Below are 57671 nucleotides of genomic sequence, written 5' to 3' on the forward strand. Positions count from 1 at the left end.
GCCAGGCCGGCGCGCCTTCGTACAGCGGCGGGAAGTTGAAGATCTCCGGTCCAGGCGCCTGGAAGTCGTCGGCGACGAGCACAAGGGGGGTCACCTGGCCACCCCGCCTACCCGCTCGGGCCCGAATGCCCGAAGCATGTGCTTGTTCGTCCGTTCGCTACGCTCGCGCACGGGCGTTCCCTTCAGAGTGATCGATCAACAGAAGAGCGTGGGAACCGGGCCGGTTCTCAGCGGCAGTGCTTCCAATAGACGAGGTAGCCCGCGAGTACGACCCCAACAATGACGCCTATGGGGACGAACGCATAAACGCCGGTCCACCGGCTCAGCAACCAGCCGAGGCCGCCCCACACCAGAATCCCGGACAGCAGATAGCTCGGGACGGACCAGGCGGCGTCGGCAAAGTCGCGGCCGTCGGTCTCGGGCCTGCGCTCCTGTTCGCTCATTGCGCCACGACGATAGCAGGAGCCATGCGGACTAGTCATATCGGGCTGCTCCGTACGCATGGTCATCCGCGACCCTGCCCCGGAACCTTCGTCTCGGGCTCCACATAAAGCAGCTTGAGTTTCATGAATCCGCGCATCTCACCGATCATCCACGCGAGCGTGCAGCAGATGACGCTCAGCGCGAACATGCGGGAGTCGAACGCGGTGACGCCGTCAAAGGCGATCATCAGGGCCATGACCGCGAGGATCTTGATGACGTAGCCCACCACGGCCGCCGCCATCATCGCCATGGGCGAGATTCGACCGGCCCAGGAGACGACGACCAGGCCGACGGTGAAGAAGGCGGCGACGAGGACGACACCGATGCCGGCGCCCAACGCGCCCTTGGCCCCGGTCGTGAACACCGCGACGAGCGCGGCGAGGAGACCGACGATCAAGGTCGGCACGGCGGCGCCCTTCAGAACGCGCACGTCGTTGGCCTGCAATGGGACTCCAGAATCGGTTGTCAAACGAGCGATTGCTACCTACTGGGGCGTCGTTGGCCTCGCCCCTTGCTAGTGAAAGCTATCACAAGCCCCGGAGTGCCGCCTTTACCTGGCGTTTCGGGTCGGCACCGACCTGCGGGGACGGCTCAGAGGAAGGTCCCTGTGTCGGCGCGGGACGTGGTGGGAGGGACGCCCGGAGAATCGGGGGCGTCCTGCCCGGGGTACGGATGCCGGCCGTGGGCGGGGAGCCTGCCGGGAACCGGCTGCCCGGGCGCGGTCTGACCGGGAGTGACCGGAGGGGCGGGCGGTGGAACGACGGGGAAGACCAGCGTGTCGTGCTCCGTCGTCAGGCGCCTGGCGGGGCCGGAGCCGGACGATCGGGTCCCGGCCGGATGCGCTCCGATCCCCTGGTCGCCCTTCTGGTCCTGCGCGGCGGTGCGGCGCGATCGCCACCGGGGCAACCCCATGATCACCAGCACCGCCACCGCGAGCACGATCGTCAGCGGGAACACGATGAGCGGCACACCGCCGATCGACAGGCCGACGATCGCGAAGGCGAACAGGAACGTCCACGCGTACATGATCAGCACGCTGCGCCGGTGGGAGTGGCCGATGTCGAGCATCCGGTGGTGCAGGTGGCCGCGGTCGGGCGCGAACGGCGACATCCCGGCCGAGGTCCTCCGGATGACCGCCATGATCAGGTCGGCCAGCGGCAGCACCACGACCGCGATCGGCAGCACCAACGGCAGGATCACCGGGAACCGGTTGAGCTTGCCGACGACCGCGTCCGGCTCCACCGACGACAGGCTCGTGATCAGCGAGGTGGCGAGCAGCAGCCCGATCAGCATGGCGCCGGTGTCGCCCATGAAGATCTTGGCGGGGTTGAAGTTGTGCGGCAGGAATCCGGCGCACATCCCGATCAGGATCGCCGCGATGGCGGCGGTCGCGCTGATGCGCGACCCGCTCGCGGTCTGCGACAGCACGATCGAGTACGTGAAGGTCGCCATCGCCGCGATGCCGACGATCCCCGCGGCCAGGCCGTCGAGTCCGTCGACGAAGTTCACCGCGTTGATCACGACGACCACGATCATGATGGTGAGGATCGTGTACAGGGTCGTGTCGAGGGCCCGTGAGCCGCCCATGAACTGGGGCAGCGGCAGCCAGGGAAGGAACACGTTGAAGTAGACGAGCAGGCCGCCCGCGGCCGCCTGGCCGCCGAGCTTGACCAGGGCGTCCATCCCGAGCCAGTCGTCCAGGAACCCGGTGATGACGATCAGACCGCCGGCCGCGAGGAGAGCGATGACCGTCCGGCCGGTCTGGCCGCTGTTGAAGGCGCCGCCGACGTACGGCAGGTTGCTCGCCACCAGCAACGCCGCCGCCATTCCGCCGAACATCGCGAGCCCGCCCAGGCGTGGGGTGGGGACCGTGTGCACGTCCCGCTCCCGCACCTCGGGGGCCGCGCCGATGCGCAGCGCGAACGCCCTGACCGGCGGCACCAGCAGGTAGGTCACCGCAGCCGCCACGAGCGCCAGAAGCAGATATTCGCGCACGGACCTAGTTTCCTGGATAGGCGGATCAGTTGTGACGGGCAAAAGACATAGATCGCCCTATCCCTGACGGGGATATGCCGGATGCGTCGCGGTCAGCCCCTTTACCCGTTCGAGGACCGACGTTATCGCACCCGGCCGCCGGATGGCCCGGACGATGAGAGACGCGATCTCCGTCATTTCCGCCGTGCCCGTGGTCCGGGCGGTCACGCGGAGGGCGTGACGAGCATGATCCCGGAGGTCACGTCCCCCGGCGCCGGGTCGTACGAAAAAGTGTGGCCGAGCTCGGCTGTGCCGGCCGGTCGGCCATGGGCGATGCGGCGCCGCGCTCCAGCTTTCGAGCCGGGACGGCCCGGCTCGAATAGGCCGCGTACGCCGCCAGGATGGCCGTGGCACCGCTGTAACACGGCACGATGACGTTGATGCCCAAACAACCGCTTGGCTCGATCTACGGCCGTCTGCTGGGCGTGACCGGCCACCTCCGGAGGTGCGCATGGCCCGGTTGCGCCTCGGCGTACCTGCCGTCGAGCGCCCTCGCCACCGAGCCCCCTTCTCGTCGGGCATCCTTCTCGTCGGGCACCGAGCCGATCACGGCGGAAACGGCGGGCGAGGTGTCGCCGCTGGTCAGGAGGTGAAGGCGTGCGGCGCGCCGGCCTTTCCCGGTATCCAGCGCGGTGTGTCCGCGGCCTGGTCGCTGATCGCCGTGAGCACCGCCTGGCGGTACATCCCGATCCGGTTGCGCCATTCGGCCAAGTCCTTGACGTACCGGTCGGCGACTGGAGCGTCCCACACGTCCCTGCTCCGCGACATCTCGTACGGCTTGTCCAGGGACTTGGTGAGCTGGTCCATCAGGGGGACCACCCGCAGCCACAGGTCGACGAGCTTCTGGTACTCCGGGTTGAACACCCACCCCGTCGGCTGCCCGCCGGGCGAGAGCAGGTCGGTGCTCGACGGTGCCGGCGGGGTCTCCCCCGGCTGCAGCGGAGTCGGCGCCGGCGGGTCGACGTAACTCACGATCGCGCCTCCTGTGCGAAGCCGGCGAGAACGCCGGAGACAGTCATTCCGTGTCCTGCCGCGGGCATCCCGGCGGGACACGGCCCGGCACCTCCCAGCCGGCCACCCGGCCCGGTGCCCCCGGCCGGACCGGCCTTCCGCGGTCCCACGGCCCGGAGCGGCCCGTCCGGTGGCGTCGCTCGTGCTCGCACCGTCACTTCTCCGGGTCCGGCCTGCTGATCTCGACGACCTCGGAATGCCCCGCGGGCCCGTCGGGCTGGACTTTCCTCGCCACCCGGTCGCCCTCGCCCCAGTCGCCTTCCCGGGCGCGGACGTCCGTCATGTCACCGGGCTCGATGTCCCGATGATGGTCCGCCGGTATGCCCGGCACGGCCTCGTCGTGCGGGTGACGGGCCGGGTAGGTGAGTGCGTCTCCAGGCCGCGTGTCGTGTGCGCCCGCACCATGCCAGTTCACGCCGTGCCGGTCCAGGCCATGCCCGTCCGGGCCGTGCATGCCCACACCATGCCGGTCCGCGCGGTGTCCGTCCAGGCCATGCCCGTCCGGGCCGTGCATGCCCACACCATGCCGGTTCGCGCGGTGTCCGTCCTGTGGATGCGTCCCAGCGCCGTCCCCGACGGCCGCGCCCGTGGCGGCGTCGTTGTCACATGCTCGCCCGTTCGCATCCAGCGTGCCGGCAGTGCCGGAGGCCGCGTGTGTCCCTTGAGACGTCGCAGGCCCGGCGGCCGCCGTACCGGTAGAACCATCCGTAGCCGCGGGTTGCGCGGTTCCGGTCGTTGGAGGTGGAGCAGCCGTACCCGCCGGATGCGCCGTGCCGGTGGCCGCTCCAGCCGTGGCTGCCGCCTGCCCGGTATCGCTCACGCCGGTGGTGTCCCCCGCCTGCCCGACGCCACCGGCATTCACGGTGTCCGCGGGCTGCGCGGTTCCGGTCGTTGGAGCGGCAGTACCCGCCGGATGGGCGTTTCCTGCCGTCGCAGGAGTCGTAGCCGCATGAGTCGCGCCCGGGGCACCGGCGGTACCGATCGAATCAGCCGTGCCTGTCGACGCGTTCGTGCCTCCCACTGCCGAAGGCGAGGTGTCGGCCGCACCCACCGGAGGCGCGGTCCCGGCCGCCGCAGGCGCCGTTGTCGCGTGAGCCGTGGTCGGATGAGTCGTGCCCGTGGCACCGGCTGTGCCCGTGTGATTCACGGGGCTCGTCGCTGTGGCACCTGCCGAGGTGTCGCCCGTGTACGCATGACCACCGGTGCTGGCCGCCACCACGCCGTGGCTGGAGGGGGCGGTTGCCTGCCCGGCACTGGGATCATCCGGCGCGTACGGTTCACCGGAGAGGTTGTCGGCGGGGGTGCCGACGTAGGCACCCATGGGGTCGCCCGGTGCGAGGCCCGGTTGCGGAGGCCGGTTCGCGGCCGGATTCGTCGGCTCGGCGGGCGGTATCAACCCGGGCGGTCCGTCCGGGTGCGCGCCGACATAGCCCGTCGTCTGCACGTCCACGTTGGGCGTGTCCGTCGCGCCAGGATGGATCATCGGCGTGCTGACGACCTTGACGCCATCGACGACGGTCACCTGCCGACCGGCGGGGTCGATGTCGTCGGGATGATCCTTGCCGGGGGTGTCGTAGATCTGCGAGTCGTTTCCGCCTGTGGGAGGCTGCTCCCCCGCCGCCTTCGAGCCGACCGGTGCCCCCTGCCCCGAGTTCTGGTCCTGTCCCTGGGCGACGGGCTGCTGCCCGCCGTCCGTCTGGCTCTGACCTGCGCTCTGGCCGTCATTGACCGGCTGCGCGTGGCTCACGCCTACACCCTGGCCATCAGCGACCGGCTGACCCACACCGACGCCCTGGCCATCACCGACCGGCTGACCGACGCCAACGCTCTGACCATCGGCAACCGGCTGACCCACCCCCACAGGCTGCTGAACCTGACCAGCACCAGCGCCCTGACCATCAGCAACCGGCTGACCAACACCAACGCCCTGACCATCACCAACCGGCTGACCCACACCCACAGGCTGCTGAACCTGACCAGCACCAGCGCCCTGACCATCGGCAACCGGCTGACCAACACCGACGCCCTGACCATCAGCGACTGGCTGACCCACACCCACAGGCTGCTGAACCTGACCATCAGCAACCGGCTGACCCACGCCAACGCCTTGACCATCGGCAACCGGCTGACCAACACCAACGCCCTGACCATCAGCAACCGGCTGACCAACACCAACGCCCTGACCATCACCAACCGGCTGACCCACACCCACAGGCTGCTGAACCTGACCAGCACCAGCGCCCTGACCATCGGCAACCGGCTGACCAACACCAACGCCCTGACCATCACCGACCGGCTGGCCAACACCGGCGGGTTGCCGTACTTGACCATGGCCGCCTGCTGCACCTGCGTCGCCGGCGCCGCCCGCACCGGTGGCCGGAGCCGTGCCCGTGCCCGTATGCGTACCCGTGCCGTCGGCGAGGTGGGCCGGTTGGTGCACCGGGGCGGGCATCTGGGGCAGGGAACCCTCGACCGTGCCATAGAGGGGCTTGCCCGCGAGCTTCCCTTCGGTCCCGCTACGGCCTGCGCCGCCACCGTCCGCCCTGGTCTCGCCGTCGGTGGCGCCGTGCGCCCGGTGGGAGGTCTCGCCCTTGGAGGCGGCGCCGGAGTCATCCGAGTCGCCGGCATGCGACGGGGTGCGGGGGGTGTCCTGCTTGTCGTGGGCCGTCTTGACCTCGGACTTGTGTTCACCCGCTTTGCCGTCAGGCGTCGCATGAGCGTTGTGGTCGGACTTGTGCTCGACCTTGTGGTCGGACTTGTGCTCAGCCTTGTGGTCGGACTTGTGCTCAGCCTTGTGGTCGGACCTGTGCTCAGCCTTGTGATCGGACTTGGCGTCGCCCTTGTCACCGTGCGCGTCGGACTGCGGCGCCGGATCGTCCGCCGGCATGGTGGTGTCTCTCTCCTGCGTGAAGGAGGCGCCGTTGGCCACGGGGACCTTGCCCGTGCTCTGCTGTTTCTCTTTCTTCTCCAGCTGGACCACGCGATTCGTGACGTCCTTGACCATGGACGAGCATGCGTCGGCGACCTGCGACGGCCGGTGGGTCACGTGCACGGAGACGCCGGCCGTACGCGTCAACTGGGTGACCTGGGCCTCGATGCCGTCCATCTGCTTCGCGGCATGCTGAATCTCCGACAACAACTCACGGACGAGCTTCGGATCCATCCCGTCGAGCTTGGCCATGGGCGCGCCTCCACAGAGATATCGGCGCACCTCACGGTAGCCGGGCCGACATCAGTAAAGAAGCCCGATAGCCAGACGGCATCGATCGCCCTGGTCAGAGCCGTGACGGCGTCTCGCCTGCCGAGACACGCGTCCGGATCCCGGTCACTCCTCGGTCGCGAGGTATCCGACGACGCCGCGGATCTTGTCCACGGGGATCGCGCCCTTGCGCAACACCCGGGGCACGGCGGTCGTCAGGTCGACGATCGTGGACGGCACGCTGTCGCCGCAGGGGCCGCCGTCGAGATAGACGTCCACCGAGTCCCCGAGCTGCTCCTCGGCCTCGGCCACCGTGGTGGGGGCCGGGTTGCCGGACCGGTTGGCGCTGGAAACCGCCATCGGTCCCGTCTCCTTGAGGAGATCCAGCGCGACCTGGTGCAGCGGCATGCGGACGGCGACGGTTCCCTTGGCGTCGCCGAGGTCCCACGACAGCGACCGGTTGGCCCTGAGGATGAGCGTCAGCGGCCCGGGCCAGAAGGAGTCCACCAGGTCCTGTCCGTACGTCCCGAGACTCTCCACGAGCGCGTTGGCGGCTCGTACGGTGCCCACGAGGACGGGGACGGGGATGTCCCTGCCCCGGCCCTTCGCCTCAAGCAGCGCGTTGACGGCGGAAGGGGTGAAGGCGTCGGTCCCGATCCCGTAGACGGTATCGGTGGGCAACACGACAAGCTCGCCCCGCCGTACCGACGCGGTCGCCTCGGCGAGTCCGGTCATCCGCTCAATCTGGTCGGCACAGTCAAACCGTCGGCTCACGGGGCCTATCCTGCCACGTGTCCCGCCCGGCTCCACCGCCGCGTGGCCACTGGCCTGGCCGCTCGATCAGTCCTGTGTCAGCCGGGCCGTGACGAACCGGTCCCGGCCGGTGAGGTCCTGGCGCAGCCGTACGTCGCGCCAGCCGTTCTCCTCGGCGAACAGCCAGTAGACGGCGTTGCCCTGTTGATCGGCGTGCTCGACCACGGCGAACCCGCCCGGCCGCAGCAGGCGCCGCGCCGTGCGCTCGACGGCTCTCACCTCGTCCAGCCCGTCCTCCCCCGACCCGTACAGGGCCCGCGAGGGGTCGTAGTCGCGCACCTCGGGGTCGCGGGGGACCGCTCCAGGCGGGATGTACGGCGGATTGGAGATGACCAGGTCCACCTGGCCGTCGAGCTCGGGCAGGCAGTCGGCCAGGTCTTCCGGGTGCAGAGTGGTGCGGCCCTCGCCGTGTTCGAGGATGTTGCGCTTGGCCCAGCCGTACGCCACGGGGTCGATCTCGACGGCGTGCACCTGCGCCAGGGCGACCTCCTGCGCGATCGACAGCGCGATGGCCCCGGAGCCGGTGCCGAGATCGACCACGACGGGAGAGGCGACGTCCATCTCGCGCAGGCGGTCGATCGCCCAGCCGGCCACGACCTCGGTCTCCGGCCTGGGCACGAACACGCCCGGTCCCACCTCCAGCGAGAGGTAGCGGAAGTAGGCCCGGCCGGTGATGTGCTGCAGCGGCTCGCGCGCCTCGCGCCGGGCGACGCCCTCCCAGAACCGCGCGTCGAAGTCGGCGTCCTTGACCGTGTGCAGCATGCCGCGCGTGACGCCGTGCACGAAGGCCGCGATCTCCTCGGCGTCCGTTCGGGGTGACGGCACTCCCGCCTCGGCGAGCCGGGCGGTGGCGAGGGCGATTTCGTCGAGCAGGAAGGTCATGGTCTCTTACGGCACGGGTCTCGCGGCTGAGCCTCGGGTTCGTCGGTCCAGGCCTGTGGCTAGTCGGTTCAGGCCCGGGGTTCGTCGGTCCAGGCCCGGGGTTCGTCGCTCCAGAGGAGACGGGCCACCGGGCCGGCCCACGGTCGTCTGCGGACCCACGTCCATCACCGCTGCTCCCATCGTCCCCTCATCAGGCTCCTCGCCGCATGCTCACGAATGAACGGCCAGCTTCTCCGCGAGTTCGGCGTCGAGCAATGCCTGTATCACCCCGTCGAGATCGCCGTCCAGGACTTGGTCCAGGTTGTAGGCCTTGTAGCCCACGCGGTGATCGGAGATGCGGTTCTCCGGGAAGTTGTAGGTGCGGACCCGCTCGGAACGGTCGACCGTGCGCACCTGCGACTTGCGCTCGGCCATGGCGGCCGCGTCGGCCTCCTCCTGCGCCATCGCGAGCAGCCGGGCGCGCAGGATGCGCAGCGCCGACTCCTTGTTCTGGAGCTGGCTCTTCTCGTTCTGGCAGGAGACGACCACGCCGGTCGGCAGGTGCGTGATCCGCACGGCCGAGTCGGTCGTGTTGACGCTCTGCCCGCCGGGGCCGCTGGAGCGGAACACGTCGATGCGCAGGTCGTTGGGGTCGATCTGGACGTCGACCTCCTCGGCCTCGGGATAGACGAGCACGCCGGCGGCCGAGGTGTGGATGCGGCCCTGCGACTCGGTCACCGGCACCCGCTGGACACGGTGCACGCCGCCCTCGAACTTGAGCCGCGACCAGACGCCCTCCCTGCCCTTGATGGCGACGGTGACGTCCTTGTAGCCGCCGAGGTCGGAGTGCTGCGCGTCGATGATCTCGGTTTTGTAGCCGACCCGCTCGGCGTACCTGAGGTACATCCGCAGGAGGTCTCCGGCGAACAGGGCCGACTCCTGGCCGCCCTCACCCGCCTTGATCTCCATGATGACGTCCTTGTCGTCGTTCGGGTCGCGCGGGACCAGGAGACGAGTGAGCTTCTCCTCCAGCACCGGGATGCGGCCCTCCAGCTCGGCCGCCTCCTCCGCGAACGCCGGGTCCTCCGCACCGAGTTCGCGCGCGGCCGCGAGGTCCTGCCGTACGCCTTCGAGCTCCCGGTACGTCGCGACGATCGGCGTGAGCACCGCGTAACGCTTGCCGTACGTCCGCGCCTTGCTCTGGTCGGCGTGCACGGCGGGGTCGGCGAGCCGCAGTTCCAGATCCGCGTACTCACTCATGATCTCGTCGAGGTTCACCGCACGCTCCTTTTGCTCAAGCTCCTCGGTAAAGGCCGTAATCACCAAGAACGCCGACCCGGAGACGCCCCAAGTAAGGGGCGCCCCCGAGCCGGCGTCCTGGAGGAGCTACTTGCTCTGGGCCTTCTTGCCGAAGCGCGCCTCGAAGCGCGCCACCCGGCCACCGGTGTCGAGAATCTTCTGCTTGCCCGTGTAGAAGGGGTGGCAGGCGGAGCAGACGTCGGCGTGGATCGCGCCGTTCTTGGCGGTGCTACGCGTGGTGAAGGTGTTCCCGCAGGTGCAGGTCACCTGCGTGACCACGTACTCCGGGTGGATGTCGGGCTTCATGTCTCAGTCCTAACGCTAGGCGCGGTCGCCGGGTCGCTCCGTCTGTCACGGCCTGCGCGCATCGGCACACCCAAGATGCGCGGCGCGGGAACCGGTACCGCTGCGGTTCGGCTACCAGTGTGCCAGATCCTCCAACCATCCCAGGCCACGGACTATTCCTCGGGGACCGCTCGATCATCGGTCCAGGTCAGGCCCGCCGCAGGTACGCGAGCACGGCGAGGACGCGGCGGTGGTCGCCGGGAGCGGGGTCGAGACCGAGTTTGAGGAAGATCTGCGAGATGTGCTTTTCGACAGTGCCCTCGCTGACGGCCAGCCGGGACGCGACGGCGGTGTTCGACCTGCCCTCCGCCATGAGCGCCAGCACCTGGCGCTCCCGCCCGCTGAGCGCGTCGAGCCCGGCCCGGCGGCGGCCCAGCAGCTGGACGACCACCTCCGGGTCGATCACCGTGCCGCCCGCGGCCACCCGCCGCACCGCCTCGACGAACTCGCCGACGTCGGCGATCCGTTCCTTGAGCAGGTATCCCACGGCGGCGGCGTCCGCGCCGATCAACTCGGTCGCGTACCGCTCCTCGACGTACTGCGAGAGCACCAGGACGGGGAAACCCGGCCGTCCGGCCCGCACCTCGATCGCCGCGCGCAGCCCCTCGTCGGTATGTGTCGGCGGCATCCGGACGTCGGCGATCGCGAGGTCGGGCTCATGCTCGGCGACGGCAGCCACGAGACCGGGACCGTCACCCACCCCGGCGACGGTCTCGATCCCCGCATCCTCCAGGAGCCGTGCCATGCCCTCCCGCAGGAGCACGGCGTCCTCCGCGATCACCACGCGCACGGCCTCACCCTACGCACTCCGTTCACCAGGTGCAGGGCAGCTCGGCGCGCACGACCGTCGGCCCTCCCGGGGGGCTGTGCACCGACAGCACGCCGTCGATGGTCGCGGCGCGGTCGGCCAGACCGGCCAGGCCACCGCCCGGCACGGCCACCGCACCGCCCTTCCCGTCGTCGCGGACCTCGACCACCACCTGCGCCTCCCGGCGGCGTACGGCGACCGACGCCTCCGTCGCGCCGGAGTGCTTGGCGGTGTTCGCGAGCGTCTCGGCCACGACGAAGTACGCGATGGTCTCCACGGCGGGCGGCGGCCGGTCCGGGAGCTCCACCCGCACGTCCACCGGCACCGGCGCGCGGGCGGCGAGCGCGGACAGGGCCGCGTCGAGGCCGCGGTCGGTGAGGATGGCGGGGTAGATCCCGCGGGCGAGGTCGCGCAGCTCCGCGATGGCGGCCTTCGTCCCCAGGTGCGCGCCGGCGACGAGCTCGCGTGCGGCCGCCGGATCCTCGTCGAACTTGCCAAGCGCCCGCCCGAGGTCGAGGGCGACGGACAGGAGTCTCTGCTGGGCGCCGTCGTGCAGGTCGCGCTCGATGCGCCGCCGCTCGGCCTCGGCGGTGTGGACGCCCCGGGCCCGGCTGGCCCGCAGCCGCTCCGCCTGGGCGCGCAGCCGGGCCGGCTCGTCGACGCCGAGGAGGACGGCCGCGATCGTCGTGTGCAGCCACGCCATCGCGCGCACCGCGTACATCGCCACGACCAGGATCGCCAGACCGAGCAGCGTCCACAGCAGCGATCCGGGCCACGCACCGTACTGGAGACGCACCCCGGCCCTGGTCTCCAGCCCCAGCAGGGCGGCGAACGGCCCGGCGGCCAGCGTCAGCCCGCTCCCCCACAGCGTGAGCGACACGAAGCACTCCAGCGCGCCCAGCGGCAGCAGCAGGAACAGATAGCCGAGGTCCTTCCAGGTGGCGGGGTCGCCGAACAGCCAGTCCACCTGCCGCATCACTCCGGCGCCGCGCGGGCGGGGGCGGTACGGGTCGGCGATCCGCACGCCGAGTGCGAGCCGGAGCAGCCGGCGCTCCAGCATCGCGGCCCCGCGCCAGGTGAGCATGGTGAGGACCAGCAGTGGAATCCCCGCCCAGACGAGGACCAACACGGCCGACGCGGGGATGGCGATTGCCGCGAATGCCACCCAGAGCGCGCCGAAGAACACGCTCACCAGCAGGTACGGCGCGGCGCGCCACGTCATCGGATCGAGCGCGACGCCCAGGGGCCCCAGCCGCCAGGTCCGCACCCGCTTCCCTGACGGCCGATGGCCGGCCGTCGTTTCGGCGCTCATCGCCACCTCCCGCCCTCCCGTACGGCACGCGCCGTGCCGCACACGGCACGCGCGTTTCCCATCGAGCCGCGCTCCCGGCGTCCTCGACGGCCGGAGCCTCCCCCTCGCGCGCTCCCCCACAGCCTGCCAAGCCGAACACCCGGAGGGAACGGGGCGAACCCTCGCCGGCTCATGGGGGACAACCCGAACCCGGGGCTGGGGAGTGTCTGACACATGCTGTCCGTCGCGCGCGGCGGGGCCATGATTCGCCAGAGGAAACTACCTGACGGGCGGGCCGGAAACGCCGACGCCCCGGACGGCGTGGCCGTCCGGGGCGTCGGTCGAAAGGGCGTCAGTCGCGGTCGTTGCTGACCGTGGTCTTCTGCACCTGGAGCAGGAACTCGGCGTTGGACTTGGTCTCCTTCATCTTCTCGAGAAGGAGCTCCAGCGCCTGCTGCATGTCGAGCGCGTGGAGGACACGGCGGAGCTTCCAGACGATGGACAGCTCCTCCTTGGCCATGAGGATCTCCTCCTTGCGGGTGCCGGACGCGTCCACGTCCACCGCGGGGAAGATGCGCTTGTCCGCGAGCGACCGGTTGAGCTTGAGCTCCATGTTGCCGGTGCCCTTGAACTCCTCGAAGATGACCTCGTCCATCTTGGACCCGGTCTCGACAAGAGCCGTGGCGAGGATCGTCAGCGAGCCGCCGTTCTCGATGTTGCGGGCGGCGCCGAAGAACCGCTTCGGCGGGTAGAGCGCGGTCGAGTCGACACCACCGGACAGGATGCGGCCGCTCGCGGGCGCCGCGAGGTTGTACGCGCGCCCGAGACGGGTGATCGAGTCCAGCAGGACGACGACGTCGTGACCCAGCTCCACGAGCCGCTTGGCCCGCTCGATGGCGAGCTCTGCGACGGTGGTGTGGTCCTCGGCCGGGCGGTCGAAGGTCGAGTGGATGACCTCGCCCTTGACCGACCGCTGCATGTCGGTGACCTCTTCCGGACGCTCGTCCACGAGGACGACCATCAGGTGGCACTCCGGGTTGTTGCGCGTGATCGCGTTGGCGATCGCCTGGAGCACCATGGTCTTGCCGGCCTTGGGCGGCGACACGATCAGGCCGCGCTGGCCCTTGCCGATCGGCGAGACGAGATCGATGATCCGCGTGGTCAGGACGTTCGGCTCGGTCTCCAGGCGCAGGCGCTCCTGCGGGTAGAGCGGCGTGAGCTTGTTGAAGTCGGGCCGCTGACGGGCCTGCTCCGGGTCCATCCCGTTGACGGTGTCGAGGCGGACGAGGGCGTTGAACTTCTCGCGCCGCTCGCCGTCCCGCGGCTGCCGGACGGCGCCGGTGATGACGTCGCCCTTGCGCAGGCCGTTGCGGCGGATCTGGGCGAGCGAGACGTAGACGTCGTTCGAGCCAGGCAGGTAGCCGCTGGTCCGCACGAAGGCGTAGTTGTCGAGGATGTCCAGGATGCCGGCGATCGGGATCAGGACGTCGTCCTCGCTGATGACCGGCTCGTTGCTCTCGAAGCGGTCACGCCCGCGGCGGCCGCGCTCGCGGAAGCGGCCACGGCGCCCGCGGCTGTCCTCGCCCTGCTGGTCGCCCTTGCCGTCGGCGCGGTTGTCCGTGCGGTTGTCGCCGCGGTCGCCCCGGTCCCGGTTGTCTCCGCGGTCGCCCCGGTTGTCTGCGCGGTTGTCGGAGCGGTTGTCGCCGCGGCCCTGCTGGTCACGACGGTTCTGGCCGTCTCCGGCGTCGGCGGCGCGCTGGTCACCGCGGTCGCCGCGGTCGCGGCCCCGCTCCCCCCGCTCGCCGCGTGTACGGCGCTCGCGGCGGTCGCCGCGCTCGGGCCGCTCGGCGCGGGTCTCGGACTGAACGGCCTCGGCCTGCGGCTCGGCGACGGCGGCGACGCCGTTCTGCGCGGCCTCGGCGGCCACGGCGGGCGCGGCCTCGACCACGGGACGCTCCTCACGAGCCGCGACGACGGGCTCGGCGGCGGGCGTGGCGGCGGGCGCGGCCTCGGGTGCGGGCGCCGCGGCGGCACGGGAACGTTCCCGGCGGCCACGGGCTGGGCGCTCGGCGGCGGGCGCTTCGGCGGCGGCCTTCGGCTCCGCCGCGGTTTCTCCCGATCCACCCTGCTTTTCCTGGATGGCCGCGATGAGCTGGCTCTTGCGCATCCGTCCGGTCCCCGTGATGCCGAGGCTGGTCGCCAGAGCCTGGAGCTCGGGGAGCACCATGCCCGCCAGGCCCGTGCCGGAGCGACGTCGCGGACGGGCCGGGGCGGAAGTGGGGGTGTCGCCGGCGGCCTGGCCGTCGGAGAGGAGTTCGGTGGTGTCGCTCAACTAAGGGTCCTTCCCAGGGGTCGGGCGCCAGAATCGTGCGTCCAGGCGTCCCGGTGATGCGACCCGGCGGGACAGACCGGGTCGGGCTTCGCGAATCTCATGTGTCGATGACCCTCGGGATTCGCGAGCGGTAGGTGCCCGGGGGCGATCCCCCGGATTGCCGCCACCGACCAGATGTCTTGGTGGTTCGAACGCGCATGTCTCCGAATACGCCGCCTCCGGTCGTGCCACTCAAAGGTATGCAGACTGGAGGAAACGGTTCCGGGGAAATCGCCCTGCCCGCGTCGAAGGACGCGAAGCGAAGTGCAGCGATGTGCGAATGACAAGCACGCACCCAACACGGGGGCACCTGGTGCGGCTATCAGCCTAACATCACCAGCGCGCACAGCTATTCCCTGAAGGTCGAAGAAGTATCAGCGTGTCTCGGGAAACCGAACGTACGCACCAAGCGGGTCGACGTTCATTGGCTGGATGTGCCAGTCATTACCCACTTCTGGCGCGATCGAATCCTTGGTTTCCCGTGTCGTCAGCGCGAGAACCGTCGGACCGGCTCCCGAGACGACGGCGGGCACCCCGGCCTCGCGGAGCCGTCGCACCAGTTCGGCTGTGCGCGGCATCGCGGGTGCGCGGTACCTCTGGTGCAGGCGGTCCTCTGTGGCGGCGAGCAGGAGATCCGGTTCCGGTCTCCGCGTCAACGCCGCGACGAGCAGAGCCGCTCGCCCCGCGTTGGCCGCCGCGTCCGAATGCGGTACATCCTTCGGCAGCAGCCCCCGAGCCTCCTCCGTGGACAACCGGAACTCCGGGATCAGCACCACCGGCCGGACATCCTCGTGCGGAGTCAGTTTCACCATACTCGCAGCCCCCGACTGGTCCGTCCAGGCGATGGTGAGTCCGCCCGCAAGGCACGGCGCCACGTTGTCGGGATGCCCCTCCAGCTCGGTGGCCAGCGCGAACACCTCGCCGTCCGGCAGATCCCCCGCGCCCCGCGAACGTACGAGGGCGCGGGCGGCGAGGATGCCGGCGCAGATCGCCGCCGACGACGAGCCGAGCCCCCGCGCGTGCGGGATCCGGTTGCGGCAGCGCAGCGCGATGCCGTCCGGCTGGGCGAAGCCCATGCGATCGAACGTGGCGCGCATGGTCCTGATGACGAGGTGTCCCTCGCCCCCGTCCAGCTCACCGGCGCCCTGGCCCTCCACGGAGATCCGCACGCCGGGCGAGCCGGAGATCTCGGCCTCCACCTCGTCGTACAGGTCGAGCGCGAGGCCGAGGCTGTCGAAGCCGGGGCCGAGGTTGGCGCTCGTCGCCGGCACGCGGACGACGACGCCGTGACTTTCCGTCAATTCTTCACCTGAACCCTTTGCTGGGCGAAATGAGAGGGCCGGTCAGGCGAGTCCCAGCGCGGCCGCGGCGGCGTAGGCGTCGATCGGGATCGTCACGGGCGCGGGAGCGCCGGAGATCGCCCAGTCGGGGTCCTTCAGGCCGTTGCCGGTCACGGTGCACACGACCCGCTGCCCCGGCGTGAGCATGCCCTGCTCGTGCGCCTGGAGCAGGCCGGCGACGCTCGCCGCGGAGGCGAGCTCGACGAACACGCCCTCCTCCTGCGCGAGCAGCTTGTACGCCGCGGCGATCTGGCGGTCGGTCACGGCCTGGATGTCGCCGCCGGACTCGTCGCGCGCGGCCTCGGCCAGCCGCCACGAGGCGGGGTTGCCGATCCTGATCGCCGTGGCGATCGTCTGCGGGTGCGTCACGGGGCTGCCGCCGACCAGCGGCGCCGCGCCGCTCGCCTGGAACCCCAGCATGCGCGGCCGCTTGGTGGCCACGCCGTCGTCGGCGTACTCCTTGTAGCCCATCCAGTAGGCCGAGATGTTGCCGGCGTTGCCGACCGGGATGCAGTGGACGTCGGGCGCGTCGCCGAGCGCGTCGACGATCTCGAAGGCCGCCGTCTTCTGGCCCTGCAGACGGTGCGGGTTGACGGAGTTGACCAGCGCGATCGGGTAGGTCTCCGCGAGCTTCCTGGTCATCTCCAGGCAGTCGTCGAACGAGCCCTCGACCTGGAGCAGCCTGGCGCCGTGGACCAGCGCCTGGGCGAGCTTGCCCATCGCGATCTTCCCGCGCGGCACGAGGACGGCGCAGGTCAGCCCGGCCCGTACGGCGTAGGCGGCGGCCGAGGCGCTCGTGTTGCCGGTGGACGCGCAGATGACCGCCTGGGCGCCCTCCTCGACGGCCTTGCTGATCGCCAAGGTCATGCCGCGGTCCTTGAAGCTGCCGGTCGGGTTGAGACCCTCGACCTTGAGATGGACGTCACAGCCCGTGATCTGGGACACGCGCCTGGCCGGGACGAGCGGCGTGCCGCCCTCGAGCAGGGTCACCACGGGCGTCGTCGTGGAGACCGGCAGACGGTCGCGGTACTCCTCGATCAGGCCACGCCAAGCCCTGAACATTGGTCGCTCCTCCCACGCGCGCACACGCGTGTCACCAGCGGTATCGGTCACCGAGTCTACGGCCAACCGTTTGACGTGCGGACTCCGTTGTCCACCAAATGGACATATTGGACGTCACCTTAGGGAACCGTCCCTGGGTTTCGCTACTGTGGACCAGCCCTTTGACCATCACTGAAGAGGACGAGGATTGGCCCACCTGACGGGCGTGGAGCCCCGGCCGAGGATCCGCCACAACGACTACTCTCCGCTCACGCCGCCGCTCATCGGCGGCTGGGCCCCCACGCTCACCGCGAGTGTCGTCATCCCCGCGCACGGCGGGCAGCACCGCCTCGACCTGACGCTGGCCGCGCTGGCCGCGCAGACCTACCCCGCGCACCTCACCGAGGTCATCGTGGTGGACGACCGCAGCGATCCCCCGCTGCGCCTGCCCGACCTGCGACCCGACAACACCCGCGTCGTGGTCGTGCCGCCCGGCGGCTGGGGCGCCGGGCACGCGATGAACGCGGGCATCGCGGCGGCCGAGGGCGAGATCGTGCAGCGCCTCGACGCCGACATGGTGATCTCGCGCGAGCATCTGGAGGCGCTGTTCCGCTGGCACCACCTGACCGACTACCTCGTCACGATCGGCGGCAAGAAGTTCGCCGAGGAGCCGGCCCTCACCCCCGGGCAGGTCCACGAGGCCGTACGGAACGGCTCGCCCGAGGACCTGTTCGATCCGTCGGCGCTGGTGTCCAGCTCGACCGAGGAGACCATCCGCCGGCTCGATGGCCTGCGGGCCAGCAAGAACCCCTACCAGGTGTGCACCGGGCCGACGGTCTCCCTGCGGCGGGCCCTGCTCGACGAGGTCCGCGGTTTCGATCCCGACGTGGTGCGCGGCCAGGACACCGAGTTCGCCTACCGGCTCGCCCAGGCGGGTGCGGTGTTCGTCCCCGACATGGAGGCGCGGGCCGTGCATCTCGGCCTGCCCGCCCAGCGGGGCGAGCACGGCAAGTCGATCGTCCGGCTCGTCGAGGCCCACCTGGCGCACCGGGTCCCGCTGCGCCGCGACCTGCGCAAGGAGCCCGGCCGGCGCTGGCTCGTGCCGTACGTGGAGGTCGTCTTCGACGTGACGGGGGCCGACGAACGGCGGATCGTCGCGGCGGTCGACGCGGTGCTGCGCGGCACGCTCGCCGACGTCGCGGTGACGCTGGCCGGTCCCTGGTCGCTCGCGGATGGACGCAGATGGGCGCCGGGGACCGAGGCGTTCGATCTCGCCCTGGTCCGGGCGGCGTTCGGGCACGACGCGCGGGTGCGGTTCGCCGAACGGGCCGCGCCGACCGCCGCGCCCGTTCCCTTCCGCTACACGGCGCCCGTCGACGCCCCTCCGGCTCCGGCGCTGCTGGAGCGGGCGGTCAAGGCGATGCTGGAGGAGCGGATCGGCCTGCTGGTCCTGGACCTGCCGGGCGGCCGCACCGCCACCCTGGAGCGGACCGAGGCCGTCGCGCGCGCCCGCCGCCTCGCCGCACCGGACGAGGAACCGGCCGACGTGATCGCCCAGACCCACGGCGTACGGCGTGCCGCGGCGAGCGAGTTCGAGGGTCTTCCCAAGGCTCCGGCGAAACCGGCCGCGCCCGCCACGCCGCAGACCGCTCCCACGCCGGCGGCGCAGCAAGCCGCCCAGACCCCGGGCGCCCAGACCCCGGCCGCACAGACCCCGGCCGCCCCGCAGCCGGAGGCCGTCCCGCAGCGCCGCCGCGGCCTGTTCCGCCGCTCCTGATCCATCCGGGGCGGAGCGGGCCGGGGCGGTCAGGTCTTCTTGAACGTGAAGGGCCGGGTGAGGCCCCGGGCGATACCGCGCAGGCCCCGGTCACGACGCAGCGCCGAGAGCTGCCCGCGCAGCCCCGAGACCTGCCGCCGCAGAGTGCCGATCTCCCGGCGGAACTCGACGGCGGACTTGCGCCACCGCGTCGCCTCGTCACGCCATCGGGTGACCTGCCCGCGCAGCCGCTCGACCTCCTTGGTCAGCCGCTCGACCTCGGCCTGCGCCTCCACGCGTTTGCGATAGGCGGTGCGCGGGTTCAGGTACGCCGGAGCCTCCCCGGCCGGCCGGAAGCCGTGGGTCTCGCCGTCGACCCAGTAGGTGCCGAACAGCTCGTCCACGATGTCGTCGAGGTCCTCGCCCTCCCCGGCCTCCTCGGCGATGATGGCGGCGCGGGAGAACGCCTCCGTGCGCTCCAGGCGGGCGGCGGTGACGCCCTCGGCGTCCTCGGCCAGGAGCACGCTCACCAGTCCGCGGTCCCGGCCGCGCAGCACCTCGAGCAGCCGGCCCACGCCGTCCTCCCCCGGCACCCAGCCGGGCGGGATGCGCAGGCGGTACGGCGACCGGGTCTCGGCCGCCGCCGTGGCCAGCCGTACGCGGCCCTCGTGGGTGTAGTGGGCGCGCAGCAGTACGAGATCGAGGCGGGGGTCCTTGAGCGGCGCGCGCTGCTCGGGCGCGAGCTCGTCCCACGGGCCGGTCAGCACGACGGCGAGGTCGGTCACCGTGCCGGCCAGCACGCCGTCCACGGTGGCCCTGACGTCGTCGTAGGACCCCGCGGTGGCGTCCACGAGGACCTCCACCTGCGGGATCTTCCACTGACGGGAGGGATGGGTGCGCAGCCAGCGGTAGCCGGGGACGCGGTCGGTGACCAGGGCGTGGCTGACCCGGCTGATCCGCTCGCTGTCGCGCATGCGCATGGACGGGCCGAGGTGGTAGGCCCTGGCCTGCGGGTCGGGGATGAAGACCGCGCCCGCCTGGGCGAGCCGGTAGCCCATCTCGGTGTCCTGGCCGAGGATCATGTCGGGGTCCATCGGCCCGGCCCGCTCGAACAACCGGGCGGAGACCGACGACGCGCCGCCGATGTGGATGCTGAACGGCCGCGGTGAACGGGTCAGCCCCTGCGACCGCTGCACCAGGTCTTCGATCCAGGCGTGCGGCTCCGCCGGCTCGAAGAGCTTCGCCAGGTCGCCGGTGCCCGCGACCTCCGCGGGGTGGGGCAGCGGGGCGGTGGTGAAGCGCAGGTAGGAGGTGACCGACAGGTAGGGCGCGAGGTGGTGCCAGCGCATGTGCGCCTCCACCTCCTCCGGCTCGGGGACCACGTCGGAGTCCATCCAGTGGATGACGTCGCCGGTCGCGGCGGCCAGCCCGGTGTTGCGCGCCCTGGCCCGGCCGGGCGCCGCGCAGACCAGCAGCTTGGTGTCGCCTGGCCGGATCTCGGGAAGGCGCAGCGGCGGCTCGCTGCCGTTGTCGACCACGATCACTTCGAGCAGGCCGGACGGGTACGTCTGCCTGGCCAGTCCGGCGAGCGTGAGGTCGAGCTTGGCCTGGTCGCCGTACGCCGGGATGACCACGCTGACCCGCAGGCGGGGAGCCCACGAGGACCCGAGGGCGGGCGGCCGGAGGACGGTGTAGTCGTTTCCCCTGATGCGTGGCGTCATGGCGCTTCCAGAATCACACTCGGGCGAAAGCCGCGCCATTGGTTGGACGCGACCCGCAGAAAGTGGGCGAGAGGAAGGTTCCAGGTGTGGTCGGTGCCGACCGACCGCCGCAGGACGTAGCCCAGGCCGTGGGTGCGGTAGACGCGGCCCCCGGCCGCCTCCACCGCGCGCAGGAGGTGCGCGTCCTCCCCACGGTTCACCGGCCCGAAGCCCCCGACCTGCTCGAAGAGATCGCGGCCGAGCATGATCGTGCCGCCCGCGACGTGGTCGGCCCACACCTCGCTGCTGTAGTCGACGCGGCGGATCGTCGCGTGGAGGGGCTGAAGATAGAAGAACTCCGGCGCGGTCCCGACCAGCTCGGCCCCGGAGTAGGCCATGGCCAGCAGCAGGTCGGCCAGGTGCTCGGGGCCGTACCAGTCGTCGTCGTCCCATTTGGCGACGATGCCGGTGGACGCCCGCGACGCCGCCAGGTTGAGCACCGTCCCGAGCGGCGCGTGCGGCTCGGCCTCGATCACGGTGATCGGATGCGGGAACTCCGCGACCGCCTCCCGCACCCGCGCGGCCGGGAACCCGTGCAGCGCGACGATCGCCTCGAAGTCCACCGCGCGCTGCCGGGCGAGCTGCCGCAGTGCGCCGCCGACGTAGTGGGGCCGCCGCGTGGCCATGACGACGGTCACCGGCGCGAGGCCCGTGCCGACGCCTCCGGCCCGCAGCGCGTGCCTGCGCAGGCGCACGCTGTGCTCTTCCCTGCGCAGGTCGGCGACCGACTCGGGTCTGCCGTCGTCGGCCTCGGGGGTCCAGCCCGCGGCCAGACCGGCGAGCACGGGATCGGCCTCGCGCACCCACCTCGGGGGGTCGTCGCAGGTGAGCGGCACTCCCGCGGCGGCCAGGCCGACGACCGGGTCCAGCGCCTCGGCGGCGGGCTCCCGCGGCCACTCCACCCGCAGCCCGCGCAGCGGCCGGAGGGGGACGACGTCGGCGGCCCGCACGGGAACGGCCAGCGGCCGGCCTCCTGTCGTCCACCGGCCGTCGCTCCAGGACAGCGCGGTGGTCTCCTCGGTCGGGCCGCGCACGAAGCCGTACGGCGAGCACATGTCGGTCGTCACCGTCACCGGCGTCCTCCCGCGCGTCCGTTTACAGGCTGGGTGAACATCTATCAGCCGAACCTTGTGAATCCCTGTGACCGTCGCGGTCAACCCGACGACCCGCCGTGCCCCGGCACGGCGGGCGGGCGTGATCACATGGCGTCGGGGACGGGCCACACGCGCCCGCCGACGATGTCGCCCAGGGTCTGCACCTCGATCGTCTTGGCCTTGCGCTGCCGGGCCACCCAGTCGATGAAGGCCGTGAACTCCTTGGGCGACGTCGCGTACTTGTCCCGCGGGTCGTTCTTGATCTCGTGGAAGACGAAGATCACCATGCCGCGGTCGCCCTTCTGCTGGGCCCGGGTGACGAACTCCCGCAGCGTGCTTGCCGTACGCGGCAGCCCGGTCTGGCTCGTGGCGCGCACCGAGGCGAGGTCCGCGGGCGGCATCGTCTCGGTGATCGGGCAGGAGTGGCAGCTGTCTGGCCGGTAGATGCCGTTGATGTCGCGCGCGGTCGTGTAGCCGCACTGCATCGCGAGTTGCTTGCTCGTCTCGTCGTCGTCGCCGAACGGGAAGGCGAACGAGCGCGCCGCGAAGCCCATCTTCAGCAGCGCCCGCCGGTCGTCGCAGATCTCCGTCTGCTGCGCGAGGTTGGGCAGTTCCGTCAGGTGCGGATGGTGCAGGGTGTGGCCGCCGATCTCGTGGCCCTCCTTCGCGATCGCCCGCAACGCGGCGACGCTCAGGAAGCCCCGGCCGCCGAGGCGGGCGCTGCTGACGTAGAAGGTGCCCTTCAGGCCACGCCTGGTCAGCGCCCTGGCGACGGCGAGATGGTCGGCCGTGCCGTCGTCGAAGGTGAGGACCACGGTCGGCACCCGGGCCGCCCGCGCTTCATTCCCGGCCGCGTGCGGAGCCGCCGCCTGCGCGGTGGTGGTGCGCACAACCGCCTGCGCGGGCAGGGCCTGCCCGGCCGTCGCAGCGGCCGGGAACTGGAGTCCCGCGATCGACGCCGCGGCGACGAGACAGGCCGGTACGAGTCTCTTCACCGTAAGTCGCATGAAGAGAAACTTTACTCACACTTGGCAATTACTCTGCCCCGTGATGTCCAACCGTGATCAATCGGTCCATAAACGGGTGCCCTCATCCCTTGCCGCGCGCACGTTGGAACAACGCGACCGTCAGGCCCGGCAGCTCCGCCGAGTGCCAGGCGGTGGAGAGGCGATATCCGGCGGCGCGCACGGCGGCCACTTTGGGAATTTTCGTATCCGTCAGCCCGGCTTGCTTCGTTCCCCGCCAGATCACCCAGACCCGTCGATACCCGGCCAGTGCCTCGGCGAGGTCGGACCGCTCCACGTACTCGAAGGCCGGGCCGGGACCCTTGAGGAGCACGTCCTTCGGGAGATCGTCGCGACCGTAGTAGACGAAGCCGGTGCGCAGCCGGCTTTGGCCGTACACGATGGCGTCCCCGGGGCGCTCCCGCGCGCGTATCACGGCGAGCGCGCCGGGGAAGTCGTCGTAGTGACCGTTCTGCTGCCGATAGTCCGCCTGCGCGGGCAGCCCCAGGAGCGCGGCGACGAGCACGACGGGCACGCAGACCAGCGCGAAGGGGACGGGGGCGAGACGGACCGAGCCCAGGGCCACGCCCCCCGCCAGGGCCAGGGCCGGCGCCGTGACGAACACGTAGCGGTCCACGTAGGCCGGGGTGACCAGCGCGTCGATGACGAGCAGCAGCACCGGCGGGAGTACGAGCCAGCCGCCGGCGAGCACGCCCCAGGGAAGTGACCTGCGCAGCAGGATCACCACTCCCACGAGGGCGAGCGCGAACAGCGGCGGCCCGGCGAGATCGGAACCCGCCGCGTGCTTGGGGAACTTCAGCAGCACGTCGGGTCCGTGCGGCTGGATCCAGCTGATCGCGTGACGCTCGCTCCAGCCCACCAGGGCGAGGACCGCGGGGGGAACGCACCCCGCCGCCGTCGCGGGGACGATCCTCGTCAGGAACGTACGGCGGGGCAGGACGAGCAGAGCGGCCAGCAGCTGGGCCGGGAGCACCAGGACCGAGAACAGGTGCGTGCAACCGAGGAACGCCACCGACGCGGCGTACCAGCAGACCCGTTTCCAGCCGGCGGAGCCGGTGGGCGCTTCGGCCACCCGGTGCAGCGCCCAGGCGGAGACGACGGCCGCCGCCGCCGCGAACGCGTACGGCCGGGCGTTCGCGCCGTGGTAGGACACCGACGGCAGAACGGCGAACAGCGCCGCGGCGATCGTTCCCGCCCGCGGACCGGCCAGTCTGCGGCCGAGGTCGGCCAGGAAGCCCGCCGCCACACCGGCCGCCAGAGCCGAGGGCAGGCGCAGCCACCACTCCGCCTCCCCCAGCCAGGACCAGACGTGGATGAGCAGGTAGTAGGGCAGGAAGTGGCCGTCGATCCGCTGCACGAGCTCCCACAGCCCGCTCAGCGGCCTGGCCACCGCCGCGCCGTAGGTCGCCACCTCGTCGGCCGACAGCGACGCGGTCGTGCCGGAGATGGCCACACAGGTGGTCACCAGGCCCGCGATCAGCGGCATCCAGCGCGTCCATCCGGCCCGCCGCGCCGTATGCCCGAGCCGGTCTCCCTCGCCGACGCTCCGGCCGGACGCCAGGACCGCCTCGCCCGTAGCCACGCTTTCCCCCACAAACTGATCATTTCAGCCACGCGACGGGCACCGGGGGTCTGTTACCCGATCGAGTCGTCGCCCCAGCGGCCCCATAAAGCCCGGCCATTCCGGATATGCCGGGCTCCACCGTACGAGATCTCGGCGAGCACTCCACAGCCAACTGTTTGACTGTTATAGTTACATGCAAACAGTATGGGAGGTGGCCCATGCACGACTTCCCCCAGGACGACACCGGCCGGATCCGCCGCCTGATCCTGATCACCGCGCCCCCGCTTCTCGCCTTCCTCGTTGCCCTGCTGCTCTTCGCCGTCTTCCGTGACCGGCTGCCCGGCCGGGCATACGTCTCCGGTCATGCCCACGCGCCCGGCTGGGGTCAGTGGCTGCGGTCGATGACCTTCACCGTAGGGTTCTTCGAGGTGGTGTACCTCTTCCTGTTCACGCGTTACCGGCGCTGGCCCGAGCTGCAGCGCTGGGTCGCCGCGTGCTCCGTCGCTCTGGGCGTCTCGATGGCGGCGGGGAACGGTGTCGCGGTGACGACGCTGATCGACTCCGCGGGGCCCGCTGCCCTGCCGTCGTGGGAGGTTCCAGCGGAAATCGCCCTCACGCTTCTCGGGGGCGCCGCGGGCTGGTGGCTGGCGGGTCCCCTGCCGCCCGCACCCGGCACACGCGCCGTACCGCCCTCGGGGGTGCCTCTGCTGCCTCTCACGCCGGCCCAGCGGGCTGTCTACGCGGTGTCCGCCTGGCATCCCCGCTCGCTCCTGTACGGAGCGGCGTTGCTCGCCTTCGCCTGGTTCGGCGCCTTCAATCTCTCGCGCTCCTGGCAGGCGACCGTGCTGCTGGGGCTGATGGGGCTCGTCACGAGCCTCTCGGCGCGCAGCCGGCTCCGCGTCGACGGCAGCGGCGTCGAGGTGAGCCTGCCCTGGCTCGGCGGCCTGCGCCGGGCCGTGCCGTACGATGCGGTGCACTTCGCCTCGGTGCGGCAGAGAGAGCAGGTGGTGCCCCCCGGGGGCCTGATCGGTGGCAGCCGAGGGTGGGGATACGTGAGCGGTCGTGGCCCGGTGCTGGCGCTGCGGCTCACGGACGGGCGGGAGTTCCTCTACTCGGTCAGGGACGCCGAGACGGCCGCGGCACTGGTCAACGCGTCCCTCGCACGTGTCAGGGGAGGCGCCGGGTGCTGATCGTCGTCGACCCGTCCTCGACTCAGCCCCTGGCCGACCAGGTGGCGGCCTCGGTGCGCGCGGCGGTCGCCAGGGGCACCGCGGTGCCGGGCGACCGCCTGCCGTCGGCGCGTGCCGTCGCCGCCGCGCTCGGCATCAACCTGCACACCGTGCTGCGCGGCTACCAGCAGCTGCGCGACGAGGGCCTGGTCGAGTTGCGCCGGGGCCGCGCGGCGACGATCACCGAGCTCGCCGCCGAGGGCGGCCGCCTGCGCCTGCGCGAGGCGGCCGAGGAGTTCGCCGGCGAGGTGCGCCGGCTCGGGGCCTCCAAGGAGGAGGCCCTCGACGCGGTCCGCAGGGCTCTGGCGGAGCGCTGATCCGCGCCTCGCCCGTCGCGTCGACGCCGCGCCGTGGCCGCCGGAAGGCGGGGTGGCGGCGCGGGTGCTGCGGAACGTCGGCCGGCGCGACAGCAGGCACTCCCGCGTGGAGCACCGGGAGTGCCTTCGGCCGCAGCCGCCGCCCTCGGCGTCAGGGCGTGTCGTCGCCCTCGGCGTCAGGGCGTGTCGTCGCCCTCGACCCGCATGACGCCGGCGACCGCGCGGACGATGTCGAGCTCGCGCAGTTCCTCGATCGTGCCCGACAGGGCGGCGTCGCTGGCCCGGTGGGTGACCAGCACGAGCTGGGCGTCGTCGCCGCGCCCCTCCTGCCGCACCGTCTGGATCGACACGTCGTGCCTGGCGAAGATGTCGGCGACCCGGGCGAGCACACCGGGCTTGTCCGCGACGTCCAGCGACACGTGATAGCGGGTGACGCTGTCGCCCATCGGGTGCACCTTGAGGTCGGCGTACGTCGACTCCTCCGGCCCGCGGGTGCCGGCGAGGCGGTTGCGCGCCACGGCGACGATGTCACCGAGGACGGCGCTGGCGGTGGGCGCGCCACCCGCTCCCGCGCCGTAGAACATCAGCCGCCCGGCCGACTCGGCCTCCACGAAGACGGCGTTGTACGCCTCGCGCACCCCCGCCAGGGGATGCGACCTCGGGATCATGGCGGGGTGCACGCGGACGCCGACCGAACGGCCGTCGTCGGAGCGGGCGCAGATGGCCAGCAGCTTGATGACGTACCCCATGCCCTTGGCCGAGGCCACGTCGGTCGCGGTGATCTCCGTGATGCCCTCGCGGTGCACGTCGGCGGCGGTCACCCGGCTGTGGAAGGCGATGCCGGCCAGGATCGCCGCCTTGGCGGCGGCGTCGAAGCCCTCGACGTCGGCCGTGGGATCCGCCTCGGCGTACCCGAGCGCCTGCGCCTCCTCCAGCGCGTCGTTGAACGAGGCGCCGGTGGAGTCCATCTTGTCGAGGATGTAGTTGGTCGTGCCGTTGACGATGCCCAGCACCCGGCGCACCCGGTCGCCGGCGAGCGACTCGCGCAGCGGGCGCAGCAGCGGGATCGCCCCCGCGACGCTCGCCTCGAAGTACAGGTCGGCGTTGTTCTCCCGGGCGGCCCGGTGGATCGTCGCGCCGTCCTCGGCCAGCAGCGCCTTGTTGGCGCTCACGACGGACTTGCCGTGCGCCATCGCGGCGAGGATCAGTGACCTGGCGGGCTCGATGCCGCCGATCACCTCGACGACGATGTCCACGTCGTCGCGGGTGACCAGGGCCTCCGCGTCGGTCGTGAGCAGGGCGGGGTCCACCTCGGCGTCCCGCTTGCGCCCCAGCCTGCGCACGGCGACGCCGGCCAGTTCCAGCGGAGCGCCGACGCGGGCGGCCAGGTCGTCGGCCTGCTCGCGGAGCAACCGCGCGACCTGCGACCCGACGACACCGCAGCCCAGCAGCGCGACCCTGAGCGCCGGTTTGGCTTTACCCACGACCCCTCCTCGCTTCGCCGCCGGACTGTCCGGGACGGCCTGTCACAGCTGCCCCCTGAGCAGGTCGTCCTCGGTCTCCCTGCGGATGACGACCCGCGCCTGGCCGTTGGACACCGCGACGACGGCGGGCTTGGGCAGATAGTTGTAGTTGTTGGCCAGCGACCGGCAGTAGGCGCCGGTGCCGGCGACGGCGATCAGGTCGCCGGGAGCCAGGTCGCCCGGCAGGTACAGGTCGCGCACGACCATGTCGCCGCTCTCGCAGTGCTTGCCGACGAGGCGCGAGAGCATCGGCGCCGCCCGGCTCACGCGGGAGGCGAGCACGGCGGTGTACTCGGCGCCGTACAGGGCGGTGCGGATGTTGTCGCTCATGCCGCCGTCGACGCTCACGTACGTGCGCAGGCCCTCCACGTCCTTGACGGTACCGGCCTCGTACAGGGTCACGCCGGACACTCCGGCGATCGAGCGGCCCGGCTCGACCGTGAGGCGCGGCACGGGCAGGCCCGCGGATTCGCACACCTTCGTGACGATCTCCCGCAGGCCGTCCGCGATGATCTTGATGTCCAGGGACTCGTCGCCCACGACGTACGGAATGCCGTATCCGCCGCCGAGGTCCAGCTCGGGGAGCACCACGTCGTGCTCATCCTTGATCTCGACCAGCAGCCGGGCCAGGCGGCGGGCCGCGACCTCGAAGCCGCCGGTGTCGGTGATCTGCGACCCGATGTGGGAGTGCAGGCCGACCAGTTCGAGCTGCGGCAGCGCAAGGATGCGCCGCACCGCCTCGGCGGCGGCGCCGCTGCTCAGCGACAGGCCGAACTTCTGGTCGTCGTGAGCGGTCGCGATGAACTCGTGGGTGTGCGCCTCGACGCCCACGGTCACCCGGATCATCACCTTCGGCCGTACGCCGTGCTCCTCGGCGAGGAAGCCGAGGCGCGCGATCTCCTCGTAGGAGTCCACCACGATGTGGCCCACGCCCGCCCGGACGGCCTTGTCCAGCTCGGCGAGCGACTTGTTGTTGCCGTGCATCGTGATCCGCTCGGGCGGGAAGCCCACACTGAGCGCCACGGCGAGCTCGCCGGCGCTGCACACGTCGAGGCCGAGGCCCTCCTGGTCGATCCAGCGGGCGACCTCACGGCAGAGGAACGCCTTTGCGGCGTAGTGCACCTCGCCGTCGTGGAAGGCGGAACGGTACTCGCGGCAGCGTGAGCGGAAGTCCTCCTCGTCGATGACGTACAGAGGCGTCCCGAACTCCTTGGCCAGGTCACGCACGTCGATTCCGCCGATCGTGACGGCGCCGTCGGCCCGGCCGGCCGTTCGCGGCCAGATGGCCGGTTCGAGCGCGTTGAGGTCGGCGGGCCTGTGCGGCGGACGCTCTTCGGGCAGTCCGGCGGTCACGGCGACGATCGTTGAGGCGGCGTGCAGGTCGCCGGCAGGGTGGGCGAATCGACTCACCCGAACGAGGCTAGCCGACCCCGCGATTCACTCGCGCCCGCTGTTCAGCCTGCGAGACGGCTCGGACGGAAGATATTCAGACCCGCAGGTAATCGACGACAGCGCTTCCGGCGACGGGCCGGTTTTGGTCAGATTTTGCCGGGTGGGGTGACGCCGAGCTCCGCCAGCCCCTCACCGAGCACCCGGCACACCGCCTCCCCCATCCGCACCCGGGCCGCGTGGACCTCCGACGGCGGCTCGTCGCCCCTGGGGATCGGGGACGCGTGCTCGACCGCTGTGTGGTAGACCTCGGCCAGCCGTTCGAGGTACGCCGCCCATCCCGGATCGCGGCTCTCCCGCCTGCTCGGCAGCTCGGCCAGGACCCGCAGCACGGCCCGGTCGAAGGCGCCGTCGAGGAGCGCGGGCCGCGCGGTGCCGGTCGCCGTGCCGGTCGGCACGCCGAGGTCACGCGCCCACCGCTGTACGGCTCCCGCCCGCACGTACGCGTATCTCACGACGAAACCGGGGTTGTCCCAGGTGCGCGGGAAGTCGTGCCACGGGCCCGTCGTCCCGGCGGCGGTCCCGCGGCCGCCCGTCCCGGCGGGCGCGCATCGCGAACCGTGCAGTGGCCGCCCGGTCTCAGGTGACCGCCCGGTCTCAGGTGACCGCCCGGTCTCAGGTGACCGCCAGGCTTCCGGTGGCTGCCCGGCCAGGATGTCGTCGACGATCTCTCCCGGCGTGGCGATCTCGATGACGAGGAAGCCGTTCGGCCGGACGTTCACCTGCCGCACCCCGGGCACCGCGTGCAGCCGTGCCGCCAGCCGCGCCGCCACGTCGGCCGGATCGGCCAGGTCGGTCGCCTCGGCCGGGGGCTCCGCCGACCCCCGCAGGGCCGCGGTGGAGACGAACCGCGCCTCCCGCTCCCATGACCCCTGCGGCACCGGCGACGCGCCGAGAACGACGCGCAGCGCCTCCATGATCATGACGCGGCCGGGCCGTCCTTCGGCACGGTGCGCGGCCTCTCGCGCTCACGCAGCGGGAGCTCGTCGGCCGGGTCGGCGGCGCCGGTGGTGGTCGTCATCGCGGCCAGTCTAGTCCGGCATGACATGCCCCTCCTGGGCAAACGCCATCGAGCGGCATGGCAGGCCGGCCGAGCTGCTTGCAGGTCTGCCGTTCGGCCACACCCGATCCGGCGCACCGCCAAGCGCTCGGTGCGGATGCCGGGGTGCCTCCCCGCCCGTCAAGAGGTCGGGCCGGGTCTTCCTCCGACGGCACGGCCGTCACGGAAACGAGCCGTTAGAGGGGGACCTTGACAGAGGTAGGGATGCTCCAGGGGCCGCAGTCGGAGCCGAAGGTGCCTCGGTCGCAACCCTGGACGATGAAGGAGGCCTTGACATATCCCCCATGGCCGTTGGTGGTGGAGCACAACTCCTCACCATCCTCCTTGCTCCAGTAACACTCGGCGTGCACCGAATAGGCGCCGCTCCACGGGGTCAGCCTGCCCACCTTCACCTGGGTGGTCTGGCCGCCGGCGGTGGTGCTCCAGCGGACCTGGAAGAAGTCCCAGTCGCGGCCGAGGCCGCTCCAGCGGAAGACGGCCTTGCCGCCTGTGTAGTAAGCGCGAACCAGGGCGCCGGCGCCGATGCCGGGGGACCAAACGATCTTGCCGTTGCGGAACTCCTGGTAGGAGCCGCGCTTGTCGGCGTAGCCGTACTCCTTGGTGACCGGGCAGCCGTAGACGCTTCTCTCACCGCCGTTGGAGCGCCACAGGTCGCCGATGAGGCTGCCGGACGGCGCCACGCGGGACGGGTCGCAGGCCGCGGCGTTCGCGGGGGAGGTGCTGACCACGACGGTCACGGCGACCGTTCCGAGAGCGGTGGCGATGCCGAGGAGGGTGCGGCTGGTACGTGTCATCGCAGGTGGTCCCTTCTGGGGGTGAGGTGCCACCTTTGGTGTACGCCGGACCGCTTTCAGCGCGATTACCGATGGTTGCGAATCGCTTGCGGAGCCTTCCCGGCGACGGTGTCCCGCACCGGCCGGGTGGCCCAGGCCTCTCAGCGGGGCTTGAACAGCGATGCAACGGCCAGCGGCGACGGCGGGCCGAAGACCGGCTGTCGCCTGTTGCCGGTCGGCTGATTCTCGCCACCGTGGGCGCCAAGACCGTCGACGGCTATGCACGCCCTCAGCGGGGTGAGACAGTCCGAAGGTGGCGATCGATCTCGAAGCGTGGACTCAGCGTTTGTTCGTCCTGCGGGACGGCGACGACTTCCCGGACGATCCCCTCGACAGCGTGCTCTCGCTGGCGGAGTTCCTCACCGCCGCCGGTCGGGTGGCGGAGGCGTACTCGACCCGGCAGATCGCGGATGGCCTGTGGTTCCTCGCGGACGACTCCGGGCTGTTCCGCGAGCTGTACAACCCGTCCGTGCCCGAGAACCTGCGAGTCCGGTGCGCCGCCGCGATCAGGCAGTTGTACGCCCAATTGTTCGAACCTCTGTGTCAGAACGTATTGAGCCACGGCGATAACGGCGAATCAGTGGAAAATCCACTGAACAGCATCTGCTACATGTGGTGGGACGTCTTTCCCACCTGGGGCAGGCCGGGTGACCCCGTCGCGCGCGGGATCGACGAGGTGCTGCTCGGGGTCATGCGTGACGCGCTGTCCAGTGAGAACGTCGCCTGCGTCGAGAGCGCCCTGCACGGGCTGGGGCACTGGCACATCACCTACCCGGATCCGGTCGAGAGCATCGTCGACGAGTTCCTGCGTCAGCGGCCGGCGATCGGCGTGTCCCTGCGCGACTACGCCCAGGCCGCCAGGCGTGGCAGGGTGCTGTAAACCGGCTCGGGCTCGTGCCCTTGGCCGTGCCACCTCATCGGCAACCAGGGTGGCGCCCGTACACGTACGCCGACGGCTCACCGCCGGGCACAGCGGCGAATGCCTGGACGCGGCCTGGGCCGCGCACGCCGAAGGCGCCAGGCCGCCGTCTCCACCGCGGGAACCATGCTCTGCCCCGGCTGACTGGCTAGAGCAGGGCGAGGGGTTCGGCCGGGACGTAGCCCTCCATGCGCGCCGATCCGAGCAGCGAGCCCTCGGCCGAGTCGCGGACGCAGACATAGGAGTAACGGTCGGCCGAGTAGACCCGCACCCCGTCCGTACGGCACTGCCGCATCAGGACCTCGCCCCACTCCTCGGAGACGTCGGCGAACCCGAGCCCGGTGAGGAGCTGGCGGCGGGCCAGGACGGTGCCGCCCGCCACCTCGGGGAGGAACCGGTGCTCGGCCTCCGGCTGGCGCAGCAGCGTCGCGCCGGTTCCCGGCAGGTGGGCGTAGAACGACGCCTTCCCCAGCACCTCGGCGTCGGTGGAGGCGAAGTGCCTGACGAGGTCGGCCAGGTAGTGCTCGCCGTACAGGTCCCTGGCGTCGAGCACGGCCACGTAGTCGCCGTCGGCGAGCCTGATCGCGCGGTCGAGGGCGGCGCCCCGGGTGACCGGCTCCTGAGTGACGCGGACCACGACGTCGAGGTCCGGGCACGCCTGGCGGACCGTCTTGTCCACCAGGCCCGCGTCCAGGCCGTCCGCCACGATCACGATCTGACCGGGCCGTTCGATCTGACGGGTGACCTGGGCGAGCAGGCGGTCCAGCTCCGCCGGGTCGGAGACGGCGGTGATCGCCGTGATCACGCCGCTGCCCCGCACGCTCGGCACACCGAGGGTGTCGAGGATCGGGTCGAGCAGCGGGGTGACGCTGGTGCGGGCCCGCCAGGCGAGGTGGGCCTCCCTGGCCAGCCGTCCGGCGTCGGCCATGAGGATCTCGGCCGCCGCGAGGACCTCCTCGCCCTTGGCCCCGGCACGCACCTGGAGCACCGGGGTGCCGCAGGCCGCGACCTCCTCTATCACCCTCGGCTCGGCGTCGGCGCCCGCGATGACCAGGGCCGGCTGCCGGTAGGCCGTCAGCACGTCGTCGTACGCCGTGGGGTCGTCGCCCTGCCCCGCCAGCGGCCGCCAGTCCGCACCGCCGGCCGGAGGAGTGACCGTGCCGAGGGTGACGATCTCCCCGGTCCTGCCGCCCTCGGCGGGGATGGGGTTGTGCACGCGGGGCTGGATCGCGAGCGGGAGCACGCCGACCCGGTCGTGCCGCAGCGCCGAGCGCCACTCGCGGGCCCGGGCCTCGGTGGTGGCCAGCACGTACTCGAAGTGCTCGGCCGCCGGCACCGCCCGCGACACCGCGCCGCCGGAGTGCCAGAAGACCGTCTTGACCCCCCGCTTGTGGCAGGCCGCCACCAGGTCGCGCAGCGCCCGCGTCTCCCCGGCCAGCGCCTCCAGCCAGCGCCCGCCGTTGCCCTGCCGGGGGCCGGGCCGTACGGACTCGACGAACAGCACGTGCGGCCGCTGCTGGTCGAGCATGGCCTCCCAGTTGTCCGGGCCGAAGTTGGTCACCAGCCGCCATTCGTACCGCAGCAGCGCCTCGGTCTGCCGGTCCACGATCGCCGCGACCGTCATGTACGGCCGGGCCGTCGGGCCCTTGGGGACCACGAACGACTCGGCGAGCGGCGCGGAGACCTGCGGGGCCTTCGGCTCGGGCGCGGCGGGGGCCGCCTTCACCTCGGGAACGGCGGGGATCTCGGGCTTGAAGTCCGAGCGCCTGGGCGCGGGGCGCTTCCTTACCGGCGCCTTGAGCGTCCTGGCCACCGTGCCGGGCTTCTTGCTGTGGATCGCGTCGCCGAGCTTGCTCCACCGGCTCTCCTGGAGCGAGGCGAGCTTCCAGTTGGCGACCTCGGTCTGGTACTTCTGCTCCGCGAGCTGCTTGGCGAGCTGCGCGTTCTGCCGCTCGGCCGTCTTCAGCCGCGCCTCGGCCTCACGCACCCTGGTCAGGGCCTCGGCCTCCGAGCGCGCCACCTCCTCCAGCCGCCGCTGGTAGTCGGTGATCAGCCGGGCGAGCTCCGCCGCGCCGGAGGCCCGCTCCACCGCCTCCGCCAGCGCCTGCCGCAGCGCCGCCGGTTCGCTCCGGTCGGGCTGTCCGGCTGCCGGTTCGCTTACCTCGCTCATAGGGGGTGACTCCGCGGTAGACCTTCAGGACCAGAGTCACAATATTCGCAGAACGCCCTGATCGCTCTCAGCCAGAGCCAAGACCTCGTCCGCCTCGCCCGCCACATCCCTTGGCGACCAACGGCTCAAGAACCCGCGACCTGATCACCACGCCACCGGCGACCAATCGACCACGACCCCCGCGACCATTTCACCGGCGATCTTGCGACCATCGCGCCACGAGACCGTCCTCTGCGACATCCTGAGCTGGTGAAATGCCCTTCGCAGACCCCTCTCGGCCGGGTGGTCCCGAGACACGCGGAAAGACCGGCCACGGACGCCTTGGGCGACACCCGCATTGTGCTGATAAACGGTGCACGTCAGAGCGGCAAGAGCACCCTTGCGCGCCTCCTCTCCAAGGAACGGAGCCGAGTGGCGCAACCTGGACACCCCGGTCGTCCGCCAAGCCGCGGAGGAGGATCCCGCAGGCTTCGTGGCGTTCCCCGAACTGATGGTGATCGACGAGATCCAGCGCGTACCCGAACTCATGCTGTCCATCAAGGAACAGGTGGACACCGACCCCCGGCCAGGACGGTTCCTGCTCACCGGATCGGCGCGAGTGCTCGGTCTGCGGGCCCTCCCCGATGCGTTGCCGGGCCGTATGGAGACGATCGAGCTGTGGCCCTTCTCTCAAGGAGAGATCGACGACACCCCGGACGGGTTCGTGGACGCGATCTTCGCCGAAGGTGCGGGCGTCCATCACACGTCCTCGTCATCGCGCGCCGACTATGCCGAGCGGGTCGCCCGCGGGGGATTTCCCGAGGCGGTGGCCCGGACGAACCCGCGCAGACGCGAGCGCTTCTTCGACTCGTACGTCTCAGACCTGGTCGCACGAGACGTCAGCCAGTTGTCCGAGATCGAGCGGACGGCCGAGATGCGAGCCCTGCTGCGGTCGGTGGCCGCCCGGTCGGGACAGTTGCTCGTCGCCTCCGCGCTCGGGGCGGACATCGGGCTGTCCCGCGGCATCGTCAACCGCTACCTCGGCCTGCTCGAAGAGGTCTTCCTGATCAAACGCATCCCCGCCTGGTCGCGCAACCTCAGCAATCGAGCTGTCGGGACCCCCAAGGTAGCCTTCGTCGACTCGGGCGTGGCCGCCAACCTACTGGGCGCCGACGCCAGGAGCCTGGTGCGGCCCGACGGCCGGTTCGGACCGTTGCTGGAAGGGTTCGTCCTCATGGAGCTCGCCCGCCAGCTCACTTGGTCGGACGAGCGCGTGGAGCTCTTCCACTACCGGACCAAGGACAAGATCGAGGTCGACGCGGTGCTGGAGAACCGGCAGGGCCGCGTCGTCGGTGTCGAGGTCAAGGCCTCCTCGACCGTCCGCGGCGACGATTTCCGCGGTCTGCGTCATCTCGCCGATCGCCTGGGCGACGACTTCGTGGCGGGGATAGTCCTATACACAGGCACGCAGACCCTCCCCTTCGGCCCGCGACTGCGCGCCATACCGGTGAGTGCCCTGTGGCAGCTCTGACGATTCCCAATTCGAGGGACACGTCACTTGCCTGCACTATAACGTCCGTGTTATGAGTTGGGGGAAGGTGGAGCTTGAACCCGAGGTCGACGAGTGGTTCGACTCGCTCAGCCAGGACGACCAGGAGACCGCCGTCTTCTATGTCGATCTGCTGGCCGAGCGCGGCGTGCTCCTCGACGAGCCGTACACCCGGCAGCTGTGCGGCAAGCTTCGGGAGCTGCGCTTCCACCTCTCCCGGGACGCGGTCCGCATCACCTACTGGATCGCGCCGGGAAGACGCATCATTCTGCTCACGGTCTTCCGCAAGCAGCGGATCCGGGAGACGGCCGAGATCGAGCGAGCTGTGCGGGCAAGCGGCGATGTATCGCGGAAGCGCACACGGCGGGCGAGGAGTGATCGACATGGGCGAGCGCAGGGCATGGTCGGACAAACGCGCCGAGATCATGAGTCGCCCCGGCGCCGGAGCCGCCTACGAGGCCGCTCGCCTCCGCTTCGAGCTCGGCGACGCGGTGCGGCGACGGCGCGAGGAGCTCGGCCTGACGCAGACGGAGCTGGCAGCTCGGGCAGGCCTCAAACAACCTGCGGTGGCCCGCTTCGAGGCCGGCGGCACCATGCCCACGATTCCCATGCTGGAACGCCTCGCCGAAGCCCTGGAGGTACGGCTCAGTGTGCAGTTCCAGCCCTTCCGGGAGGCAAGTTAGCCGGCACCGGCGCCTCCCCTTCGGCCCACGGCTGCGTGCCATGCCCGTCAGCGCCCTGTGGCAGGTCTGACCGTTAAGCCGTACGTCTCGGGGCTTTCGTCCCTTCGGCGGCCGGGAGGTCCGTAGACTCGGCTGCGGTTCAAGGGAGGGCAAACCGTGCGCAAGGGTGAGTGGCCGCGATTCCAGGCCAGGCCGTACGTCTGCGGGGCCGTCGGGCCCTTCGAGCAGGCAACGCTCGACCTGCTGGCGCGCTCGGGGCCGGCCGTCCAGGCCGTGCACACCGCCCCGGAGGCCGCGCTGCTCACCTCGGCTCCGCTGACGCCGTACGCCACGGGTGAGCGGGCGACCGCGTACGCGTGGGGCGACCGGCGGCCGGAGACGGGCGGCGAGCCCCGGGCGAACGCGTGGCTGCGGGTCGCGGAGACCTACGAGACCCCGGGCCTGGTGGACGGCCCGGAGTCGGTGAGCCTGCACACGGGTGGTCTCGGCCTGGTCGACGTCTACTACCTCCAGGACGGGGACGCGGTCTACTTCTCCTCGCTGATCGAACCGCTCCTCGCGCTGGCCCGGCGGCCGTACGAGGTGAACTGGGAGGCGTGGGCGGCGATCCTCACGCTCACGTATCCGCTGCTGGAGGACACGCCGTACCGCCAGATCCGGCGTCTGCCCGGCGCGACGGCGCTGAGCTGGTCGCGCCGCGAGCGCAGGCTGCGCATCGACCGGCGGGCCCCGCGCTGGGTGCGGGAGGAGCCGGTGGACCGGGGCGTCACCGGCGGCGATCTGGTCGCGTTGCTGCACGACGCGCTCAAGCCGTACGAGCGGGTGCTGGTGCCGGTGAGCGGCGGGTACGACTCGCGGCTGCTGGCCAGCGTGGCAATGGACAGGAAGATGGACGTCGAGTCGTGGACCACCAGCCCCGACGACGGGCTGGACAACGACATCGACTTCGCCCGCTACATCACCCGTGAGCTGGGCATTCCGCATCGGATCATGCCGCAGGACCCGGCCGCCTACCCGCAGGAGGCGCTGTGGGCGGCCCGGCGGCTGGAGTTCCTGACCAGCCACCACGCGTGGTACTCCCCCTTCGCGCGGGAGGTCCACGGCGCGGGCCGGGCGCTGGTGGACGGCCTGGCGGGCGGCCCGCTGATGAAGAACTTCCTGATCACGGCGGACGCCGTCGGCGCGGGGACCGGCGCGTCCCGCCGCGAGGCGCTGCTGAAGGCGCTGGCGACCGGCGACGCCCACATCCCCGTGCTCGGCGAGGCCGCCGCCGCGTGGATGGACGACCGGGTCCGTACGGCGTTCACCCGGGCGACCTCCATGGTGCACGGGCACCGGGCCGAGCTGCCGTTGAGCGTGCTGCACACCCGGACCGTGCGGGGCATCGCCCGGTCCCCCGTCAACCTGGTCGGCCCCGAGGCGACCCCGGTCTTCCCGTTCCTGCATCCGGAGTTCTTCGACGCGGCGCTGTCGGTGCCGGTCGTCCGCAAGGAGGGCGGGAAGTTCTACCGGGAGGTCCTGCGGGCCGCCAACCCCCGGGTGGCCGCGCTGCCCTCGACCAATACTCCGCTGCTGCCCAACCGCCGGGTGCCGCTGCGCTCGAACGGGCCGGTCGCCCGCGAGTGGAACCACCGGATGCTGGTCAAGGCCGCGGAGATCCCCGGGCTGATGTCGCCGCAGATGCTGGAGGCGATCTCCGGCGGGCCGGACGCGCTGACGGCCTTCGGGTCGTGGAACTCGCGGTTCTGGCTCCGCGCTCTGGTGGCGTTCGGGGCGTGGCTTGCCGACTACGAGGACGTGCTCGGCGACCTCACACCGCCCTGGACCACGCCACTCTCGACCGCGCCGTCCGGCACGTAGCCGGCGCCGCTCCACCCGCGTCCCGTCCAGCCGCCATCCCGCGCGCAATCCGCGTCGCACACCCGCACAGTTCGTCCGCGCGCCTGTGCGGTAGCCGTACGTGATCACCTGAAAACAGGTAAAAACTGCATGTCAGACCGCTGTCAGCCTTTTCGGTCAGGGCACCTCAGGTGGTATTTTTGGTCAACTAAAGCCAAACATCACGGCGTGAGCGTCAAAGCTCGGGTGTGACCTGACAACGCGCCCCCTCTTTCCTCAAGCGAGAACCAGATGAACGCTGCTGCGCCCTGCCCTGACCCGGTGCCCGGGTCGTTCGGCGCCTCTACCGGCGATCTCCCTGAGATCACCGACTTCACCTCGCAGGACCCTCGCTGGTACAAGCGCGCGGTCTTCTACGAGGTGCTGGTCCGCGGCTTCAAGGACTCCAACGGCGACGGCACCGGCGATCTGCGCGGGCTGATCGACAAGCTCGACTACCTCAGCTGGCTGGGGGTCGACTGCCTCTGGCTGCTGCCGCTCTACGAGTCCCCGCTCAAGGACGGCGGCTATGACATCTCCGACTACCTGAAGATACTTCCGGAGTTCGGCGATCTCGGCGACTTCGTGCGGCTGATCGAGGCGGCGCACGAGCGCGGCCTGCGGGTCATCACCGACCTCGTGATGAACCACACCAGTGACCAGCACCCGTGGTTCCAGGCGTCCCGCAACGACCCCGAGGGCCCGTACGGCGACTTCTACGTCTGGTCGGACGACCCGCACAAGTACTCCGGCGTCCCCATCGTCTTCGTCGGCAGCGAGGAGTCGAACTGGACGTACGACCCGGTGCGCAAGCAGTACTACTGGCACCGGTTCTTCCACCACCAGCCCGACCTGAACTACGACAACCCGGCCGTGCAGGACGCGATGATGGAGGTCATCCGCTTCTGGCTCGACCTCGGCGTGGACGGGTTCCGGCTGGACGCGGTGCCGTACCTGTTCGAGCGCGAGGGCACCTCCTGCGCCGGGCTGCCGGAGACGCACGACTACCTCAAGAAGATCCGCGCCGAGGTGGACCGGATCTACCCCGACCGGGTGCTGCTCGCCGAGGCCAACGGCTGGCCCGAGGACGTGGTCGAGTATTTCGGCGACCCCACCGTGGGCGGCGACGAGTGCCACATGGCCTTCCACTTCCCGCTGATGCCGCGCATCTTCATGGCCGTGCGCCGGCAGAGTCGCGAGCCGATCTCCGAGATCATGTCGCGCACCCCCAAGCTGCCGGAAAGCGCTCAGTGGGGCATCTTCCTCCGCAACCACGACGAGCTGACGCTCGAGACCGTGACGGAGGAGGAGCGCGACTACATGCACGCCGAGTACGCCAAGGACCCGCGCATGCGCGCCTACCTCGGCATCCGGCGGCGTCTGGCCCCCCTGCTGGACAACGACAGGGACCAGATCGAGCTGTTCACCGCGCTGCTGCTCAGCATGCCGGGCTCACCGGTCATGTACTACGGCGACGAGATCGGCATGGGCGACAACATCTGGCTGGAGGACCGCGACGCGGTCCGCACGCCGATGCAGTGGACCCCGGACCGCAACGCCGGGTTCTCCGAGGCCGACCCCGGCCGGCTGTACCTGCCGGTGGTCATGGACCCGGTGTACGGCTACCAGGCGGTCAACGTCGAGGCCCAGACCAAGAGCGAGTCGTCGCTGCTGCACTTCACCCGGCGGATGCTGCAGATCAGGCGGGAGCACCCGATCTTCGGCACCGGCAGCTACACCGAGCTGTGGTCGCCGAACCCGAGCGTGCTGGCCTTCCTGCGGGAGGAGGACGACGACGTCGTCCTGTGCGTCAACAACCTGTCGCGCTTCGCCCAGCCGGTCGAGCTCGACCTGCGGCGCTTCGCCGGGGTCACCCCGGTCGAGTGCCGCGGCGGCGTCCCCTTCCCGGTGATCGGCGATCTGCCCTACCTGCTCACGCTGCCGGGGTACGGCTTCTACTGGCTGTCCCTGCGCAACTCCCCGGACGCCTGACGGCCCGGATGGGCGGTGCGGAGCTCCTGTCTCCGCACCGCTCCGGACGGTCCCTGTCTCAACGGGCGGCGACGGGCACCTGCGCCCGGGCCGCCCGCCGGGCGGGGATCAGCGCCACCAGCAGCGCGGCGCCGACCGCGGCCAGGAGGGCGCCGGCGAGCATGCCCGGCGTCGGGGCGCGCCCGATGCCGGCGCCGACACCGCTGCCGCGGCCCTCCAGGTCGATCAGCCATCGTGACCAGGCCGCCCCCGCCGCCGCCCCCACCACGACCCCCACCACCGCGGGCAGTCCGGTGGCGGTGACCAGCGTGGCCATCACCTGACGGGGAGTCAGGCCCATCGCCTTGAGCACGGCCAGGTCGAACACGTGGTCCCGCAGGCCGAGCGCGCTGGCGGTCAGCAGGCTCGCCAGCCCGATCAGTGCCAGCACGGCGACCAGCGCGACGATGATCACACGGATGACCGCGAGCCGGTCGGCCGGGTTCACCGCCTGGGCCACCTCCAGCCCCTGCCCCTGCAGGCGGGCGCGAACCTGGGCCGCGTCGGCCCCGGGCCGCAGCACCAGGGCGTAGAACTGCGGCGGCAGCGCGTCCTTGGCCGCCAGGCTGTCCACCCCGAGCGACAGCACCTCGCCGTCCTGCTCCGGCTCGACCACCCGGCCCACGATCCGCACGATCAGCGGGGTGCCCCCGATCGTCACGCGGACGCGGTCGCCGATCCGTACGCCGAGGAGGTCGAGCAGGCCCTGCCCGGCCACCGCCTCGCCCCGGTCGGCGAACATCCGGCCCTCCGCCACCGGGAAGGGGTACGGGTCCGAGGACAGGCCGAGTGCCCTGGTCCGCACGGTCCTCGTCTGCCAGGGGACGAGCGCGTCCAGTTCCGCGCCCGGGTAGGCCGCGACCACGTCCGGATCGGCCATCGCGCGCTGACGCGCCTCCTCCGCGGTCAGTTCGCCCGGCCGCAGGGACAGGGCCGCCGCCTGGCCCACGCTCTCGGGGTGGCGGATGAAGTCGTCCAGAGTCGTCCAGCAGCCGAGCCCGACCGTGATCATCATCATCGGGATGGCCACGCCGCACACCGTGAGCGCGGCGGGCGTCCTGCGGGTGAAGGCGTCCCTGGCGCCGAGGACCAGCGCGGGCGGCAGCCGTACGAGCAGGGCGACCCTGGCCAGCCGCGACAGGTGCCCGCGCGGCGGCGCCGCCGGTGCGGCCGGGATCGGCGGGGTGCGCCCGCCGCGCCAGGCCGGGATCAGGACCGCGACCAGCACCGTCAGCGACGTTCCCGCGATGATCGCGGCGAGGGGGCCGGCCGACAGCGGCACGACGACCGTCTCCCCCATGGCGTACGCCGTGATCAGCCGGGCGACGACGGCTCCGGCGACGATGCCGAGCAACCCGAGCGTGCCGTGCTCGGCGACGAGCATCCGTACGACCTGGCCCCGGGTGAACCCGAGCGACTTGAGCGTGGCGATGTCGCGTAACTGGATCAGCACACGGCCGCCCGCGGCGTTCGCGAGCGCCAGCGCGGCGGCGACCAGGCCGGCGACGCCGAACAACGCGAGCAGCAGGCCGAGCAGCCGGTTGTCCAGCTCCATGGAGGCCCGCACCTCGCGCCAGGTCGTCACCCGCTGCACCTGGTTGCGCAGCGTGAAGACGGCCCGCTGGACGACCAGATCGGTGGCGGCGGGGTCGGCCAGCCGCAGCCCGGTCACGGTCTCGGTGCGGCCGGGCGCGGGCTCCACCACGTCGAGCGTCTGTGCGAGCGTCCAGGCCAGCCCGGGGGTCCACTCCGGGTAGAACCCCTGGTCGCCGCTTTCCGCGAGACCGGCGACGGTCAGTGAGTGGGTGGCGCCGTTCAGCCCGGTGACGGCGAACGGGCTGCCCGGCCGCAGGCCGAGGGCCCGGGCGAACGACCGTTCGACGACCACGCCGTTCGGAGTGCGCACGTCGAGCCAGCGGCCCTCACGCAGGAGCGGGCGGGCCACGGCGGGGAAGGCCGCCGGCGTCTCCTGCAGTGTGATCGGCACCCGCCGGCCGCGGGCGACCAGCGTGGCGGGCGCGCTGCGATACGGCCCGGCGACGTCGGTCACGCCGTTCAGGCGGCGCAGCGCGGACACGTCGGGGGCGTCCTTGCTGTGGATCCAGATGTGCGCGCTGTTGCTGCGCTCGAACAGGCCGCGCCAGGGGTTGGTGCCGTCCTCCAGCAGCGTGGCCGCGACGATCAGCGCGGTGACGATCCCCGCCACCGCGAGGACCGTGAGCGCGGCCTGGCCCCGGCGTGCCCGCAGGTCCGCGCGGATCCACCGCAGCTCCGCGGCCCTCGCCGTCACCACGCGCCCCCTCGCCGTGATCGTGCGGTTCGCACCGGGTCAGCTCCGGAGTTCGACGACGTCCCCCGCCGCTCCCGAGGGGCGCCGGCGCGACTTCGGGATGGCGCCGTCGTCGACGATCTGGCCGTCGAGCAGGCTGACGACGCGGTCGGCCATGCTCGCCACCCGGGCGTCGTGGGTGACCAGCACGATCGTCTGGCCCTGCCCGTGCACCTTGCCGAGCAGGCGGAGCACGTCGCGGGTGTTGCGGCTGTCGAGGTTGCCGGTCGGCTCGTCGGCCAGCAGCAGCCGGGGCTGGTTGGCGAGCGCGCGGGCCAGCGCGACCCGTTGCTGCTCACCCCCACTGAGCTGGGCCGGCGACGCCTCGGCACGGTCGGTCAGGCCGAGCTCGCCGAGGAGGTACTCGCGCCGCTCCCTGGCCTGCCGGGGCGGGGCGCCGCCCAGCAGCGCGGGGAGCTCGACGTTGTCGGCCACGGTCATGTTGGTGACCAGGTTGAAGAACTGGAAGACGAAGCCGATCTTCTCGCGGCGGAGCACCGCCCACCCGCTCTCCGAGAGCGTGTCCGCCCGTTTGCCGTCCAGCCAGATCTCGCCGCTCGTACGCGTGTCCAGGCCACCGAGCATGTGGATGAGCGTGGACTTCCCGGACCCCGACGGGCCCATGACGGCGACGAACTCTCCGGCCTCGATCGTCAGGTCGACTCCGCGCACGGCCGGCACGGGCAGCCCACCGGTCTGGTAGATCTTGACCAGGTTGACCGCCCGGACGACGGGTGTGTCCGTCACGCCGCCCACCTCACCCGCGCCGTGTCGTCCGCCCCTGACCGCACGATCACGGCAGGTCCTCCTGGCAGCGTTCGAGCCAGTCGAGGTCGGCCTGCAGGTGGAGCATGGCCCCTTCGATGAGCAGCAGCGCGACCCGGTTGGCCGGATCGGTGCGCTCGGCCAGCTCGCGGAGGTCTCTCATGAGCGCAAGGTAGTGCCGTCGCTGCCGGTTCACCAAAGCCATGCGGTCGGACAGCCCGGTCATCGGGGCCAGCACGAGCTTCATGAAGAACTCGTCGCGCACGCGGGGGCCCTCGGTGGGCTCGTCCACCCAGGTCTCCAGCGCCTCCCGGCCGGTGGCGGTGATGTAGTAGACCTTCTTGTTCGGCCGGTTGGCCTGCTCGACGTCGACCGACCGGACGTACCCGTCCTTCTCCAGCCGGCCCAGGGTCACGTAGATCTGACCGATGTTGGGCGACGGGTAGGCGCCGCCGAAGATCGCTTCGAGTGCCTGTTTCAGCTCGTATCCGTGGGCAGGTTCCTTCGCAAGGAGCGCCAGCAGCGACTGCCGCACGCGCCCACCCCCAAGCCGTATCGAGCAGTTATCGGAGCGTTACGAGCCCATCCGTTGACGCTCACATTATCGCTATGCATAACATGCATGCACCTACCTAACACGTATGTAACCGGCTTTTCATACGGAGGCCACATGGTTCGCCGAGCCGTCGCCGTTCTGGTCACCTTCCTGGTGGCCGGGTGCGCGGGGCTCGCCGACACCGGCACCGAGTCCGCCGTGGGCGGCGACGGCACCGGGCCGATCACACTGGCGATCGGCAGGGACACCACCGCCTACCTCCGCCCGCTGCTGGACCGGTGGAACCAGGCGCACCCGGACGAGCCGGTGTCGCTGCTCGAACTGCCCGAGGCGGCCGACGAGCAGCGCGCTCAGATGGTTGCCAACCTGCAGGCGCACAACGACGTCTACGACGTGCTCGCGCTCGACGTGATGTGGACGGCCGAGTTCGCCGACGCCGGCTGGATCGCGCCGCTCGACCGCAGCCTGTTCCCCCTGGACAAGCTGCTCAAGGGCGTCGCGGACACCGCCATCTATCGCGACAGGTTGTGGGCCGCGCCTTACACCAGCAACGCGGGCCTGCTCTACTACCGGTCCGACATCCTGAAGAAGGAGCACCTGAAGCCGCCCAAGACCTGGGCGGAGCTGCGCGAGCAGGCCTCCCGCCTGAGCGCGAAGTATCACATCGGGGGATACGCCGGACAGTTTCTGCCGTACGAGGGGCTGACCGTCAACTTCGCCGAGGCCGTCCAGTCGGCGGGCGGGTCGATCCTCAGCCCCGACGCCCGCACGGTCACGATGGACCTCGGCAGCGCGCGGGCCGCACTCGGCTTCCTCGTCGGCGGCCTCAAGGAGGGGTGGATCCCCCGCGAGGCGCTGACGTACAAGGAGGAGGAGTCGCGGCTCGCCTTCCAGGAAGGGCGGCTGCTGTTCGCCCGCAACTGGCCCCACGCGTACGGGCCCGCCGCCCACTCACAGCTGGCCGGGAAGTTCTCGGTGACCCGGCTGCCCGGGCTGAACGGACCCGGGTCCAGTTCGCTGGGCGGCTACAACCTCGCCATCAGCGCCTTCTCCAAGCGGCAGAAGTCGGCACTCGACTTCATCCGCTACTTCACGGGCCGTGACAACGAGCGGCTCGTGCTCACCGAGGGCTCGTTCCCCCCGGTATGGGCGGAGCTGTACGACGACCCGGAGCTCATCGAGCGGTTCCCGTATCTGCCCGTGCTCAAGGAGGCGATCGTGTCGGCGCGGCCCAGACCGGTCACCGCCGACTACAACCAGGTCAGCCTGCTGATCTCCAGCGCCGTTTCCGGCGCGCTCGCTTTTGCCAAACCCGTAGACGAGACCGTCGCCGATCTGAAACAGGGACTCGGCGAGGTCATCCAGCCCGGAGGATAGATATGCGCAAACTCCCCCCGATCATGGTCGCGTGCCTCACTCTCGCCGCCGCCGCCGCGTGCGGCAGCGACTCGGGCAGCGGCTCCGGCAGCGAGCCGGCGGCCCAGGGAAGCGCCTCGGCCGCCGCCGGCGCCAAGCCGCTGGAGGGCGAGAAGGTCGAGGTCGCCGCGAAGTGGACCGGCGACGAGCAGGCCAACTTCGAGAAGGTGCTCAAGGCGTTCGAGGAGAAGACCGGCGCCAAGGTCACCTACGCCTCCACCGGTGAGGACACCGGCGCCTACCTCGGCCCCCGCATCCAGGGCGGCAACCCTCCGGACGTCGCGATCCTCCCGCAGCCGGGCCTGGTGCAGCAGTACGCCGACGAGAACGCGCTCAAGCCGCTGTCCGCCGAAGTGCAGGCGCAGATCGACCAGAACTACACGCCGTACTGGAAGGAGCTCGGCTCCGCCAAGGGCCAGGTGTACGGCGTGCTGGTCAAGGCCGCGCACAAGTCGCTCGTCTGGTATCGCCAGTCGGCCTTCGACGACGCCGGCGCCCAGCCCGCGTCCACCTGGGACGACCTGATCAAGAACGCCCAGACGCTGTCCGACTCCGGCGTCCCGCCGTTCGCGCTGTGCGCCGCCTCCGGATGGACGCTGACCGACCTGTTCGAGAACGTCTACCTCTCCACGGCGGGCCCGGAGAACTACGACAAGCTCTCCAAGCACGAGATCCCGTGGACCGACGCCACGGTCAAGACTGCCCTGGAGAAGATGGCGCAGATCTTCGGCAAGAAGGAGTTCATGCTCGGCGGCTCGTCCGGCGCGCTGCAGACCGACTTCCCGACCTGCGTCACCCAGGCCTACGCGCAGAAGAAGGCCGCGATGGTCATCGAGGCCGACTTCGTCGCCGCCTCCCTGGGCCAGTCGGGCGCCAAGGTCGGCGAGGAGGCGAAGATCATGCCGTTCCCGAAGGCGGGTGACACGGCTCCGGTCATCCTCGGCGGCGACGTCGCGGTCGTGATGAAGGACACCAAGGGCGCGCAGGCGCTGGTGGAGTTCCTGGCCTCGAAGGAGGGCGGCGAGGTCTGGGCCAAGCAGCCCGGCTACCTGTCCCCCAACCGCAACGTCTCGCCGGACAACTACCCGGACGACCTGACCAAGCAGCTCGCCCAGACGATCATCTCGGCCGGCGAGTCGGTGCGGTACGACATGTCCGACCTCTCGCCCAGCGCCTTCGGCGGCACCGACGGCAAGGGCGAGTGGAAGGACCTGCAGGACTTCCTCCGCAACCCCTCCGACGTGAAGGGCGCGCAGGAGAAGCTCGAGGCGGACGCCGCCAAGGCCTTCAAGAAGTAAAGGAAGGACGGCCGTGACCGAACGGTTGGACGGCCCGCAGGCCGCCGGCGGCGGAGACTCCGCCGCCGGGGCCTCCTCCGGCCCCCGCGAGACCCCTGCAGATCCTTCCCCCGGCTCCCCCGGATCCTCCGCCTCCCCCGGCTCCTCGGGCGGCTCCCAGGACGCGGAAGCCACCACCCCGGGCTCCACGCCCGCCCCGCGCTCCACGCCCGCCCCGGGCTCCCGTGACTCGGTGACCACCCCCGATACCGCCGCCACGGACTCCGCTACCGACGCCGACTCCGCGACTGCCACGGACTCCACGGCCACCCCGGGCTCCGCGGCCGGCACGGACTCCGCGGCCGGCACGGACTCCGCGGCCGCGCCGGACTCCGCGGCCGCGCCGGACTCCGCGGCCGCGCCGGACTCTGGGGCCGTCTCGGACGAGCCTCCCGAGGGTCCGGCGGCGGCCGGATACCCGACGGCGGCCCCGCCCGGCGCGGTCGCCACGGCGGGCACGGCGGGCACGGCGAAGGCACCCGTGCGGCTCGGTCCGTCGCCGAGACTGGCGGTGCTGTTCCTGCTGCCCGCGGTGCTGCTGCTCGCCGCATGGATGATCTATCCGGTCATCTACTCGATCTGGCGTAGCCTCTTCGACGCCACCGGCGACCGCTTCGTCGGACTGGGCAACTACCTCTCGATCTTCACCGACTCCTCGACGCTCACCACGATCAGGAACAACATCATCTGGGTCGTGGTGGCCCCGATCATCGTCACCGCGCTCGGCCTGATCTTCGCGGTGCTCACCGAACGCATCCGCTGGGCCACGGCGTTCAAGCTCGTGCTGTTCATGCCGATGGCCGTCTCCCTGCTCGCCGCCGGTGTCATCTTCCGCCTCGTGTACGAGCAGGACCCGGACAAGGGCGTCGCCAACGCCATCGTCACCACCGTCCACGACACGTTCTCCTCCAGCGCCGGATATCCCGGCGCGCGGCCGCGGGAGAACGACCAGGCGCCCGCGGTCGCGCAGGGCGGCGCGGTGGTGACGAAGCAGCAGGTGCAGGCGGGCACCCCGGTGCTGATCCCGCTCGTCGGCCTGAGCCATGACGTGGTGAAGGACGCCGCGCCCGCCAAGGCCGCCCCCGGCGGCGACGGCCTGAGCGGCACCGTCTGGCTCGACGTGGTCCGCGGCGGCGGGGGCACGCTCAATCAGATCGACCCGCAGGAGAAGGGCCTCGCCGGCATCACGGTCGAGGCGGTCTCCGGCGGCGCGGTCAAGGCGACGACCGAGACGGCGGCCGACGGCACGTTCCGCTTCTCCGGCCTCCCGGCCGGCTCCTATGTCGTACGGCTGCCGCAGTCGAACTTCACGGCGCCCTTCAACGGCCTGACCTGGCTGGGTCCGTCGCTGATCACGCCCGCGATCATCGGCGCGTACATCTGGGTCTGGGCCGGGTTCGCGATGGTGCTGATCGCGGCCGGGCTGTCGGCGATCCCCCGTGACGCCCTGGAGGCGGCCAGGATCGACGGCGCGACCGAGTGGCAGGTGTTCCGCCGGATCACCGTGCCGCTGCTGTCGCCGGTGCTGCTCGTCGTCTTCGTGACAATGATCATCAACGTGCTGAAGGTCTTCGACCTGGTGTTCATCATCGCCCCGGGCTCGGTGCAGCCACAGGCCAACGTGATCGCGCTGGAGATGTGGCGCGTGTCGTTCGGCGGCGGCGGCAACCAGGGCATGGGTAGCGCGTTGTCAATCTTCCTGCTCGTCCTGGTGGTGCCGTTCATGATCTTCAACATCCGCCGGTTCAGGAGGGACGAGGGATGACGACCCTGGCCGAACCCCGGCACGCGCAGCCGGTCGAGCGCGGCCTGCTCACGCGGGTGGTCGACCGCCTCGGCGGCGGCGTGGTGCAGGTCTTCATGGTCCTGATCGCGCTGTTCTGGCTGATCCCGACCTTGGGCCTGCTGGTCGTGTCGCTACGCGGCGAGACCCAGAACAACTCCTCCGGCTGGTGGACGCTGTTCACCAAGCCGGCACAGCTCACGTTCGAGAACTACTCGAACCTGCTCGCGTCGGGCTTCAGCTCGTCGTTCTGGAACACCGTGCTGATCACGGTGCCCGCGACCCTGCTGGTGATCGGGATCGCGGCCATGGCGGCGTACGCGTTCGCCTGGATCGAGTTCCCCGGCAGGGACACGGTGTTCCTCGTGGTCATCGCCCTGCTGGTCGTCCCGGTGCAGATCGCGCTGATCCCCATCGCCAAGCTGTACGGATTCCTCGGGATCTTCGGCTCGATTCTCGGGGTCGTGCTGTTCCACGTGGCGTTCGGCCTGCCGTTCGCCATCTTCCTGCTGCGCAACTTCTTCGCGGGCATCCCGCGCGAGCTGCTGGAGGCGGCGCGGATGGACGGCGCGCCGGAGTGGCGGATCTTCGCCACCGTGGTGTTCCCGCTGGCCAAGCCCGCGATCGCGTCGCTCGGCATCTTCCAGTTCCTGTGGGTGTGGAACGACCTTCTCGTCGCGCTGGTGTTCGCCGACACCGACAACCAGCCGATGACGAAGGCGCTGCAATCCCAGATGCGGCAGTTCGGCACGAACGTGGACATCCTCGCGCCGGGTGCGTTCCTGTCGCTCATCATCCCGCTGGTGCTGTTCTTCGCCTTCCAGCGGTATTTCGTGCAGGGCATGCTCGCGGGCTCGGTGAAGTGACCGGCCGGAGGCCCCGGGGCCTTCCCCGGAGCCTCCGGCATCACTACGGGCGACACGGGAAATGTCCCGTGTGTGGCGAACCGTGCCGAGAGGACGTCGGATGCCCGCTTCACGGGGGTAAGCGGGCATCCGATCTTTCCGCCTGCAGGCCGTACGGGGGCGGAAAAGCCGATAGAGTGCGCGGACATGTCAGGACGTCCGTTGCACGAACTCGTGGAAGCCGGGTGGGCCGAGGCCCTCGCACCCGTGGCCGGGCGCATCGCCGCCATGGGTGACTTCCTCAGGCAGGAGATCGCGGAAGGCCGCCAGTACCTCCCGACGGGGGACAACGTTCTCCGCGCGTTCCAGCAGCCGCTGAGCGAGGTCCGGGTGCTCATCGTCGGCCAGGACCCCTACCCCACCCCCGGCCACCCGGTGGGGCTGAGCTTTTCTGTGGCCCCCGACGTACGGCCGCTGCCGGGCAGCCTGGTCAACATCTTCAAGGAGTACATGGCCGACCTCGGCCACCCCACTCCGCCCTCGAACGGCGACCTCACCCCGTGGACCGAGCAGGGTGTGCTCCTGCTCAACAGGGTGCTGACGGTGATGCCGGGCAAGCCCGCCTCCCATCGGGGCAAGGGCTGGGAAGAGGTGACCGAGCAGGCCATCAAGGCGCTGGTCGAGCGGGGCGGGCCGCTCGTCGCGATCCTGTGGGGTCGCGACGCCCGCAACCTGCGCCCCATGCTGGGAAGCGTGCCGTGCATCGAGTCGGCCCACCCCAGCCCGCTGTCGGCGCGCAGCGGATTCTTCGGCTCCCGTCCGTTCAGCCGGGCCAACGCCCTGCTGGAGGAGCAGGGCGGGGCGCCGGTCGAGTGGAAATTGCCATAACGGCTTGCCGATAGGATCACCACCATGAGCGATGGAACGGACACCGGCCGCTACCTGCGGCTCACCGTCGACCTGGTGGTCGAGGTCCTCGATGTCGACGCGCTGCAGGCCGCGGCGCTCGCCGAGATCCGCGACCCTCAGGCCGAACTGGACGACGCCGAGCGGCAGGAGCAGATCGAGCTGGTCAACTCCGACGAGACGGGCGCGGCGGCCCTGCAGTGGCTGATCGAGCCCGACCACGTGCTCGGCCTGGTCGAGCACGTCGCCGAGGTCGAGCCGCGGGAGGCGATGCTCGGCGTCGAGCCGTCGGAGGGGGTCCTGGAAGACGAGGACGAGCACGACCACGACCACGACCACGACGAGCCGGGTCACGTCCACTGAGGCTGTCGACGGGATAGGGCGTCGGGCCGGCCGCCAGGCCGGACCGGCGTTCCCTCATCCAGAAGATGCCCACGTGCGCATCCTCTGGGCCGCCGGCCGGGCCCCTGCGCTCATACCGGCTGAAGAGGGTGGTGGGGCCCGACGGGCGGCTCCACGCGGATCGGGTCGCCGGGCCGGACCTCGCCACCCGCGACGACGATGCCCATGACGCCGGCCTTGCGCACCAGATTGCCCTGCTCGTCCCGGTCAAGCACGGCCTTCATCAGCCCATCCTGGAAACCGTCGAGCTGCACGCAGGGATTGCGCAGGCCGGTCACCTCGACGACGGCCGTATCGCCGAGGTGCAGCCGGGTCCCGGTGGGCAACGCGAGCAGGTCCACGCCCCTGGTGGTCACGTTCTCCCCCATGTCGCCCGCCCATACGGCGAAGCCCGCCTCGCGCAGCTCGTCGTGCAGTTCGGCGTGGATCAGATGCACCTGGCGAAGATTCGGCGCGCTCGGATCACGGGCGACCCGCGACCGATGCTTGACCGTCACCCCGGCGTGGGCGTCCCCCTCGACGCCCAGGCCGGGCAGCAGCCGGATCGACTCCAGCGGGGTCTTGCTGAAGGTGTGGGCCGCGTTGCGGCTCACCGCTGTCACCCTGTTCGTCATGCCTACTCCTCCTGAACCTCTGGCTCCATTCCGCGCACCAGGGCAAGGAGGCGGTCAAGTAGATTTTCGTCACACGGGGCCTGCCCGCCGACCCACGCGATCGCGTTGACCAGCGTGAGGAGATCGGTGATCTCGATGTCGCCGGGCACCGCGCCGTCCCATTGCGCGCGCTCGAGCAGGGCGGCACCGATGGGCGCCCCTCTCCCCTGGTCGCCGCCGGGCTGATCGTCCGCGTGACGGGCGACGAAGAGGGCGTACGGCGGCGGATCGCCGGGGAGTTCGGGCTGGCGGGCCGGGTGCCCGAATATCGGGCCGTGCTCGACCGGGAGGGCGTGGGCGGCCCGGAAGACGTGGTTATCGTCGGCGGCGAACAGACGGTCACCCGCCGAATCCGGCGGCTCGCCGAGGCAGGCGTCACCGAGTTCGCGGCGCCGCCGTACGGCGACGCGCGCGAGCAGGAACGCACCCTCGCGGTGCTCTCCGGCCTCGCCCGATCAGCCGAACACTCGAGCTGAGAGACGGCCGCTCGGGCCCGGCCAGGCAGGCCGGTCTGGCCGGGCGGGGACCGGTCAGGAGCTCAGGACCTCCTCGTGTCGCCGGCCGAGAGACTCCTGCTGACGGGCCAGCTCACCGGAGCGGGCGGAGATCTGGTCGACCATCGCCTCCACCCATGCCGCGACCTCGCGTACCGCCTCCGCCGTACGGGCGATCCGCTGATGCTTGATGGCGTCGGTGATGATGTTGTCGAAGAAGACGTCGGCGAACCAGCGGGTGTCCACCTTCGGCAACTGCAGCGCGGCGCTGACGCCGATGTCGGCCAGCTCGCGTGAGAACCGGTCGAGCGCGCCCTGCGCGTGCCAGGCCGCCTCGTCGGCCTGACGCAGGTGGCCGTGCTCCACCATGTCGGCGAAGCCGCCGTTGCTGAACATGTCCCAGGTCGAGGCGCCGCGGGCGCTGCCGAGATGCCGCAGGACGTAGCCGACCGCCTGGCCCGCCGCGATACCCGCCTGCCGAGCCTCCTGGTGCTCCCGCAGGTCGGCGGTCACGTTCGCGAGCCGGGCGGCGATGTCGGCGAGCTCTCGCCCGCGTGGATCGCCCGACTCCACCAGCGTCCGCTCCTTACGGTCGAGCAGCACCTCCAGCTCGTGATGCGGGTTGCCGAGCGCCGTGAGTTCCTGCTCGGTGGAGCGGAGGTCGTCGGTGAGCCACTCCAGGCGGGTCCGCTGACCGGTGACCCGCTGCCGGGCCGCCACCGCCTCGGCTCGTTCCCGCGCCAGGCGCTCCTCCTTGCCCCCGGTCAGACCCGCCAGGAAGGCCGCGAAACCGCCCTGCTCCAGCTTGGCGACGTCGCGGTCCTCCTTGGCGAGCTGGCGCTCGAGGTCGGCGAGCAGGCCGCGGACCTCCTCGACCTGAGTCAGGAGAGTGGCACGTTGCCGGAGGAGCTGGTCCCGGCGCCTGGCGCGGTCCCGCGCGTCCCTGATCTCGTCATCGCCGGCACTGGAAAGGGTCACACTTCACAGACGACCGAAAGACACCCAAACGTTCCCATCCGGGTCCTGGCACCACGCCACCCCCGGCTCGCGCGACGGTCCCGCGGCCGCCCCCTTCTCCTCCCGGGCGTGCCGGGCACGTGGATCAGATCGCGCCCAGGGCCGAGACGGCGAAGGCGCACGAGCTGGGGCAGACCGGCAGGACCACCGGCAGGATCGCGCTGGTTTCCCGGCCGACGGCCACAAGGGTCAGGCGACCAGTAGGCCGGGAGTGTGATGCGGCCGGGGGTCTCCGTCGTGACCGCCGGGCAGGCGGAGCTTGAGGCAGGATCGGGCGACGACGTCCGGCGTGAGGCGCACGCGCAGGAGTGCGTTCTCCTCGTCCGGTATGCCGGACAGCACGGCGTAGTCCACCCCCGCCACCCGCAGGCGGCGGGCGATGCCGCGGCAGGCAGACCGGGGCCCGGTGGACAGCCAGGCGAAGTGACCAGCGAGCAGTGACTCCGCCACGGTGCGCAGAACGGTGACCGCGCAGAGGCTGTGCGCGCAGGCGAGGCCGGTCAGTGTGATCTCCGGCAGGCCGAAACGCCGCAGGCCGCGCGAGGTCGTCACGAGGCACGAACAGCCCTCGCCGGCCTCGGCGCCGGCTCCCGCAGGGGCGGCAGCGCCGAGGCCGCAGGCGTGTTCCTCCTCGGCGCACGACACCCTCCAGCCCAGCCAGTCGTCGCCGAGCTGGAAGTCCTGTCGCTCCCCCGGGCATTCGGCGCAGTGGTAGACGGCCGCTCCGGTCAGCGGGTCGTACAGCGCACCGTGGTAGGCCTCCGCGATCCCGCGCGCGGCCGCCCGGGCGACCTGGGCGGCCTCGGGTTGTTCCTCGACGGGGGCGGTGCTCGTCACCACCACGTGATGACGGGCCCGTCTCACCCGTTTGAGGTCCTCGGCGCCCAGGTCCATCCGCCGCCAGGGGGACCGCGTCGACCGGAACACCTCCAGCGTCAGCCGGGGCGTGCCGAGCGCGTCCCTGGCGGCGCGACGGTGAGACGGTCCCATCCGCCAGGGGATGATCGACGAAAGGTCGGTCGGCGTACGGTCCGTGACGACGACGAAGACCGACGAGGTCTGCGCGGGCACGGGATAGGTGATTGGCATGGCTCCTCCTCCGCGACGTGCTGCATCTACAACCGCCGAAGCGGCCGCGGGAGGTGCCGCAGGGGCAGCCGGCCCCGCACCTGCCGCTCCTCGCACCGCCGCACTGCAGCAGCCTGCGCGAATCCGCCGTCGCCCGTCCCACCCGAACGCCGCTCTGTGGACAGCCGGCGATCAGAAACGGGCGAATGACCCCACGACATCGCACCGGTCCACAGGAGGCCGGTCGACGGCCTCTCCGGCGACCGCCTAACCGGCTCCACCGGAGATCAGGTGCCGATGCGCCCGCAGCGTCCCTTCCGGCAGGTCGTCAGGACTGAACCACCGCGCCTCCAGGATCTCCTTGGGGTCGATCCTCATCGTGCCGCCGGCGAACTCGGCCTCGTACGCCACCTCGACCCGCAGCCGGTAACCGCTGTTGAGCTGCACGAGCTCGCCGACACGCACCTCCAGGCCGGTCTCTTCCCGCACCTCCCGGACGACCGTCTCCCGGAACGTCTCCCCCCTGACGGCGTAGCCGCCTGGCAGCCCCCACTGCCGGTCTTCCGGCCACAGCCGATGCCGCAGCAGCAGCACCCGCCCGTCTCCGTCGCGAACGATCCCCGTGACGCCGACCATGAACTTCGCCTGCGAAAGCCACACCAGCCGCCACTGAAACGAGCCACCGATGCCGCCGATACTCCGCCACAACCGGGCGACCAGATCGTTCACGGGGAATCCCTTTCGTCCACAGCGACTCCGGCAAAGAGAAGGACATCATCACAGGCTCGGCCACCGACGCCGCGCCACTTCCTGCCAGAGTGACGCCCACTGTCCGGCGGTCAGATCCTTGGGCAGCGCGTGCGGCGTCACCCGCGCCTCACGCGCCCAGGCGCGTACGGCCTGGCGGTCCAGGCGTCCCGTGCGTTCGAGGATCTCCGCCAGGCCACGTCCGCGCCCGGTGAAGACCCGGCGCACGAGGTCCTGGTACGGCCCCCGCTCGGCGACCAGGGGTACGGCCCTGCGCGTCATGGTGAGCAGGCCGCCGTCGACCGAGGGGGCGGGGCGGAACGAGCGGGCGGGCACCCGCGCATGCACCTCGAAGGCATACCACGGCCACCAGGCGGCGGTCAGCATGCTGGCACCGCCGACACCGGCCCGGCGCCGGGCGACCTCCCACTGGACCAGCAGCACCGCCGTCCTCCAGCCGGACGCCGCGAGGAGCCGCCGCATGATCGAGGTCGTGAGGTGGAACGGCAGGTTTCCGACAACCACGTGAGGATGCCGGGGAAACCGGAACCGCAGGATGTCGGCGTCGACGACGGTGACGTTCGCCGGCACGCGCCGGGTCAGCCGGCGTGCCCGCCCGGGATCAACCTCGACCGCCGTCAGCGGCCTGCCGTACCGGCTCAGGGGAAGCGTCAGCGCACCGTCCCCCGCGCCGACCTCCACGATCGGGCCGGCCGTTCCGGCGACGAGTTCCCCGATGTGCGCGATGATCGTACGGTCGACGAGGAAGTTCTGACCGAGCTCGTGCCGTCCGCCCTGATGAACCATGGATGTGCTCCGCGAGTACGCGATCGGAGCCGGGCAGCGCGAAGCACCGCACCGGCGAGGACACCAATGGCGGCGGAGCCGTACGAGAGGAAGGACCCGCCGCTACGAGCGGCGGATCCTCGTGAAGCATGCGAAGGCGCACATGGGCGTCACCCTAGCGAGCACGACGGGAGGAGCCGCAAGCCGTTTTCCGCGCGTGCCTTCCGCGCCACTCTCGCGGGAGCGCCCGCCCCGCGCCACTCTCGCGGGAGCGCCCGCCCTACCGCGACCCGCCCTCACTCCAGGTCATGTCGACGCGCTGCCCGATGAGCTCGTATCCGGCGCGGAGGAACGCCCGGGCCATCGGGACGTTCCCGACGTCGGTGGCGGCGCGGACGCGCGGAACGCCCTGCTCGGCGAGAATCCGCGTCCCCTCCGCCAGCAGATCGTCGACGTAGCCGTTGCCCCGGTGAGCGGGCACGACCCCGATGTACGCGATCATCGGGCTGTACTCGTTACGCGCCGGAATGACGAATCCCACGGGATCACCGGCCGGTGACGTGGCGATCCGCCACCATTCCCGCGGGCTCCGGTAGCGGGCGAGTTCGTCGTCGTAGTGCGCGGCAGCGACCCGCTCGGCGGGCATGCCGGCGAGGTCGGCACGGCTGTGGGCGTCGAGCGTGCCGTCGAGGACGAGGGTCATCAGGGCGACCAGCTCCTCCCGGCCGGCCACGGGCCTGAAGGTCAGCCGCCCACTCGGCGCGGCGGCGGAAGCGCCCGGGCGCCACTCCAACCGCAGCCGTTCCACGAGCAGCCGGGCACCGGTCCGCCGCAGCACGGCCATCCGGTCCTCGACGGCACGCCTCGCCGCCGCGTCGTCACGCCACCTCGGGGGGACGAACGCGTTGTATTCCGGCGGACGTCCCCCGAGCGGCAGCACCGCGGCGCTCGCGGTTTCGACCAACCGGACCCCGGCGTCGATGCTCGCCGGTCCGGGCACGGCGTCGTCGAGGTCGAGGATGTCCAGCAGCGCCGGCGGCTCGCCCGCGCGCGGGGCCCACCAGGACAGCCTGGCGACGAGACGGTCGCCGTACAGCGCCATCCACATCCACTCGGGCCGCCGGCGGCCGGAGGCGAGGTCGTCGTCCAGCTCGTCGTTCAGCACGTAGGGCAGGCGGCGGAAAAGGTCGAGTTCCTCGCGCCCCGAGATGGGGCGCATGATCATGTCGTTGGGGTTCACTGCACTTCCTCAGGTGAGGCGTGCCCGCTCGCTCCCAGGAGTCAGCGTCCGGCCGTACCCCGGGAAGGAACCGGCACGACGTTCTTCGCACACATCGGCCCGTCCCTCCTCTCGTCGTCGTGGGTCTGCGAGTGTTCTATCGGACGTGCCGCCCGGCCCGCCAATCCTTTTCGGCCGGACGGCCGGGCGGCCCCTGCGCCCCGGTCCCGCCGGGCCGTGACGACGTCGTTCCGGGTCAGCCGCAGTTGCCCCACGCGCCGCGACCGCCGCTGGCGATCTCCCCGTCGACCCGCGTGTCGGCGATCGTGCCCGAGTATTTGACGCACAGGTTCTCGGCGTAGAGCTTCACCGGACCGGCGTAGTACTTGTACTTCCGGCTGTCAGTCTTGCGTGCCGTACGCACCGGTTCGTCGCGATGGCGCCTGGTCTGCGTCTCCAGCGTCGCGGACGTCCGGGTGGCCGTGCCGACGTACGCCGACTTGATGGTGACCACGCAGTTCTGCTTCGTCGAGCGGTTGTAGAGCAGGTAGACGTGCCCGAAGACCCTCCCTGACGAGGTCTTCACCGCCCGGCTGCCGTCACTCACCCGGCCGAAGCCGGAGCCGCACACCCCCTCGGGGCTGTAGCCGGCCGAGATCGCGTATGCCGGGTTGGCGACGAGCCCTCCGACGGCCAGCGCCGCTGCGGCGACGACCGTACTCGCGGACCTGCGCATACGTTGTCCTTTCCCAACCGCCGCCCTCCGTCCGGGCGGCGTCCTGGCGATCATCCTTGCGGATCATCAACCAGAAGATGACCGAAACAGTCAAATTCGGCCAAGGCGAATCGCGCGCAGCCGCCACTCGGCCCGCGGCGGGAGGGGCCTGGCCGAGCATCGCCCAGCCGGCCGCTCGCAAGGTCCGGCCGCTGAAACGTTCAGCCCGCTCCGCCGTCGTCGGCCGCTGAAGAGGCAAACGGCAGGGGCCGTCCACCGGCGGCTTGACCGCGCCCATGACAAGCGTCGACCCTCCGGCTGGAGGCGCACGACCGACGGGATCATGCCGCTCCCGCTCAGGGGGCCGTACTGACGGAGGTCGTCGCGGCTGCTTCTGTTAGCGCAAACACAAGACGGAGGTCCGATGCGTGGCATGCGAAGCGGCCAACGCCAGGCGACACGGCGCGCGCAGCTCCATCGCACAAGCCCGGCGTACGGCTCGCGCACCCGCGCGGTCGTCGCGTGCTCCGTGGCGGCCCTGACCGGCGTGATCGGCACGGTGGCCCACCAGACGGCGGCCGGGGCGGCCGCCTCCGGTTGCCGCGTCGACTACTCCGTCACGTCGCAGTGGTCCGGCGGATTCACCGCCGCCGTCACCGTCACCAACCTCGGCGCCCCCGTCTCCGGCTGGACGCTGGCGTGGTCCTTCACCGGAGGTCAGACGGTCGCCCAGGCGTGGAACGCCACCGTCACCCAGAACGGGGCCCAGGTCACCGCGACCGACGCCGGATACAACGCGACCCTCGCCACCGGCGGCTCCGCCGCCTTCGGCTTCAACGGCTCCTGGAACGGCTCCGCCAACCCCGTGCCCACCACCTTCACGCTCAACGGCACCGCCTGCACGGGCTCGGCGACCTC

Annotated in this window: 51 protein-coding genes and 1 pseudogene (2 of these 52 running past the window's edge); 17 read left to right on the forward strand and 35 right to left on the reverse strand. The window is 71.2% G+C overall.

What is annotated here, in order from left to right:
• The 15 genes from atpB to thrC form a co-directional block, all read right to left on the reverse strand.
• Positions 1 to 94, reverse strand: the beginning of a protein-coding gene (atpB, locus tag AB0O28_RS25970; RefSeq protein WP_363644404.1) for a F0F1 ATP synthase subunit A. 695 nt of this gene lie to the left of the window's left edge; the window shows 94 of its 789 coding nt (coding positions 1-94); its start codon is at positions 92 to 94; the stop codon falls past the left edge of the window.
• Positions 95 to 227: 133 nt separating this feature from the next.
• Positions 228 to 443, reverse strand: coding sequence for a hypothetical protein (locus AB0O28_RS25975; RefSeq protein WP_363644406.1), 216 nt, complete (start codon positions 441 to 443; stop codon positions 228 to 230).
• Positions 444 to 505: 62 nt separating this feature from the next.
• Positions 506 to 928, reverse strand: a complete 423-nt coding sequence (locus tag AB0O28_RS25980; protein WP_363644408.1) for a hypothetical protein — start codon at positions 926 to 928, stop codon at positions 506 to 508.
• A gap of 146 nt (positions 929 to 1074) precedes the next feature.
• Positions 1075 to 2478, reverse strand: a complete 1404-nt coding sequence (locus tag AB0O28_RS25985) for an MraY family glycosyltransferase (RefSeq protein ID WP_363644410.1) — start codon at positions 2476 to 2478, stop codon at positions 1075 to 1077.
• A 621-nt stretch (positions 2479 to 3099) separates the two neighbouring features.
• Positions 3100 to 3489, reverse strand: a complete 390-nt coding sequence (locus AB0O28_RS25990) for a hypothetical protein (RefSeq protein ID WP_363644412.1) — start codon at positions 3487 to 3489, stop codon at positions 3100 to 3102.
• Positions 3490 to 3682: 193 nt separating this feature from the next.
• Positions 3683 to 6709, reverse strand: a complete 3027-nt coding sequence (locus AB0O28_RS25995; RefSeq protein WP_363644414.1) for a hypothetical protein — start codon at positions 6707 to 6709, stop codon at positions 3683 to 3685.
• 144 nt (positions 6710 to 6853) lie between these two features.
• Complete coding sequence (locus tag AB0O28_RS26000) at positions 6854 to 7462, reverse strand: L-threonylcarbamoyladenylate synthase (protein ID WP_363644416.1); 609 nt, start codon at positions 7460 to 7462, stop codon at positions 6854 to 6856.
• 105 nt (positions 7463 to 7567) lie between these two features.
• Entirely contained in the window at positions 7568 to 8422 is an 855-nt protein-coding gene (gene prmC / locus AB0O28_RS26005; RefSeq protein ID WP_363644418.1) for a peptide chain release factor N(5)-glutamine methyltransferase, read from the reverse strand.
• A gap of 210 nt (positions 8423 to 8632) precedes the next feature.
• Positions 8633 to 9679 carry a peptide chain release factor 1 gene (prfA, locus tag AB0O28_RS26010; RefSeq protein ID WP_363644420.1) on the reverse strand — a complete coding sequence of 349 codons (1047 nt, stop codon included), beginning with the start codon at positions 9677 to 9679 and terminating at the stop codon, positions 8633 to 8635.
• A gap of 108 nt (positions 9680 to 9787) precedes the next feature.
• Complete coding sequence (gene rpmE, locus AB0O28_RS26015) at positions 9788 to 10006, reverse strand: 50S ribosomal protein L31 (protein WP_142560350.1); 219 nt, start codon at positions 10004 to 10006, stop codon at positions 9788 to 9790.
• A gap of 187 nt (positions 10007 to 10193) precedes the next feature.
• Positions 10194 to 10835, reverse strand: coding sequence for a response regulator transcription factor (locus AB0O28_RS26020; protein ID WP_363644422.1), 642 nt, complete (start codon positions 10833 to 10835; stop codon positions 10194 to 10196).
• A gap of 22 nt (positions 10836 to 10857) precedes the next feature.
• The gene (locus AB0O28_RS26025) at positions 10858 to 12165 is read right to left on the reverse strand and encodes a sensor domain-containing protein (protein WP_363644424.1); all 1308 of its coding nucleotides are present in this window, start codon (positions 12163 to 12165) and stop codon (positions 10858 to 10860) included.
• 331 nt (positions 12166 to 12496) lie between these two features.
• A complete protein-coding gene (gene rho / locus AB0O28_RS26030; RefSeq protein ID WP_363644426.1) occupies positions 12497 to 14476 on the reverse strand; it encodes a transcription termination factor Rho in 1980 nt (659 codons plus the stop codon).
• 413 nt (positions 14477 to 14889) lie between these two features.
• Positions 14890 to 15816 (reverse strand): homoserine kinase, encoded by a 927-nt coding sequence (gene thrB / locus AB0O28_RS26035; protein ID WP_363644428.1) that lies wholly within the window; start codon positions 15814 to 15816, stop codon positions 14890 to 14892.
• A 42-nt stretch (positions 15817 to 15858) separates the two neighbouring features.
• A complete protein-coding gene (thrC, locus tag AB0O28_RS26040; protein ID WP_363644430.1) occupies positions 15859 to 16917 on the reverse strand; it encodes a threonine synthase in 1059 nt (352 codons plus the stop codon).
• A gap of 187 nt (positions 16918 to 17104) precedes the next feature.
• Between thrC and AB0O28_RS26045 the strand changes: the two genes are divergently transcribed.
• Positions 17105 to 18673 (forward strand): glycosyltransferase, encoded by a 1569-nt coding sequence (locus AB0O28_RS26045; protein ID WP_363644432.1) that lies wholly within the window; start codon positions 17105 to 17107, stop codon positions 18671 to 18673.
• A gap of 29 nt (positions 18674 to 18702) precedes the next feature.
• Here AB0O28_RS26045 and AB0O28_RS26050 read toward each other — a convergent pair whose 3' ends face one another.
• The 4 genes from AB0O28_RS26050 to AB0O28_RS26065 form a co-directional block, all read right to left on the reverse strand.
• Positions 18703 to 20373: a glycosyltransferase gene (locus tag AB0O28_RS26050; RefSeq protein WP_363644434.1), complete on the reverse strand. Its 1671-nt coding sequence runs from the start codon at positions 20371 to 20373 to the stop codon at positions 18703 to 18705.
• A complete protein-coding gene (locus tag AB0O28_RS26055) occupies positions 20370 to 21485 on the reverse strand; it encodes a glycosyltransferase family 2 protein (protein ID WP_363644436.1) in 1116 nt (371 codons plus the stop codon). The genes AB0O28_RS26050 and AB0O28_RS26055 overlap by 4 nt, the downstream gene beginning before the upstream one ends.
• 125 nt (positions 21486 to 21610) lie before the next feature.
• A complete protein-coding gene (locus AB0O28_RS26060) occupies positions 21611 to 22513 on the reverse strand; it encodes a polysaccharide deacetylase family protein (RefSeq protein ID WP_363644438.1) in 903 nt (300 codons plus the stop codon).
• Positions 22514 to 22595: 82 nt separating this feature from the next.
• Entirely contained in the window at positions 22596 to 24113 is a 1518-nt protein-coding gene (locus AB0O28_RS26065) for a glycosyltransferase family 39 protein (RefSeq protein ID WP_363644440.1), read from the reverse strand.
• A 200-nt stretch (positions 24114 to 24313) separates the two neighbouring features.
• Here AB0O28_RS26065 and AB0O28_RS26070 point away from each other — a divergent pair, with 200 nt between their 5' ends.
• Both AB0O28_RS26070 and AB0O28_RS26075 read left to right on the forward strand, forming a co-directional pair.
• The gene (locus tag AB0O28_RS26070) at positions 24314 to 25285 is read left to right on the forward strand and encodes a hypothetical protein (protein WP_363644442.1); all 972 of its coding nucleotides are present in this window, start codon (positions 24314 to 24316) and stop codon (positions 25283 to 25285) included.
• A complete protein-coding gene (locus AB0O28_RS26075; RefSeq protein WP_363644444.1) occupies positions 25279 to 25641 on the forward strand; it encodes a GntR family transcriptional regulator in 363 nt (120 codons plus the stop codon). Before AB0O28_RS26070 ends, AB0O28_RS26075 begins: the two co-directional genes overlap by 7 nt.
• Before the next feature lie 176 nt (positions 25642 to 25817).
• Here AB0O28_RS26075 and AB0O28_RS26080 read toward each other — a convergent pair whose 3' ends face one another.
• From AB0O28_RS26080 to AB0O28_RS26095, 4 genes are all read right to left on the reverse strand, one after another.
• On the reverse strand, positions 25818 to 27125 hold the full coding sequence (locus AB0O28_RS26080; RefSeq protein ID WP_363644446.1) for a homoserine dehydrogenase: 1308 nt from the start codon (positions 27123 to 27125) through the stop codon (positions 25818 to 25820).
• Between the two features lie 42 nt (positions 27126 to 27167).
• Positions 27168 to 28526 (reverse strand): diaminopimelate decarboxylase, encoded by a 1359-nt coding sequence (gene lysA, locus AB0O28_RS26085; protein WP_363644578.1) that lies wholly within the window; start codon positions 28524 to 28526, stop codon positions 27168 to 27170.
• Positions 28527 to 28702: 176 nt separating this feature from the next.
• Positions 28703 to 29536 (reverse strand): anticodon-binding protein, encoded by an 834-nt coding sequence (locus tag AB0O28_RS26090; protein WP_363644448.1) that lies wholly within the window; start codon positions 29534 to 29536, stop codon positions 28703 to 28705.
• Positions 29537 to 29849: 313 nt separating this feature from the next.
• Entirely contained in the window at positions 29850 to 30467 is a 618-nt protein-coding gene (locus AB0O28_RS26095) for a hypothetical protein (RefSeq protein WP_363644450.1), read from the reverse strand.
• A 292-nt stretch (positions 30468 to 30759) separates the two neighbouring features.
• Here AB0O28_RS26095 and AB0O28_RS26100 point away from each other — a divergent pair, with 292 nt between their 5' ends.
• On the forward strand, positions 30760 to 31386 hold the full coding sequence (locus AB0O28_RS26100; protein WP_363644452.1) for a hypothetical protein: 627 nt from the start codon (positions 30760 to 30762) through the stop codon (positions 31384 to 31386).
• Between the two features lie 187 nt (positions 31387 to 31573).
• Here AB0O28_RS26100 and AB0O28_RS26105 read toward each other — a convergent pair whose 3' ends face one another.
• Complete coding sequence (locus AB0O28_RS26105; protein ID WP_363644454.1) at positions 31574 to 33595, reverse strand: glycosyltransferase family A protein; 2022 nt, start codon at positions 33593 to 33595, stop codon at positions 31574 to 31576.
• Positions 33596 to 33974: 379 nt separating this feature from the next.
• On the opposite strand from AB0O28_RS26105, the gene AB0O28_RS26110 reads away from it, so the two are divergent.
• From AB0O28_RS26110 to treS, 5 genes and pseudogenes are all read left to right on the forward strand, one after another.
• Entirely contained in the window at positions 33975 to 35105 is a 1131-nt protein-coding gene (locus AB0O28_RS26110) for an ATP-binding protein (protein WP_363644456.1), read from the forward strand.
• 52 nt (positions 35106 to 35157) lie between these two features.
• A pseudogene (locus AB0O28_RS26115) lies at positions 35158 to 35388 on the forward strand (type II toxin-antitoxin system RelE/ParE family toxin); the annotation flags it as partial.
• A 118-nt stretch (positions 35389 to 35506) separates the two neighbouring features.
• The gene (locus AB0O28_RS26120) at positions 35507 to 35806 is read left to right on the forward strand and encodes a helix-turn-helix transcriptional regulator (RefSeq protein WP_363644458.1); all 300 of its coding nucleotides are present in this window, start codon (positions 35507 to 35509) and stop codon (positions 35804 to 35806) included.
• Positions 35807 to 35962: 156 nt separating this feature from the next.
• Positions 35963 to 37666, forward strand: coding sequence for an asparagine synthetase B family protein (locus AB0O28_RS26125; RefSeq protein ID WP_363644460.1), 1704 nt, complete (start codon positions 35963 to 35965; stop codon positions 37664 to 37666).
• Between the two features lie 270 nt (positions 37667 to 37936).
• The gene (gene treS / locus AB0O28_RS26130; protein ID WP_363644462.1) at positions 37937 to 39676 is read left to right on the forward strand and encodes a maltose alpha-D-glucosyltransferase; all 1740 of its coding nucleotides are present in this window, start codon (positions 37937 to 37939) and stop codon (positions 39674 to 39676) included.
• A gap of 58 nt (positions 39677 to 39734) precedes the next feature.
• On the opposite strand, the gene AB0O28_RS26135 is transcribed toward treS, so the two are convergent.
• From AB0O28_RS26135 to AB0O28_RS26145, 3 genes are read right to left on the reverse strand one after another with little or no spacing between them, the layout of a single operon-like run.
• Positions 39735 to 42005 (reverse strand): FtsX-like permease family protein, encoded by a 2271-nt coding sequence (locus tag AB0O28_RS26135; RefSeq protein WP_363644464.1) that lies wholly within the window; start codon positions 42003 to 42005, stop codon positions 39735 to 39737.
• A 39-nt stretch (positions 42006 to 42044) separates the two neighbouring features.
• Entirely contained in the window at positions 42045 to 42791 is a 747-nt protein-coding gene (locus AB0O28_RS26140) for an ABC transporter ATP-binding protein (protein ID WP_363644466.1), read from the reverse strand.
• A gap of 46 nt (positions 42792 to 42837) precedes the next feature.
• Complete coding sequence (locus AB0O28_RS26145) at positions 42838 to 43344, reverse strand: PadR family transcriptional regulator (RefSeq protein WP_363644468.1); 507 nt, start codon at positions 43342 to 43344, stop codon at positions 42838 to 42840.
• Positions 43345 to 43479: 135 nt separating this feature from the next.
• On the opposite strand from AB0O28_RS26145, the gene AB0O28_RS26150 reads away from it, so the two are divergent.
• The 6 genes from AB0O28_RS26150 (at position 43480) to AB0O28_RS26175 (ending at position 50015) form a co-directional block, all read left to right on the forward strand.
• Positions 43480 to 44742 carry an ABC transporter substrate-binding protein gene (locus AB0O28_RS26150; RefSeq protein ID WP_363644470.1) on the forward strand — a complete coding sequence of 421 codons (1263 nt, stop codon included), beginning with the start codon at positions 43480 to 43482 and terminating at the stop codon, positions 44740 to 44742.
• Positions 44743 to 44744: 2 nt separating this feature from the next.
• Positions 44745 to 46079, forward strand: coding sequence for an ABC transporter substrate-binding protein (locus tag AB0O28_RS26155; protein ID WP_363644472.1), 1335 nt, complete (start codon positions 44745 to 44747; stop codon positions 46077 to 46079).
• A gap of 592 nt (positions 46080 to 46671) precedes the next feature.
• Positions 46672 to 47883, forward strand: a complete 1212-nt coding sequence (locus AB0O28_RS26160; protein WP_363644580.1) for an ABC transporter permease subunit — start codon at positions 46672 to 46674, stop codon at positions 47881 to 47883.
• A complete protein-coding gene (locus AB0O28_RS26165; RefSeq protein ID WP_363644474.1) occupies positions 47880 to 48767 on the forward strand; it encodes a carbohydrate ABC transporter permease in 888 nt (295 codons plus the stop codon). Before AB0O28_RS26160 ends, AB0O28_RS26165 begins: the two co-directional genes overlap by 4 nt.
• Positions 48768 to 48953: 186 nt before the next feature.
• A complete protein-coding gene (locus tag AB0O28_RS26170) occupies positions 48954 to 49634 on the forward strand; it encodes a uracil-DNA glycosylase (RefSeq protein ID WP_363644476.1) in 681 nt (226 codons plus the stop codon).
• A gap of 24 nt (positions 49635 to 49658) precedes the next feature.
• Complete coding sequence (locus AB0O28_RS26175) at positions 49659 to 50015, forward strand: hypothetical protein (RefSeq protein ID WP_363644478.1); 357 nt, start codon at positions 49659 to 49661, stop codon at positions 50013 to 50015.
• 110 nt (positions 50016 to 50125) lie between these two features.
• Here AB0O28_RS26175 and AB0O28_RS26180 read toward each other — a convergent pair whose 3' ends face one another.
• Positions 50126 to 50668: an MOSC domain-containing protein gene (locus AB0O28_RS26180; RefSeq protein WP_363644480.1), complete on the reverse strand. Its 543-nt coding sequence runs from the start codon at positions 50666 to 50668 to the stop codon at positions 50126 to 50128.
• A gap of 2 nt (positions 50669 to 50670) precedes the next feature.
• The gene (locus AB0O28_RS26185; RefSeq protein WP_363644482.1) at positions 50671 to 50817 is read right to left on the reverse strand and encodes a hypothetical protein; all 147 of its coding nucleotides are present in this window, start codon (positions 50815 to 50817) and stop codon (positions 50671 to 50673) included.
• Positions 50818 to 50829: 12 nt separating this feature from the next.
• Here AB0O28_RS26185 and AB0O28_RS26190 point away from each other — a divergent pair, with 12 nt between their 5' ends.
• On the forward strand, positions 50830 to 51183 hold the full coding sequence (locus AB0O28_RS26190) for a hypothetical protein (RefSeq protein ID WP_363644484.1): 354 nt from the start codon (positions 50830 to 50832) through the stop codon (positions 51181 to 51183).
• Between the two features lie 54 nt (positions 51184 to 51237).
• Here AB0O28_RS26190 and AB0O28_RS26195 read toward each other — a convergent pair whose 3' ends face one another.
• From AB0O28_RS26195 to AB0O28_RS26220, 6 genes are all read right to left on the reverse strand, one after another.
• Positions 51238 to 52179 carry a hypothetical protein gene (locus AB0O28_RS26195; RefSeq protein ID WP_363644486.1) on the reverse strand — a complete coding sequence of 314 codons (942 nt, stop codon included), beginning with the start codon at positions 52177 to 52179 and terminating at the stop codon, positions 51238 to 51240.
• A 228-nt stretch (positions 52180 to 52407) separates the two neighbouring features.
• Complete coding sequence (locus tag AB0O28_RS26200) at positions 52408 to 53307, reverse strand: hypothetical protein (protein WP_363644488.1); 900 nt, start codon at positions 53305 to 53307, stop codon at positions 52408 to 52410.
• 246 nt (positions 53308 to 53553) lie between these two features.
• Positions 53554 to 54015 (reverse strand): NUDIX domain-containing protein, encoded by a 462-nt coding sequence (locus AB0O28_RS26205; RefSeq protein WP_363644490.1) that lies wholly within the window; start codon positions 54013 to 54015, stop codon positions 53554 to 53556.
• Positions 54016 to 54063: 48 nt separating this feature from the next.
• Entirely contained in the window at positions 54064 to 54840 is a 777-nt protein-coding gene (erm, locus tag AB0O28_RS26210) for a 23S ribosomal RNA methyltransferase Erm (protein WP_363644492.1), read from the reverse strand.
• 259 nt (positions 54841 to 55099) lie between these two features.
• Entirely contained in the window at positions 55100 to 56059 is a 960-nt protein-coding gene (locus tag AB0O28_RS26215) for a GNAT family N-acetyltransferase (RefSeq protein WP_363644494.1), read from the reverse strand.
• 235 nt (positions 56060 to 56294) lie between these two features.
• Entirely contained in the window at positions 56295 to 56774 is a 480-nt protein-coding gene (locus tag AB0O28_RS26220; protein WP_363644496.1) for a hypothetical protein, read from the reverse strand.
• Positions 56775 to 57177: 403 nt separating this feature from the next.
• On the opposite strand from AB0O28_RS26220, the gene AB0O28_RS26225 reads away from it, so the two are divergent.
• Positions 57178 to 57671, forward strand: the 5' end (the start) of a protein-coding gene (locus AB0O28_RS26225; protein WP_363644498.1) for a cellulose binding domain-containing protein. Its footprint extends 1012 nt past the window's final position; only the first 494 of its 1506 coding nucleotides appear in the window; its start codon is at positions 57178 to 57180; its stop codon lies off the right edge, out of view.

The sequence above is a fragment of the Microbispora sp. NPDC088329 genome (genome assembly GCF_040685655.1).
Lineage (GTDB): Bacteria > Actinomycetota > Actinomycetes > Streptosporangiales > Streptosporangiaceae > Microbispora.

Bases quoted from the DNA above. Each gene is read 5' to 3' on its own strand.
- AB0O28_RS26180 (WP_363644480.1), bottom strand. From the start codon at position 50,668: ATGACGAACAGGGTGACAGCGGTGAGCCGCAACGCGGCCCACACCTTC.
- AB0O28_RS26060 (WP_363644438.1), bottom strand. From the start codon at position 22,513: ATGCGACTTACGGTGAAGAGACTCGTACCGGCCTGTCTCGTCGCCGCG.
- rpmE (WP_142560350.1), bottom strand. From the start codon at position 10,006: ATGAAGCCCGACATCCACCCGGAGTACGTGGTCACGCAGGTGACCTGC.
- AB0O28_RS26160 (WP_363644580.1), top strand. From the start codon at position 46,672: ATGATCTATCCGGTCATCTACTCGATCTGGCGTAGCCTCTTCGACGCC.
- AB0O28_RS26025 (WP_363644424.1), bottom strand. From the start codon at position 12,165: ATGAGCGCCGAAACGACGGCCGGCCATCGGCCGTCAGGGAAGCGGGTG.
- AB0O28_RS26175 (WP_363644478.1), top strand. From the start codon at position 49,659: ATGAGCGATGGAACGGACACCGGCCGCTACCTGCGGCTCACCGTCGAC.
- prmC (WP_363644418.1), bottom strand. From the start codon at position 8,422: ATGACCTTCCTGCTCGACGAAATCGCCCTCGCCACCGCCCGGCTCGCC.
- AB0O28_RS26090 (WP_363644448.1), bottom strand. From the start codon at position 29,536: ATGATCATGGAGGCGCTGCGCGTCGTTCTCGGCGCGTCGCCGGTGCCG.
- AB0O28_RS26070 (WP_363644442.1), top strand. From the start codon at position 24,314: ATGCACGACTTCCCCCAGGACGACACCGGCCGGATCCGCCGCCTGATC.
- treS (WP_363644462.1), top strand. From the start codon at position 37,937: ATGAACGCTGCTGCGCCCTGCCCTGACCCGGTGCCCGGGTCGTTCGGC.
- AB0O28_RS25995 (WP_363644414.1), bottom strand. From the start codon at position 6,709: ATGGCCAAGCTCGACGGGATGGATCCGAAGCTCGTCCGTGAGTTGTTG.
- AB0O28_RS26170 (WP_363644476.1), top strand. From the start codon at position 48,954: ATGTCAGGACGTCCGTTGCACGAACTCGTGGAAGCCGGGTGGGCCGAG.
- AB0O28_RS26050 (WP_363644434.1), bottom strand. From the start codon at position 20,373: ATGACGCCACGCATCAGGGGAAACGACTACACCGTCCTCCGGCCGCCC.
- AB0O28_RS26150 (WP_363644470.1), top strand. From the start codon at position 43,480: ATGGTTCGCCGAGCCGTCGCCGTTCTGGTCACCTTCCTGGTGGCCGGG.
- AB0O28_RS26000 (WP_363644416.1), bottom strand. From the start codon at position 7,462: ATGACCGGACTCGCCGAGGCGACCGCGTCGGTACGGCGGGGCGAGCTT.
- AB0O28_RS26120 (WP_363644458.1), top strand. From the start codon at position 35,507: ATGGGCGAGCGCAGGGCATGGTCGGACAAACGCGCCGAGATCATGAGT.
- AB0O28_RS26220 (WP_363644496.1), bottom strand. From the start codon at position 56,774: ATGCGCAGGTCCGCGAGTACGGTCGTCGCCGCAGCGGCGCTGGCCGTC.
- AB0O28_RS25975 (WP_363644406.1), bottom strand. From the start codon at position 443: ATGAGCGAACAGGAGCGCAGGCCCGAGACCGACGGCCGCGACTTTGCC.
- AB0O28_RS26105 (WP_363644454.1), bottom strand. From the start codon at position 33,595: ATGAGCGAGGTAAGCGAACCGGCAGCCGGACAGCCCGACCGGAGCGAA.
- AB0O28_RS26200 (WP_363644488.1), bottom strand. From the start codon at position 53,307: ATGCCAATCACCTATCCCGTGCCCGCGCAGACCTCGTCGGTCTTCGTC.
- AB0O28_RS26165 (WP_363644474.1), top strand. From the start codon at position 47,880: ATGACGACCCTGGCCGAACCCCGGCACGCGCAGCCGGTCGAGCGCGGC.
- AB0O28_RS26095 (WP_363644450.1), bottom strand. From the start codon at position 30,467: ATGACACGTACCAGCCGCACCCTCCTCGGCATCGCCACCGCTCTCGGA.
- erm (WP_363644492.1), bottom strand. From the start codon at position 54,840: ATGGTTCATCAGGGCGGACGGCACGAGCTCGGTCAGAACTTCCTCGTC.
- thrC (WP_363644430.1), bottom strand. From the start codon at position 16,917: ATGTTCAGGGCTTGGCGTGGCCTGATCGAGGAGTACCGCGACCGTCTG.
- AB0O28_RS26155 (WP_363644472.1), top strand. From the start codon at position 44,745: ATGCGCAAACTCCCCCCGATCATGGTCGCGTGCCTCACTCTCGCCGCC.